45 protein-coding genes, 1 tRNA gene, 1 other RNA gene and 1 pseudogene are annotated in these 54,894 nt (G+C 38.0%); 10 read left to right on the forward strand and 38 right to left on the reverse strand.

Annotated elements, in window-relative coordinates; all coding sequences use genetic code 11:
* Window positions 1-163 precede the first annotated feature (163 nt).
* The 8 genes from CYJ57_RS04835 to CYJ57_RS04870 all read right to left on the reverse strand — a co-directional run bounded on the left by CYJ57_RS04835 (window position 164) and on the right by CYJ57_RS04870 (window position 7,030).
* Window positions 164-430, reverse strand: a complete 267-nt coding sequence (locus CYJ57_RS04835; protein WP_006702139.1) for a phosphocarrier protein HPr — start codon at window positions 428-430, stop codon at window positions 164-166.
* A gap of 102 nt (window positions 431-532) precedes the next feature.
* Entirely contained in the window at window positions 533-2,113 is a 1,581-nt protein-coding gene (locus tag CYJ57_RS04840) for a peptide chain release factor 3 (RefSeq protein WP_006702138.1), read from the reverse strand.
* Between the two features lie 92 nt (window positions 2,114-2,205).
* A complete protein-coding gene (locus tag CYJ57_RS04845; protein WP_101954298.1) occupies window positions 2,206-2,838 on the reverse strand; it encodes a DivIVA domain-containing protein in 633 nt (210 codons plus the stop codon).
* A gap of 32 nt (window positions 2,839-2,870) precedes the next feature.
* Window positions 2,871-3,932 carry a M42 family metallopeptidase gene (locus CYJ57_RS04850; protein ID WP_101954299.1) on the reverse strand — a complete coding sequence of 354 codons (1,062 nt, stop codon included), beginning with the start codon at window positions 3,930-3,932 and terminating at the stop codon, window positions 2,871-2,873.
* An 88-nt stretch (window positions 3,933-4,020) separates the two neighbouring features.
* Window positions 4,021-4,908, reverse strand: coding sequence for an RluA family pseudouridine synthase (locus CYJ57_RS04855; RefSeq protein ID WP_101954300.1), 888 nt, complete (start codon window positions 4,906-4,908; stop codon window positions 4,021-4,023).
* 10 nt (window positions 4,909-4,918) lie between these two features.
* Window positions 4,919-5,518: a thioredoxin family protein gene (locus CYJ57_RS04860; protein ID WP_101954301.1), complete on the reverse strand. Its 600-nt coding sequence runs from the start codon at window positions 5,516-5,518 to the stop codon at window positions 4,919-4,921.
* Window positions 5,519-5,535: 17 nt separating this feature from the next.
* A complete protein-coding gene (locus tag CYJ57_RS04865; protein WP_101954302.1) occupies window positions 5,536-6,354 on the reverse strand; it encodes an NAD kinase in 819 nt (272 codons plus the stop codon).
* Window positions 6,347-7,030, reverse strand: a complete 684-nt coding sequence (locus CYJ57_RS04870; protein WP_006702131.1) for a GTP pyrophosphokinase — start codon at window positions 7,028-7,030, stop codon at window positions 6,347-6,349. Before CYJ57_RS04870 ends, CYJ57_RS04865 begins: the two co-directional genes overlap by 8 nt.
* Before the next feature lie 187 nt (window positions 7,031-7,217).
* Here CYJ57_RS04870 and CYJ57_RS04875 point away from each other — a divergent pair, with 187 nt between their 5' ends.
* Window positions 7,218-7,904, forward strand: coding sequence for a DsbA family protein (locus CYJ57_RS04875; protein WP_180764397.1), 687 nt, complete (start codon window positions 7,218-7,220; stop codon window positions 7,902-7,904).
* A gap of 14 nt (window positions 7,905-7,918) precedes the next feature.
* Here CYJ57_RS04875 and CYJ57_RS04880 read toward each other — a convergent pair whose 3' ends face one another.
* From CYJ57_RS04880 to CYJ57_RS04900, 5 genes are all read right to left on the reverse strand, one after another.
* Window positions 7,919-8,602, reverse strand: a complete 684-nt coding sequence (locus CYJ57_RS04880) for a YjjG family noncanonical pyrimidine nucleotidase (RefSeq protein WP_101954304.1) — start codon at window positions 8,600-8,602, stop codon at window positions 7,919-7,921.
* Window positions 8,603-8,663: 61 nt separating this feature from the next.
* Window positions 8,664-9,020: a 50S ribosomal protein L20 gene (rplT, locus tag CYJ57_RS04885; RefSeq protein WP_006702128.1), complete on the reverse strand. Its 357-nt coding sequence runs from the start codon at window positions 9,018-9,020 to the stop codon at window positions 8,664-8,666.
* Between the two features lie 23 nt (window positions 9,021-9,043).
* Complete coding sequence (rpmI, locus tag CYJ57_RS04890) at window positions 9,044-9,241, reverse strand: 50S ribosomal protein L35 (protein WP_006702127.1); 198 nt, start codon at window positions 9,239-9,241, stop codon at window positions 9,044-9,046.
* Window positions 9,242-9,268: 27 nt separating this feature from the next.
* The gene (gene infC / locus CYJ57_RS04895; protein ID WP_415751411.1) at window positions 9,269-9,817 is read right to left on the reverse strand and encodes a translation initiation factor IF-3; all 549 of its coding nucleotides are present in this window, start codon (window positions 9,815-9,817) and stop codon (window positions 9,269-9,271) included.
* A 183-nt stretch (window positions 9,818-10,000) separates the two neighbouring features.
* Complete coding sequence (locus CYJ57_RS04900; protein WP_101954305.1) at window positions 10,001-11,149, reverse strand: O-antigen ligase family protein; 1,149 nt, start codon at window positions 11,147-11,149, stop codon at window positions 10,001-10,003.
* 253 nt (window positions 11,150-11,402) lie between these two features.
* On the opposite strand from CYJ57_RS04900, the gene CYJ57_RS04905 reads away from it, so the two are divergent.
* Window positions 11,403-12,497 carry a D-alanyl-D-alanine carboxypeptidase family protein gene (locus tag CYJ57_RS04905; protein ID WP_180764398.1) on the forward strand — a complete coding sequence of 365 codons (1,095 nt, stop codon included), beginning with the start codon at window positions 11,403-11,405 and terminating at the stop codon, window positions 12,495-12,497.
* Window positions 12,498-12,943: 446 nt separating this feature from the next.
* Here CYJ57_RS04905 and CYJ57_RS04910 read toward each other — a convergent pair whose 3' ends face one another.
* From CYJ57_RS04910 to pflB, 4 genes are all read right to left on the reverse strand, one after another.
* The gene (locus tag CYJ57_RS04910) at window positions 12,944-13,336 is read right to left on the reverse strand and encodes a DUF1622 domain-containing protein (protein WP_006702122.1); all 393 of its coding nucleotides are present in this window, start codon (window positions 13,334-13,336) and stop codon (window positions 12,944-12,946) included.
* 581 nt (window positions 13,337-13,917) lie between these two features.
* Window positions 13,918-14,283, reverse strand: a transfer-messenger RNA (tmRNA) gene (gene ssrA / locus CYJ57_RS04915).
* 127 nt (window positions 14,284-14,410) lie between these two features.
* Window positions 14,411-15,193 carry a pyruvate formate-lyase-activating protein gene (gene pflA, locus CYJ57_RS04920; protein ID WP_101954328.1) on the reverse strand — a complete coding sequence of 261 codons (783 nt, stop codon included), beginning with the start codon at window positions 15,191-15,193 and terminating at the stop codon, window positions 14,411-14,413.
* 41 nt (window positions 15,194-15,234) lie between these two features.
* Window positions 15,235-17,463, reverse strand: a complete 2,229-nt coding sequence (pflB, locus tag CYJ57_RS04925; RefSeq protein ID WP_101954329.1) for a formate C-acetyltransferase — start codon at window positions 17,461-17,463, stop codon at window positions 15,235-15,237.
* A gap of 301 nt (window positions 17,464-17,764) precedes the next feature.
* Here pflB and CYJ57_RS04930 point away from each other — a divergent pair, with 301 nt between their 5' ends.
* Window positions 17,765-18,100, forward strand: a complete 336-nt coding sequence (locus tag CYJ57_RS04930) for a phage holin family protein (RefSeq protein WP_101954307.1) — start codon at window positions 17,765-17,767, stop codon at window positions 18,098-18,100.
* Between the two features lie 45 nt (window positions 18,101-18,145).
* On the opposite strand, the gene CYJ57_RS07815 is transcribed toward CYJ57_RS04930, so the two are convergent.
* The 4 genes and pseudogenes from CYJ57_RS07815 to merR all read right to left on the reverse strand — a co-directional run bounded on the left by CYJ57_RS07815 (window position 18,146) and on the right by merR (window position 21,968).
* Window positions 18,146-18,242 (reverse strand) — tRNA-Sec (locus CYJ57_RS07815).
* A 102-nt stretch (window positions 18,243-18,344) separates the two neighbouring features.
* Window positions 18,345-19,669: pseudogene (locus CYJ57_RS04935) on the reverse strand (ISL3 family transposase).
* 241 nt (window positions 19,670-19,910) lie between these two features.
* Window positions 19,911-21,551: a mercury(II) reductase gene (gene merA, locus CYJ57_RS04940; RefSeq protein WP_101954308.1), complete on the reverse strand. Its 1,641-nt coding sequence runs from the start codon at window positions 21,549-21,551 to the stop codon at window positions 19,911-19,913.
* Window positions 21,552-21,575: 24 nt separating this feature from the next.
* On the reverse strand, window positions 21,576-21,968 hold the full coding sequence (merR, locus tag CYJ57_RS04945; protein ID WP_101954309.1) for a mercury resistance transcriptional regulator MerR: 393 nt from the start codon (window positions 21,966-21,968) through the stop codon (window positions 21,576-21,578).
* Between the two features lie 344 nt (window positions 21,969-22,312).
* Between merR and CYJ57_RS08050 the strand changes: the two genes are divergently transcribed.
* The gene (locus tag CYJ57_RS08050; protein WP_280522419.1) at window positions 22,313-23,506 is read left to right on the forward strand and encodes a cobalamin-independent methionine synthase II family protein; all 1,194 of its coding nucleotides are present in this window, start codon (window positions 22,313-22,315) and stop codon (window positions 23,504-23,506) included.
* A 57-nt stretch (window positions 23,507-23,563) separates the two neighbouring features.
* Here CYJ57_RS08050 and CYJ57_RS04960 read toward each other — a convergent pair whose 3' ends face one another.
* Entirely contained in the window at window positions 23,564-23,908 is a 345-nt protein-coding gene (locus CYJ57_RS04960) for a DsrE family protein (protein WP_006702102.1), read from the reverse strand.
* A 363-nt stretch (window positions 23,909-24,271) separates the two neighbouring features.
* Entirely contained in the window at window positions 24,272-24,784 is a 513-nt protein-coding gene (locus tag CYJ57_RS04965) for a hypothetical protein (RefSeq protein WP_006702101.1), read from the reverse strand.
* Between the two features lie 156 nt (window positions 24,785-24,940).
* On the opposite strand from CYJ57_RS04965, the gene yedE reads away from it, so the two are divergent.
* The 3 genes from yedE to CYJ57_RS04980 are packed head-to-tail and all read left to right on the forward strand — an operon-like array spanning window position 24,941 to window position 26,841.
* Window positions 24,941-26,050 (forward strand): YedE family putative selenium transporter, encoded by a 1,110-nt coding sequence (gene yedE / locus CYJ57_RS04970; protein ID WP_101954312.1) that lies wholly within the window; start codon window positions 24,941-24,943, stop codon window positions 26,048-26,050.
* A 15-nt stretch (window positions 26,051-26,065) separates the two neighbouring features.
* Window positions 26,066-26,284 (forward strand): putative Se/S carrier protein, encoded by a 219-nt coding sequence (locus CYJ57_RS04975; RefSeq protein ID WP_006702099.1) that lies wholly within the window; start codon window positions 26,066-26,068, stop codon window positions 26,282-26,284.
* A gap of 23 nt (window positions 26,285-26,307) precedes the next feature.
* Complete coding sequence (locus CYJ57_RS04980) at window positions 26,308-26,841, forward strand: TDE2712 family protein (RefSeq protein ID WP_101954313.1); 534 nt, start codon at window positions 26,308-26,310, stop codon at window positions 26,839-26,841.
* 127 nt (window positions 26,842-26,968) lie between these two features.
* Here CYJ57_RS04980 and CYJ57_RS04985 read toward each other — a convergent pair whose 3' ends face one another.
* Both CYJ57_RS04985 and malQ read right to left on the reverse strand, forming a co-directional pair.
* Complete coding sequence (locus tag CYJ57_RS04985) at window positions 26,969-29,236, reverse strand: glycogen/starch/alpha-glucan phosphorylase (protein WP_101954314.1); 2,268 nt, start codon at window positions 29,234-29,236, stop codon at window positions 26,969-26,971.
* 18 nt (window positions 29,237-29,254) lie between these two features.
* On the reverse strand, window positions 29,255-30,766 hold the full coding sequence (malQ, locus tag CYJ57_RS04990; RefSeq protein WP_101954315.1) for a 4-alpha-glucanotransferase: 1,512 nt from the start codon (window positions 30,764-30,766) through the stop codon (window positions 29,255-29,257).
* A 114-nt stretch (window positions 30,767-30,880) separates the two neighbouring features.
* On the opposite strand from malQ, the gene CYJ57_RS04995 reads away from it, so the two are divergent.
* The 3 genes from CYJ57_RS04995 to CYJ57_RS05005 all read left to right on the forward strand — a co-directional run bounded on the left by CYJ57_RS04995 (window position 30,881) and on the right by CYJ57_RS05005 (window position 34,616).
* Window positions 30,881-31,885, forward strand: coding sequence for a LacI family DNA-binding transcriptional regulator (locus tag CYJ57_RS04995; RefSeq protein WP_101954316.1), 1,005 nt, complete (start codon window positions 30,881-30,883; stop codon window positions 31,883-31,885).
* 165 nt (window positions 31,886-32,050) lie between these two features.
* Window positions 32,051-33,745: a PTS transporter subunit IIBC gene (locus CYJ57_RS05000; RefSeq protein ID WP_425319856.1), complete on the forward strand. Its 1,695-nt coding sequence runs from the start codon at window positions 32,051-32,053 to the stop codon at window positions 33,743-33,745.
* Between the two features lie 52 nt (window positions 33,746-33,797).
* The gene (locus CYJ57_RS05005; protein WP_101954318.1) at window positions 33,798-34,616 is read left to right on the forward strand and encodes an endonuclease/exonuclease/phosphatase family protein; all 819 of its coding nucleotides are present in this window, start codon (window positions 33,798-33,800) and stop codon (window positions 34,614-34,616) included.
* Window positions 34,617-34,683: 67 nt separating this feature from the next.
* On the opposite strand, the gene CYJ57_RS05010 is transcribed toward CYJ57_RS05005, so the two are convergent.
* The 13 genes from CYJ57_RS05010 to CYJ57_RS05070 all read right to left on the reverse strand — a co-directional run bounded on the left by CYJ57_RS05010 (window position 34,684) and on the right by CYJ57_RS05070 (window position 54,304).
* Window positions 34,684-35,493 carry a pyruvate, water dikinase regulatory protein gene (locus CYJ57_RS05010; RefSeq protein ID WP_101954319.1) on the reverse strand — a complete coding sequence of 270 codons (810 nt, stop codon included), beginning with the start codon at window positions 35,491-35,493 and terminating at the stop codon, window positions 34,684-34,686.
* A gap of 3 nt (window positions 35,494-35,496) precedes the next feature.
* On the reverse strand, window positions 35,497-36,111 hold the full coding sequence (locus tag CYJ57_RS05015; protein ID WP_006702091.1) for a helix-turn-helix transcriptional regulator: 615 nt from the start codon (window positions 36,109-36,111) through the stop codon (window positions 35,497-35,499).
* A gap of 50 nt (window positions 36,112-36,161) precedes the next feature.
* Entirely contained in the window at window positions 36,162-38,783 is a 2,622-nt protein-coding gene (gene ppdK / locus CYJ57_RS05020) for a pyruvate, phosphate dikinase (RefSeq protein ID WP_101954320.1), read from the reverse strand.
* Window positions 38,784-38,948: 165 nt separating this feature from the next.
* The gene (locus tag CYJ57_RS05025) at window positions 38,949-40,880 is read right to left on the reverse strand and encodes a fructose-1,6-bisphosphatase (RefSeq protein WP_101954321.1); all 1,932 of its coding nucleotides are present in this window, start codon (window positions 40,878-40,880) and stop codon (window positions 38,949-38,951) included.
* A 26-nt stretch (window positions 40,881-40,906) separates the two neighbouring features.
* The gene (locus CYJ57_RS05030; RefSeq protein ID WP_101954322.1) at window positions 40,907-42,127 is read right to left on the reverse strand and encodes a glycosyltransferase family 4 protein; all 1,221 of its coding nucleotides are present in this window, start codon (window positions 42,125-42,127) and stop codon (window positions 40,907-40,909) included.
* A gap of 9 nt (window positions 42,128-42,136) precedes the next feature.
* A complete protein-coding gene (locus tag CYJ57_RS05035; RefSeq protein WP_006702087.1) occupies window positions 42,137-43,072 on the reverse strand; it encodes an ABC transporter ATP-binding protein in 936 nt (311 codons plus the stop codon).
* A 1-nt stretch (window position 43,073) separates the two neighbouring features.
* On the reverse strand, window positions 43,074-44,696 hold the full coding sequence (locus tag CYJ57_RS05040; RefSeq protein ID WP_101954323.1) for an ABC transporter permease: 1,623 nt from the start codon (window positions 44,694-44,696) through the stop codon (window positions 43,074-43,076).
* Window positions 44,697-44,868: 172 nt separating this feature from the next.
* Window positions 44,869-45,909 carry an ABC transporter substrate-binding protein gene (locus CYJ57_RS05045; protein WP_006702085.1) on the reverse strand — a complete coding sequence of 347 codons (1,041 nt, stop codon included), beginning with the start codon at window positions 45,907-45,909 and terminating at the stop codon, window positions 44,869-44,871.
* Between the two features lie 58 nt (window positions 45,910-45,967).
* Window positions 45,968-47,113 (reverse strand): aminotransferase class V-fold PLP-dependent enzyme, encoded by a 1,146-nt coding sequence (locus tag CYJ57_RS05050; RefSeq protein WP_101954324.1) that lies wholly within the window; start codon window positions 47,111-47,113, stop codon window positions 45,968-45,970.
* Window positions 47,114-47,183: 70 nt separating this feature from the next.
* The gene (gene grdD, locus CYJ57_RS05055) at window positions 47,184-48,338 is read right to left on the reverse strand and encodes a glycine/sarcosine/betaine reductase complex component C subunit alpha (protein ID WP_101954325.1); all 1,155 of its coding nucleotides are present in this window, start codon (window positions 48,336-48,338) and stop codon (window positions 47,184-47,186) included.
* 22 nt (window positions 48,339-48,360) lie between these two features.
* The gene (gene grdC, locus CYJ57_RS05060; RefSeq protein WP_006702082.1) at window positions 48,361-49,908 is read right to left on the reverse strand and encodes a glycine/sarcosine/betaine reductase complex component C subunit beta; all 1,548 of its coding nucleotides are present in this window, start codon (window positions 49,906-49,908) and stop codon (window positions 48,361-48,363) included.
* Between the two features lie 351 nt (window positions 49,909-50,259).
* Entirely contained in the window at window positions 50,260-51,888 is a 1,629-nt protein-coding gene (locus CYJ57_RS05065) for an ATP-binding cassette domain-containing protein (RefSeq protein ID WP_101954326.1), read from the reverse strand.
* Window positions 51,881-54,304: a class III lanthionine synthetase LanKC N-terminal domain-containing protein gene (locus tag CYJ57_RS05070; RefSeq protein WP_101954327.1), complete on the reverse strand. Its 2,424-nt coding sequence runs from the start codon at window positions 54,302-54,304 to the stop codon at window positions 51,881-51,883. Before CYJ57_RS05070 ends, CYJ57_RS05065 begins: the two co-directional genes overlap by 8 nt.
* Between the last annotated feature and the right edge of the window lie 590 nt (window positions 54,305-54,894).

Below are 54,894 nucleotides of genomic sequence, written 5' to 3' on the forward strand. Positions count from 1 at the left end.
CTTCCTTCAGATTCCGCCTCACGACGGACACCCTTGCCCTTAGCTAACAGTTCCTACTGCAAAGCCTGTAGCGGACTTGAACCGCCAAGTTAACGCCCATGCTGGGCGCACTTAAAAATAGCCATGCGATATATGTCGCATGGCTAGAAAAAATTGTTTTAAATTATTCTGATAAACCTTCGTTCTTCATTGTTTCTACAATGCTTTCCATTGCTTCAACTTCGTCTTCACCTTCGGTCGTAATCGTAACTTCAGCACCTTGTCCTACACCAAGTGACATGACTCCCATAATTGATTTCAAATTAACAGATTTGCCTTTGTATTCAAGGTTAATTTCTGAAGCAAAACGACTTGCAGCCTGAACTAATAATGTTGCAGGACGTGCATGAATCCCAGTCTCAGCAATAATTGTAAATTCTTTCTTCTCCATATGATTCCTCCAAAATTACTCATTATTTTATTTCGATATACTAGTAGCATATCATTAAAAGGCGTTTTCAACAATCAAAATTTACTTTTGCCATCTATTCCATTATAACAATGACTTTAATTCAATCTCAGGATACTTATCCTTAAACCAATTTTCAGCAAATTGGTTATCAAATAAGAAGAGAGGTTGATCGAATCGGTCTTTCACTAACAAATTACGACTCGAAGACATATTCGGATCTAAATCCGCTGGATCTATCCAACGGGCTACTTTATGACCTATCGGGGTCATCACAATTTCAGCATTATATTCATGGAGTAATCGGTGTTGGAATACTTCAAATTGCAGTTGACCTACTGCTCCAATAATATATTCTTCCGTATGATACGTCTTATAAAGTTGGATTGCTCCTTCTTGAACCAATTGTTCCATTCCTTTGTGGAAAGATTTTTGCTTCATCACATTTTTAGGTGTTACTCGCATAAAAAGTTCTGGCGTAAATTGAGGGAGTGGTTTAAACTTCACTTTTTTTCCATTATAAATGGTATCTCCAATTTGGAAATTCCCCGTATCATATAGGCCGATAATATCTCCTGCGACAGCCAACTGTACTTCTTCTCGGGCATCCGCTAAAAATTGTGTCGTATGCGCCATACGCAACTTCTTATTTGTTCGTTCAAGGGTAACATTAATTCCAGGTTCAAAAACACCAGATACGATTCTAATAAAAGCAATACGATCTCGGTGAGCAGGATTCATATTTGCTTGAATTTTAAAAATAAAACCTGAAAAGTCCTCTGAATAAGGTTCGACTTCTTGACCATCTTCTGTTTCAATCGCGCTAGGATGTGGCGCTAAATCCACATAAGCATCAAAAAATGTTTGAACGCCAAATCCTGTTAAAGCTGATCCGAAAAAGACAGGTGTAAGTTTTCCTTGTTGAATTTGCTCTAAGTCAAAGGGGTTACCCGCCTCCGATAACAGCATGGCATCTTCCATCGCTTGTTGATAGACAGAAGATTCCTTAAAGTCATAATCGCCATCCACATCTCCTTGATCATTCAAAGGTAAATATAAATCATCTTCATCGTCTTGGGGATTTCTCAATTCTAAGCGTTGATTGTATAAATCATATAAACCAATCAAACTTTTACCCATTCCCATTGGCCAGTTCATAATATGGGCGTTAATACCTAGTACTTCTTCGAGTTCCGCAACTAATTCTAACGGTTCACGGCCGTCTCGGTCTAATTTGTTCATAAAAGTAAAGACCGGAATCCCTCGATGACTTACAACCTCAAATAATCGTTTTGTTTGAGGCTCAATCCCTTTCCCCGAATCGACTACCATCACAGCGGCGTCAACGGCCATTAAGGTACGGTATGTATCCTCGGAGAAATCCTCATGACCGGGTGTATCAACAATGTTGATTTGATGATTATCGTAGTGCACTTGCAAAACCGAACTGGTGACTGAAATACCCCGTTGCTTTTCAATCTCCATCCAGTCTGATTTTGCAAATTTATTCGATTTCTTCCCCTTAGCTTTGACCGTCCCTTTTTCACGAATCGCGCCACTAAATAATAGCAAAGCTTCTGTTATCGTCGTTTTACCCGCGTCAGGGTGACTAATAATCGCAAAAGTTCGGCGCTTATTCACTTCTTCGACAATATTAATATTCATGCATTTCTCCTTAATAATCTTCTCAACAAGAAACCCGAACATCTTAAGAGTGAACCCTATAGATGATCGGATTTCAAACGAAGTGTTATAAATTACTTAACTACTTTTAAGTTCGAAGTCACTGTTTCCGTTTGATCGTTTAACTCCTCATTGGCCATGACTTCGTGAATAATGCTTTTCAAGTTTGCTTTTTCTTCACGTGTTAATGGATTTTGATTATTGATCGTGTCTTTCGATTGATTCACCGTGGGCTCCATCTCGTGCACACCTTCGAGTTCATCGATATGCAACTTAAAAGTCGCAACAGAATCTTTTGGAAAATACGCTTTAAAATCAGTACTATCAAGCTCACTTTGAAATTTAGCCAAAATATCTTGCATATTTTGTTTCATTTGGATTAATTGGTCTTGTAGATTTTGACCTGCTTCGACTAATCCCGTTCCTTGGTTAGCAATATCTGATTTATATTCGTACACTTGGTGGTTCGTTCGATCAATAAGTTGGTTAGCTTTTACGTGTGATTCATCGAGAATTTCATTGCCACGCATTCTTGCGTCAACAATACTTTCTTTTAATAAATCTTCCATCTCAACATACGAAGCCAGTTGCTCTTCCAATTCTGAGATTTGTTGTTCTAGGCGGTTAATTTTTTCTTGCTGCTCTTTTAATAATTGGTCCGTTTGGGTTGGATTATAGCCGAATATACTCCGCGATAATTGATTCATCATTTAACTCCTTTAATTCGTTACGATATCATTTATTCGCCGATACATTCAGATTGTAAGTACGCCTCAACTAATTGATACGTCGCATCGACAGATTTTGAATGAGTTCGTTCATAAGCATGGCTCGCATCGATTCCTGCTCCGATCAGTCCATGGCGAACATCGACTCCCGCTGACATTGCAGCAGAAGCATCACTCATATAGAATGGATAGATATCTAATTTATAGCCAATCTCATTTGCTTGGCAAAGTTTCACAAAATGGTTGCGTAAACCTAAGTGATATGGACCCGAAGCATCTTTCACACAAATCGAAACAGTATACTCATCGGTGGCTTGGTCATCACCAATTGCTCCCATATCGACTGCAAGATATTCAACCGTCTTATCACAAATATTAGAATTACCACCATAGCCAATCTCTTCATTATTTGAAATAAAGAAATGTGTAGTGTGCGCTAGATCTAGCTGTCCCTTACTTACTTTTTCAATAATTTCAAGTAAAATTGCAACACTTACTTTATCATCTAGGTGACGTGATTTAATAAAGCCTTCTTCTGTAATAACTGGACGTACGTCAAATGAAATAAAGTCCCCAACTTGAATCCCTAACTCTTCAACGTCTTTTGGTGATTTCACCTCATAATCTAGACGCACTTCAATATTACTTTGGTTGCGCTCTAGCGTTCCAGCTTCGCGGTATACGTGTGTACTTGTCTGATGTAATAAAATTGTTCCCGTATATTCTCGATCTGTTAAACTTGAATGAACGGTACAGTATTCTCCTTCAATCATATTGTATGGGAACCCACCAATACGATCAATCTTCAAACGACCATCTGGTTTTACGCTACGAACGATAGCGCCCAACGTATCCACATGGGCTGTGACAAAACGATGTTGCTCATCATTTTTCCCTTTCATGGTAACTAAAATAGCTCCTTTATGGGTCACTTGATAGTCAACATTTAAGGCAGATAATTTCTTACCAATAAAATCGATAATTCGAGCTGTGTGTCCTGTTGGTGATGGAATGGAAGTTAATTCAACCACAGCTTCTAGTCTTTTTCTTGATTCAGTGGATAATTCGGTCATTTTATATCACTCTCTTTCTATTCTTTCGCATACACCTATAGTTTACCTTATTTATCGGCTAATTTGAAGCCGTCCATACGGTTTTTAATTAATTATTATTGATCCATTGCTGCATATCATCAGGTAATTCCTGTCTAAAAAGCATCGGCTGTTCAGTAAAAGGATGATGAAACGCTAGTAAATGGCAATGAAGCGCAGGTCTTTGCATATTATAATGGTAAACTCCACCATAAAGCGTATCGCCAATTAATGCGCCCTCAAGATGACTTAGATGAACCCGAATCTGGTGTGTTCTACCTGTGTAGAGTTGTAACTTTAAAAGTGCCCCTTGAGAATATTGATTTTGAAGCCAAAACTCGGTTAACGCAGCCTGACCTGTTGGAGAAACCGTACGAGTAATAATGGAATCATCGCTTCTAGCAATGGGTGAGTCGATAAAACCATGGTCTGGCCAAATAGATCGATGACTGAGCGCTAAATATTGCCGCGTTAATTTTCCCTCTCTCAATTGTCGATCAAAAAAAGCGTGTGCGAGACGATGTTTAGCAATTAACATTAATCCTGTAGTATCCTTGTCTAATCGGGTAACCACATGGATTACTTGGTCTGGATATGCTTTCTGTTGATAATATCCTTTCAACCGATTGGCGACCGAATCATCTGGATTTAACATCGATGGAATCGAAAGGAGGCCTGCTGGTTTATTCACAATCAAAAAATCTCGATCCTCATAGTGAATATCCAAAGGTTCGTTCGAAGCAATCACAGTCTCATGTCCTACTTCTACTGGCGCAACAATGGTAACTAAATCATTCGGTTGCAACATATAACGAACAGTAACGGGCTGTTGATTCACCAACATCTGACCGCCTTGATATTTCACATTTTTTATAAAGTTACTCGGTAATTGCTTTTGAACTAAGAATTCTCGTAAAATTAACGGTCGCTCGCCTTGGTATTGATACTTGAATTCCATAGAAAGTCCTCTAGTCTTGTGTAGCAGTCTTAAAAAAAGCTTCAATATCCGCCATTGATGAATGATGGTTTAAACTTTGCGTTGGCAGTCCATCTTTAACAATGTATATGCGTGGAACAGTCGTGATTTCATAAGTCTCAATAATATTTTGGAAAGTAACATCTTCTTGATGTGCGTCAGTATTGTAGTAATGAATGGTGACATCTAATTCTTTCGCAATTTGATTAATCTTAGGCGCAAACGCTTTGCAATAATGACATTCGTCAAACCCAAAATAAATGACTTGTGGCGACGTTGAGGACGCATCAAGGATTTCTGTTAATGCCATTTCAGAATCAATAAGCTCTATTTGTGAGTAATCTTGGGCAGCTTGATTACTTTGATAATTTGTCACAATTTCATCAAGCGCTTGATAGCGAGCTTCTTTGTCCTTTGCATCTAATTCTAATAGTTTTTCATCGTCCGCAAAGGTAATTGGCGCATCAATCCGATGCTCATATTGCTTCTCTAGTTGTGCTGCCGTTGGAATATTGCCGTTAGTGTTTGATGCTTCACATCCTACAACAAATAGTCCTAAGCAGAGTATAATAATCCCTTTAATTTTTTTCATCCTATTTCCTCTCTCATTTATCTTAATTCATTTCGATTGACACCGATAAATGAATTTTCAACTCGGTCCCAAAATTCAATTTGTTTAAAATTAGCTAAGTGCAATCGTTCGTCAGCAATTCGACATTGAATTTTCGCTAATTCTACATCTTGCCAGCTAATATTATCGATGGTTAAATCAATCCATAGTTTATTTTGTGGAACCAATTCAATCCATTCATCTTCAGTAATAATTAAAGGTGAACCAAGAGTCCGATATACTCGATTATTTATCGAAGCCATCTCTGTCAGCTGCAAGGCATTCAGTTGTGGTGATAAGACGGCCCCTCCCAAAGATTTACTGAGCCCAGTTGAACCCGTTGGTGTTGCAACGCATAGTCCGTCACCTCGAAAGGTTTCGAATAAATAATCTTTGATGATTACATCACATACCATCGTCCCCGAATTAGAACGCACCGTCATTTCATTTAAAGCGAGCATCTTTCGTTGCGTACCATTGTTAAAGGTTATTAATGTTTCAAGCAACGGATAAGAATGCGTCTGCGTCGAAGATTGTGTCACACAAGTGACCACTTGCTCTAAATCATCTGCTAACCAGTCGGTATAAAATCCCAGATGCCCCGTATGAATACCGATAAAATGACTTGTGTTTAAAAAGTGGTAATAGCGATGAAAAGCCTGGAGAAAGGTTCCGTCTCCTCCAATGGTGATAATGTAATCCGGAACTTCTTTATCGGTAATAACTCTCACAGAAGCTTTAGCTAACAAATCAATTAAAACTTCTTTAACTTTAAGAGATTCTTTATGGGCATTGGAATAGACCAGTACTTTATTCACGACGTTCCCCTTCCTGTTGAACTACGTAATTCGGAATATTTTTAATTTTTCGCTGTTCAAAGAAATGAGTCGCCTCACGAATTTCTTCACGAATCTCAGACATTTCTTGATCTAGTTGAAAAGCCGCTTCCGAAGCACGCTCTAATCTCTTTAAAATATGTTCAGGATACTCACCTTGATATTTGTAGTTTAATGAATGCTCAATTGTAGCCCAGAAATTCATTGCTAAGGTACGAATTTGAATTTCAACGATAACAGGTTCAATCCCTCTGGCACCATGAACAGGATACTCGACTACCATATGGTATGAACGATAACCACTCGGCTTGTGATTTCGAATATAATCGCGGATTAAAATCACTTTAAAATCCGTCCGCTCAATCAATAAATTAGCCACTTCATAAATATCTTCAACGAACTGGCACATAATACGTATACCTGCAATATCTTGCACTCCAATTAACATATCTTGCGGTGCGATTTGTCGAACTTCCATTTTTTCTAAAATACTTTCACGCGTCTTAACCCGACCCGTAACAAATTCTATGGGTGCATGCTTTTGATGGGTACGATATTCATTACGGATATTTTTCAATTTTAGCTTCAGTTCTGCGACAGCCTGGGCATATGGCGCTAGGAAAATATCCCAATTATCTATAAAATTATCCTCAATCATACTTTTTCATTCCTTTTAAATCATTAATCAACTTGTCATTTACTTTATACCTTGTCTATTTTACCATAGAATGACCTACGTTAGTTGAATTATCTTTCACCTATCTATCCGTTTAAGCGAATCATTAGGATTTATGATAAGAGTTTGTTAGTATACAAGTATAAGAATGGTTGATAGGAGGAGAATCATGAATCAATATCGCATTGAATATCGACACAATGGCGTAGCGAGTTATCTTGAATTATATTTATTCGTGAACCCACTTGGCCAATCTTGTTATATTTCAGAAAAGGAAATACTTAAATTACCACATTTAATTACCTCTAAAATAGATTTCCATATTTTACCTTTATTAAACCAAAATTTAATTCAAGATTACATGCGACGTCACCAAATGGACGCCAGCAATCTACAATTACGTAATCAAGTATACCGTGCGGTCTATCAAGCTGCCATCGCTTATAAGGCGGCATGCATTCAAGGCAAAAAGATTGGGCGCTTATTCTTACTTCGCATACAAGAATTGGCAAAATCAGATATTTTCACGCTCGACGAAGATCATTTTATCTCAATTGCAAAAGACCTCCAATGCGACGTGGAAACTTTTATGTCAGATTATCGAAGTGACTTTGTACGACAATTATTTATCAAAGATCAACGCATTGCACAGGAACTGCAAGTAACACAGTCACCTTCATTAGTGATTTTTGAATTTAATCATCACGAAGGACGAGTTTTAACAAACCGGCCGATTACTTGCAAACAAGCGTTAGAAGAAATTGATTCCATTGTCGAAGAAAATATTATTCATCATCAAAAACGGCAATCGAAACGACTTTTAAAACTAGTTAAAAACAAACCCATCCAAAAATAAGGACGGGTTTTATTTTATGGCAATATAGAAATCAATTGCATCAAATGTTGAATTTGATAATTAGGTCTACGATCAATATCAATAGGTAATTCATGGTTATGGGGGTTGTACCAAACCGTTGTCAGATTCGATTGGTTTCCACCATAGATATCTGAGTTGAGGCTATCGCCAACCATTATAACGTCACTCGGCTCCGCTTCAATAGCTGATAACACATGATTAAAATAAGCCGTATCCGGTTTAGAGACCCCCATTGCTTCACTAATAAATACCTTCTCAAAATAATGATCTAATCCACTCTTAGCGAGACGTTGCGTTTGGATATGTTCGATGCCATTAGTGGCAGCATATAATGAATACTTCCCATGCAGTTGTCCCATTAATTCGTGAGCTTCCGTAATCAAATGGGCTCCTTGGGCTAGCTGATTTTCATAATAGGTAGCCACCAAAGAGGGGTCTAAATCGCTGCCTAAAACTTCTAAAAATTGCTTGAATCGATTGAACCGTAACTGAGTCAATGTTACGAGATTATCTTCAAATAAGTCCCACTGTGACTGATTAATTTGAGAAAACAGTTGGAAATTTTCTTCAGCTGAATCCATCGAGAAATGATTAAACAATGATGCGAGCGCATCATATTCCGCTTCTCTAAAATTAAGCAAAGTTCCATCTAAATCAAATAAAATATGCAATGACATCTGCTCCTCCTTATCAAAAAAACCTTCTACCCATATTAGAGTGAAGGTTCATCAAAATTAATTATGCTAACGCTGCTTTTGCTTGCTCGCATAGTTGAGCAAATGCATCTGCATCATGAACCGCTACTTCTGCTAACATCTTACGGTTCATTTCAATTCCAGCTTTTTTAAGACCATTCATTAAACGGCTGTAGCTAATATCGTTTTGGCGAGCTGCAGCGTTAATACGTGTAATCCATAAACGACGGAAATTACGTTTTGTTTGTTTACGGTCACGGAAAGCATACATGTGAGATTTCATCACTTGTTGCTTAGCCATCTTGTAGTTTAAGCTCTTTGCTCCATAATATCCTTTTGCAAGTTTAATTGTACGCTTACGACGTTGACGCGTAACGTATCCACCTTTAACACGTGCCATATTTATTCCTCCTTAGTACCGAATTATAAGTTGTAAATTTGATCCTTAATACGTTTGTAGTCTGATTGGCTAACTAATTCCGCTTTTCTCAATTGACGACGTTGTTTTTTCGTCTTACCGTGGAAACGGTGAGAAGTAAACGCACGTGAACGTTTTAATTTTCCAGATCCAGTTCTTTTAACACGCTTGGCTAAACCGCGGTGTGTTTTCATTTTAGGCATAATAAATCCTCCTTAATATCATTGACATTACTTGTCAGTACTTGGCGCAATAATTGCAAACATACTGCGGCCTTCCATTTTAGGCCGAGATTCTACCACTGAGATTTCTGAAGTATCATCGATAAAATCTTCAATTACATCCTTACCGATATCTTTATGGGTAATCTCACGGCCACGGAAACGAATCGACACTTTAACTTTGTCGCCTTTTTCCAAGAAACGAATAGCTTGTCTCAATTTTGTCTGATAATCATGCTCTTCAATCGATGGACTTAAGCGAATCTCTTTAACAGCAATCACGCGTTGATTTTTACGCTGTTCTTTTTCTTTCTTTTGCAACTCATAACGGTATTTGCCATAATCCATAATTCTGGCAACCGGCGGCTTTGCATTTGGTGATACTAATACTAAATCCAACTCAAAAGATTCAGCAATGGTTAATGCATCGTCTAATGATTTGACACCGATTTGTTCACCATTATCTCCAATGACTCTTAACTCGCGCGCCCGGATATTCTCATTAATTGGTAAGTCTTTAACGATACTCCGACACCTCCATATTTTTTTCGACAAAATAAAAAGCAAGTTTGATTACAAACTCGCCGCACTAAATAAACCCTATAGTTCTTCCGATGAAGAAGGATTACTTAATATTTGCCACAATACCTAAACGTACGCGGCGAGAAACGGCCAGTTTCTACTTGTTTTTGTCAACTGCTATATAATACCACAGTTATTTATTAGAAACAAGCCTTTCTCTTATATTTTTTGATAAATAAGTGGAATCGTAATAATGATTGCAAAATAGAACGATTGTGTCCACAATATTGCCACATCGACAAGACCATGGGTGAGAATTACCATCACAATCGTCACAAACAACGCTGCTTCTGGTGTCCGATCAGCCCACATCGCTTTAAAAAATCTACGAATTATATTCTTTGCAATAAAAAGTAATAACGCCACCCCAATAATCCCGTAATTTGCTAATAAGTTGATATACAATTGGTGGGAGTGAATATCCGCTTTATCTGTATACAGATGGAATAAATGAGAGTAGCTCATCGGTCCATAACCAAATAAAGGATTACGCATAAATATTTCCCAACCAACATGCCAAATATTAAAGCGATCTTCAAAAGCATAAACTAAGGAAGTAAATCTTGGAAAAATATTCGGAAAAGCGATCAGAAGAATTACACTAAGACCAAGTACTCCCCCGAGTGGTATCAATCGTTTAGGCTGGAGCATACTATAAAATACTACAAAAACGAAAATTGCCAATGGCAATACGATGCGTGAAGCTGTTAAAACAATCGCCATTAAATTTAAACCAATTAGTAAATAAAGCAAACGGGGTCGTAAAATCTTAGTTTCTTTTTTTATTAAATACAAGCCGACCGCTACCGCAAAAAGGCAAAACATGCCATAATAATTCGCATTAAAAAATGTCCCCTCTGCTCGAGTTTGAATATTAGAGTATTTGAAAATATAAAAAATCCCATAACCATGTTGAAGCGAATAAATCAAATACTTAATTAAAGATAATACAGCCACTACGCCGCTCCCAATCATTACTAATGCCATTAACTTCTCATAGCGATATGGTGTAATCCATTTTAAATAAATATGAGAAAGCAAGTATAAGATTAAATAGCCCACTGGAACAATGGTCCCTAAATAGTTTTGATTAATTAAAGCATTCAACATGGCATAAATGAGTCCAATCATCAATACCGGTTGAGCCGTAATCATATCAACTAACGATTTGCGTTGTTCATAAAATAGATAGAAAATAACCATCAGTGCCAAAGGTAAATGGAAATATACCGGTAAGAACATAATTCCGGTTAATGCAAAAAAACTGAACGCTTCATAATCTCGAAGCATACTTTGTACCTGCTTCATGGCGGACTCACCTCCCAGTCATTTCATATTATACCAAAACCTAATGATTTGTTGATACCTATCATCTTAATAAATGTTAATTGCTAATTATTTAAGCGGCGATTAACCTTTTATTTCTTTTCATAATTCGTTATAATATTTAAGAATCTTGAAATTAGGAGGACCTTAAATGCAATCACTCACTCGAAATATACTTTCACTAGTCATAGGATTGATTCTTACTTTGAATCTTTCTTCACCGACAGTATATAGTATGAGTAAAACCCCAGACTTAGAAAGCAATCTTGACTTTAGCGAAATTGAACCTGTAGAAATGCCTGCTGATTACCCAACTGAGTTACTCGAATTTTATAATAAAAATATCGACTCACGGTCTTATATCGTTGTGGATCAAGAAACGGAAAAAATCTTAGCACAGGGATCTGCGACCACACCTTATCCAATCGCTTCAATGACCAAAGTTATTTCTACCTATTTAATTCTAGATGCGATCGACCAAGGCCAGCTTAAAATGGATGATAAAATTACCATTCCTAAAGAAATTGTTGAAGGTATTTCTCATAATCCAGAACTAAGCAATGTGGGCTTAGAGGAAGAAGTAGAATACCCTGTCAAAGATTTAATTTACGCTGTTATGATTGAATCAGCTAATGATGCCACTTCTGCTCTGATGTGGAAATTATACGGCAGTGAGCAAGCAGGAGTCGAGGCGATGATTAATAAATTAGCTGAGTGGAATATCACTGATGTTGCCCTTTACTCAACTTCCGGCGCTCCAAACCTTGATGTCCCTGAATCTTTCTGGATGCCAGGGTCAAATGATACACACCAAAATATGATGTCTGCTGCCGACCTTGCACTAGTGACTAAACATATTATTGAAGAAAAACCTTTCATCCTAGATATCGCCCAAACCAAAGACTATATCTTTATGGAAGGCACTGGCCAAGAGCGGCCACTCTATAATATGAACCAACTACTTGAAGGCGGTACTTATGCGCGTCAAGGTGTTACTGGATTGAAGTCTGGCTTCACAAACTCCGCTGGTAAATGTTTTGTCGCAACAGGTTCTCAAGACGGTCGCAATTATATCGCAATCGCTATGGGAGTATTTGAAGAAGCTTACTCATCTTACTGGGAAATTGAAATTTTATTAGACGGCTTGCTAGATTATCCGGATTTATACCAAAAAGATTTACCGACAATTACAAAAGAAGTTGTCGTTCAAGAAGAAACCAGCATTGAAACGACTGAAGAGCCTGAAATAGAAGAACAAACACTAACCAATCATCGTGATAATCCGATTACGAACTTTATGCGTGGCATCTTCAATTTCTTTAAAAAATAAGAACCACTACACCAATGTTTCGAATCCAATTATCTTATTTCGATAAATTTAATATTCTATAATGAATAGGGTTGATGAAAAATTCATCAACCCTATCTTTATATTCAAAACACGGATGTCCTTTATATTAAAAAATTCAAGTAATAACAGAAAGGAACATCTACGCATGTCTATTGCTAGACGAAATTACTTTCAAATAAAAGACCACAATATCTATTTTAAAGGTAATTATTTAGTTAGTGACCGTGTTTAAATCAAATTTAAGTTCTTTCCATATTATCGTCACTCCTGTCACCTTTCTTATATCGAGAGGGTATGTTTTACGGGAGACAAAAAAAGAACTAAGCTACAAAAAGTAGCTTAATTTCCAAAAAGTGTTTTATCCAACTTTTTTGAAAAAGACCCGCTATTTTGGTTTAACCAAACCAATTTAGTAAGGTTATTTTTTATATTTTCTCTTTGAAGGCTGCCGCATTTTGCTGCTCCTCAGCGATCGTGTCATGATAATTATCTTCATCCATTTGTTTCAATTCCCAATGTATCACAAATGTCAGGACAATTCGCAATACGACAACAAATCCTAAAATAATTAATTCGGACAAGTCACGTACGATTACCGACTTAATTATTTCGGCACCCAATTTGAACTCTAAAGCCATCGCCAATGATTCACCTAACATAATTTGAGTGCTGCGATCTGAGAAATTAAATCCCGAACAAAGAAGGCGCCAAAACGCCCGCAATGATCCCATTGCAATCAGAAAGATTCCAATCAATTCCAACATATGAATAACAAGTGGTGCTAGCGTGTGCTCACTAAAGATAAAAAATTGTTCCATCTACTCTACATCCTCTAGTTTATATTTTAATTGCATTCATTATACTCGATTAAAGATTAAAGTTCTAACTCCATTTCGAGATGAGGAATATCTCTTTGCATAATTCCCTCTGATTGCTCAGTTTACCTTCACGTTTATAATAATCAGTCGCATGATTTTGCGTTTTCAAATAAATTTTATTCGCATCAAACTTTTTTCGGATTAAATCAATCGTATTATTTTATATTTTTCCACCTAAGCCATTACCGTAATCAATCATTAAGATACGCTCTACTTAAACACGATTATCGTCTTGCATAGTCATTCGTCAATAGTTTTACCTTTCCATCTTGTTCGTAGAAGATATGTAATGCTTTATAATCTATTTCATCAATAAGAATCACAAAAAAAGGAACCAAGCTACAAAAAGCAGCTTAATTCCAAAGAAATTATTTTATCAATCCTATTTGACAAAAAACCTTTTATCCTTGAAAATTACATGATTTTTACATGACTTTTTTGAAATTGATTGAAGTTTTGTTTCTGAAAAACATTGTCATATCAAGCCTAAATGAAACATTTTAAAATCAATATATATTGTATTATGGAGGCGAGGAGAATCGAACTCCTGTCCAAATATCACGTATCAGGTGAATCTACGTCAATAGTTTATCTATTTAGAGTTAGCCGCAACTTAGCCGATAAACAAGCATCAGTATTAGCGAGTCTGATTATCTCTTTGTACATTCACAGACGGAGAATGTACACGTATCCCACTTCATTTGAGACCAGTGACTAACTCATGGGAGAAGTTAGACTGATCTTAGCTAGCAGTTTTTTACGCTGCGAAAGCTAAATTGTTGTTTGTATTGTTTGCAGTTATATTTAACTGTAGCGTTATTAAGGAGTCGCAACCTCCTTGACGCATCACCTGCACGAAGAATACCTGTCGAAACCGGAACGCCCCCGCAAAGATACACTTATAGCTTAACATAACATGCTTGAATGTCAAGAAATGTAAAGTCACTCCCTCTCAAAAAAATATCGCCAATCGAGTGAAATCGATTGGCGAATACCAATATATTTTTAATCGGATTAATCCGTTAAATACTTCGTATATTGATCGCAACGTAAAATGCGGCGTGCATTTTCAACGCGATCTGCAGTAGGCGGCTCAATCCCTTCTAAAGGATAGCGAATACCTAAGGCTTCATATTTATAAACGCCTAACTTATGATAAGGTAAGATTTCTACCTTATGAACATTGTCTAATGTTTGAATAAAATCAGACAGACGTTGCAAATATTCATCATAGTCTGTCCGATAAGGGACTAGTACGTGTCGAGCCCAAATCGGTTTCTTAATATCTGAGAGATAACGTGCCATTTCAAGAATCGGTTGATTCGAATGTCCTGTTAGCTCAAGATGTCCCTGGGAGTCAATATGTTTAATATCATATAACAAGAGGTCCGTATACTCCATTAATTCTTCAAATACACTGAAGAAAGGCTCTTCGTGTGTAAACGGTGCTCCACAAGTATCAATCGTTGTATGAATCCCTTGCGCCTTACATAGCTTAAAGTATTCTAAAATAAACTCTGGCTGAAGGAGCGGTTCACCTCCGCTAACAGTTACCCCTCCATTATTACCCCAAAAAGATCGATATTTAATTGCTTCATCAAATAACTGTTGGGGTGTATATTCTTTACCTCCTGTCAACTTCCAAGTATCCGGATTATGGCAGAATTGACAGCGCATCCGACACCCTTGCATAAAAGCAAGGAACCGAATTCCTGGACCATCCACTGAGGCAAAGCTCTCGGTCGAATGGATATATCCTTTAATCTGATCCTTTTGACGATTCACAGATGTCACCATCATTCAGTTCCTCCTATACAAATCTTATTAAAAATCTAAATTTACATTGACTCATGCATGGTTCGATTAATTACATCGAGTTGTTGCTCACGAGTTAATTTAATGAAGTTAACAGCATAACCTGAGACGCGAATTGTTAATTGTGGATAGTCTTCAGGATGCTCCATTGCATCAAGCAAGGTATCTCGGTTAAATACGTTGACGTTAAGATGATGTCCACCCTCAACAGAATAACCATCCAATAAGGAAACTAAATTCATTTGTTGAATGTCTTCTTCTTTCCCTAAAGCTTTAGGAATGATTGAGAACGTATTTGAAATACCATCTAAAGCATATTCATAAGGTATTTTTGCGACCGATAGTAAGCTCGCAAGTGCTCCATGCGTATCGCGTCCGTGCATTGGGTTGGCGCCAGGTGCAAATGGTTCACCGGCACGACGTCCGTCTGGAGTATTTCCTGTCTTCTTACCATATACAACGTTCGAAGTAATCGTTAAAATCGAAGTCGTATGTTTAGCATCACGGTAAGTTGGATGTTTTTTCACTTTAGACATAAATGATTTCAGTAATTCTACTCCAATTTGGTCTGCACGATCATCATTGTTACCGTACTTCGGTGTGTCTCCTTCAACTTCAAAATCAACAACTAGACCTGTTTCATCACGAATCGTACGAACCGTACCATATTTAATCGCCGCTAAAGAGTCGATGGCAACTGAGAAACCTGCAATACCAGTAGCCATTGTACGTAATACCTCAGTATCGTGTAAAGCCATCTCAAGACTTTCATAACTATATTTATCATGCATATAATGAATCACATTTAATGAATTTAAGTATAATCCTGCAAGCCATTCCATCATATCATCATATTTTTCCATTACTTCGTCGTAGCCTAGAACCTCAGAAGTAATTGGTTGGTAAGCCGGCCCGACTTGTACTTTAGAGACTTCATCAACACCACCGTTAATCGCATAAAGTAAAGCTTTTGCTAAGTTTGCTCGTGCTCCAAAGAATTGCATTTGTTTACCAATTTCCATAGCAGAAACACAACATGCAATACCGTAATCATCGCCATAGATTGGACGCATTGCTTCGTCATTTTCATATTGAATGGCGGATGTTTCAATCGACATCTTCGCTGCAAATTTCTTAAAGTTTTCTGGTAATTTCGGTGACCATAAAACAGTTAAGTTTGGTTCTGGAGCAGGTCCTAAGTTGGATAAAGTATGCAAGAAGCGGAATGAGTTTTTCGTAACAAGTGGACGTCCATCCACACCCACACCTGCAATTGATTCAGTTACCCAAGTTGGGTCTCCAGAGAATAATTCGTTATATTCTGGTGTTCGAGCAAACTTCACCAAACGTAATTTCATGACAAAGTGATCGACCAATTCTTGAGCTCTTTTTTCAGTTAAAATCCCGTTACGTAAATCACGCTCAATATAAATATCTAGGAATGTTGAGACACGACCGAGTGACATTGCTGCCCCATTTTGTTGTTTGATGGCTGCAAGATATCCTAAATATAACCATTGGAATGCTTCTTGCGCTGTTTCGGCTGGACGTGATAAATCAAATCCATAAATATTACCTAGTTCGATGAGTTCATCCAATGCACGATATTGTTCAGAGACTTCTTCACGTAGTTGAATCACATCGTTCGTCATAGTACCATAGCCAATATTGGCGAAATCTTTTTGTTTTTCTTCTTTAAGACGATTTACACCATATAATGCTACCCGACGATAATCACCGATAATACGTCCACGCCCGTATGCATCTGGTAATCCTGTAATAACACCAGAGCGACGTGCTGCACGCATTTCAGGCGTATATACGTCAAAAACACCTTGGTTATGTGTTTTACGATATTCAGTAAAGATATGTTGGACTTCATCGTCAATATGATAGCCATAGGCTTCAGCTGAATTTACCGACATACGAATTCCACCGAATGGTTGTAAGCTACGTTTGAATGGTTTATCGGTTTGGAACCCGACAACTTTCTCTAAATCTTTATTTAAATAGCCTGCATCATGAGAAGTAATCGTCGATACAACTTTGGTATCCATATCAAGAACTCCACCAGCGTCACGTTCTTGCTTGGTCAAGTCCATAACTTGATCCCATAACTCAAAAGTTGCTGCTGTAGCTCCCTCTAAGAAACTGTCATCCCCTTCATATAAAGAGTAGTTTTGTTGGATAAAATCTCGAACGTTAATTTCCTCTTGCCATACATGTCCTTTGAACTCGTCCCAAGCGTGCATCATCGAAGTATCTTGAACTTTTTCCATCTCTCTTTCCTCCTGATTTTTAATTGTGATTTTCTTAACAATCTCATCATAATCGATAATCGCATATTTGTCAATATAAAATATAGATTTTTAATACAGATAAACCTTTTTATAACAACATTTGTTTCCTGTATTATAACAGTTATACTTTTTGAGGTTATTCTGTTACGTTAGCTGTATTAGTCATAATGCCATCATTTTCGAAATAGGTCTCTAGACCTATCCTATGTTTCCTTTTTTCTGCTATAATTATATTTAGATAGGAGGAGAAAATATGAACTTAATTATTACTGCCATTGTTACTTTAATATTAAGCCATTATTTACCCGGAATTGTTGTCTCAGGATTTTTTAGTGCATTATTGTTTGCTTTAGTACTTGGAATTTTTAATTTCTTTTTAGGTAACATCTTGAAATTAGTAGGATGTTTAGTCAATCTCATTACTTTGGGGCTATTTAATGCAGTGATTAATGTGTTTATGGTTTTACTGGCCGCAAAAATGATTAGTGGAGTATCTATCGATGGCTTTTTCAGTGCAGCGATTCTTGCCATCGCCATCTCTTTCTTTACTACTGCTTATGAAAATAAAACCGATATGGTTCGTAGATAATAAAAAACCAGCCACTTGCAAAAAGCAAGTGGCTGTTTATATTCATGGCGGGAACGTGTGAGAATCGAACTCACCCGAGAAGCTCTTAACCCCTCATACTGGTTTTGAAGACCAGAGGGCACACCAGAACCCATCCGCTCCCGTAAATTTAACGAACAATATTGATTATACTGAATATTTTATTGAAATTCAACCGTAATAACCTAAAAATTTAGGGTATTCGGATTTCATGGTGGAAAAGGGCTTATAAATCACCCTTCTCCAAATTCTTAATAAGTGTGGAAAAATCGACACCAAAGTTGTCTGTAATGTCGTGATCATTCACTTCATACCAATTGAAAGTATCGTATAACATAGCTTTATTGAAAGCACTTGAATTAAATCGTGGCTTACGCTTTTTATGGAGCTTCTCATTGAAAAGGATTTTGGCTCGTAAGGCATCAAACGAGTAACCTCTACCCATTCGCTCTACCTGCCTAATAATGCTGTTAATTGACTCCGTATAAGCGTTAGTGAGCCTTTTTTATCAAAGTAGTTGAATATTTCGACATGCCAGTTGTCTACGGCTCTCACGAGGTCTTTATATGCGTCTTTAGAGTTACTGGACATACAACGGTGTCTCCATTGACTATAACGAAGACGACCTTCATCTGGATCAGGAGTATCCCATATCCAGTAAAACTCTTCTTTGAGTTCATAGGCTTCTTTTAAAGCAGGAAGATTACCTAACCAAGTATCTAAGAGGAATGATTCACGTTCATTTAGATCGTGTTTACGCTTTAGAAGGATAAACCTTTCACGCATAAGGGTACGTCTTTCTTTTTGGCTCATATGGGCTTTCAAAGACTTTCTGACGTTATCTAAGGCTTGATTAGCCATTCTAACTACATGAAACTTATCTACGACAACTTTAGCGTGTGGAAGGATAGAGTTCACTGCGTCTTTGTAAGGCTTCCACATATCCATTGTGACGTACTCAATATAAGTCCTGTCACTGATTTCTGAAAGACGTTGGATGACTGTTTCCTTGTCACGGTTTGGATTGATGTCATAAATAGTCCTGCGTTCAATATTAGTCAATACAAGCCGAGGTCTACGGATAATATGTATCTCGTCTATCCCAAACCACTTAGGAGTTTCAAACTGGTATTCACGTTCTTTGAGTGCCACATAGTCCTTAAAAACGTTCCTAATAGTTTTCTCGTCAACACCAACGCTTTCTGCGACTTCTACAAAGGTCTTAGACATGGATTGATCTTGAATGGACTTTAAAAGCTTTTTGGTCATACTACGCTTTTCATCTACAGATATTAGGCGTTCCCAGAAGGTAGATCCGCATTCACGACACTTGTATCGTCTACGGTTCAATTGTAAGCCCACTCGCTTTAAACGAATGGGCAAATCCATAATTAGTTGATTTCTTGAACTGTGTTTGTACAACTTGTCAAAACCACATTCAGGACAACGTTCAGGTGGTCCGACTGCTTCAACTTTAAACATCATATCGGTTTCATTTTCTTGCGGTGGTTCTATTGTTTTAATGTCTGGTAGGGATAATAAGTCTGACATATTGTTCATCCTTTATTACTCTGCGGTGTTAAGGTATCAATTATAGATTTGATGTCGAAATCATCAGTGTTAAATTATTTTTGTGACCACAAATGCACTTAGAAAATCCCTTAAAGCATTTATATAATGGGTGATCGCAAAATAGTGTATGAAATCTTTTGTAGACCTTGCTAAACTACTGCACACCTTTAGTACAGTATTAGCTGGTTCACTTGAATAGGGAGTTGTAAAAAAAGTTCCCTTAGCCTGCACAACAAGATAATTTCGAAACATCTTTATCGAACGTAAGTGCAGCTAATTTTAGCCCTTCAGCCATTGTTAAATATGGTGCTAGGGTTTCTGTTAAATCTTCTATCGTTAAGCCAAATTTAACAGCTAATGATGCTGCATAGATGACATCTCCTGCATTCTCAGATACAATATGAACCCCTAATACTTTTAGTGTTTCTGCATCTGCTACTAGTTTAAATACACCGGTTGTTTCACGGTTTACAATTGCTCTTGGAACAGCATCTAAAGGTAATACAGATGTCTTCACATCATACCCTTTCTCTTTTGCTTGTTCTTCTGTTAAACCAACTGTTGCAACCGTCGGATTCGTAAACGTAACAGCAGGAACTACCGATAAATCTATTTTTTTGTTTAATCCACCGATAGCATTATCAGTAATAATTCCACCTTCATAGGCTGCTACATATACAAATTGCGGTCCTAACGTCACATCTCCTGCTGCATAAATCTTTTCATTACTTGTTTGACCAAAATCATTGATCAGGATTTCATTATTTTTTCCAGTTTCAACACCTGCTGCACTTAAATTTAAAGAATCCGTATTTGGTTTTCTTCCAGTGGCAACAAGTAACTGATCTGATTCAATGACTTCTTTACTGCCATTTACTGTTATGTAAACCTTTTTTATCTCTCCACTTTGTTCAACACGCTCAAAAGTTGCCCCTTTGACAAGGTTTATACCCTGTTCAATTAACGCTTTTTCAACTGACTCTGAAATCTCAGGATCATACTCCTTTAAAAGTCGCTCACTTCTTTGCATAAGCGTTATTTCTGAACCTAAATGATGAAATAGTTGTCCAAGCTCCATTCCAATGTATCCTGAGCCAATTACAGTTAATCGTTTTGGTATTTTCTTTAACTCAAGAAGTGTTGTACTAGTTAAATAGTCCATTTTTTCAAGTCCTGAAATTTGGGGCAACGAAGGCGATGCACCTGTTGCAATTAAAAAGCGTTTTGCGGAAAGTTTCTCCCCATTGACTTCAACCGTCTGTTCATCAGTAAATTTTGCTTCACCTACAATTAAGTCAATTCCATATTCATCAATTAGATCCACATATTTTTGATTGCGAAGCTCACTCACTAATTCATCTTTTTGCTTGATTAAGGGTGCTAATTCCACTTCTCCAGCGGATGTTTGTAAACCTTTAAACGGATTGTCTTTTGATAAATGATTGATTTCCCCTGCCCTAAGAAGAGTTTTTGACGGAACACAGCCAATATTCACACAGGTTCCCCCAACCGTTCCACGCTCAATCATTCCAACTTTTGCACCGTATTCTATAGCTTTAATTGCCGAAGAAAAGGCAGCAGCACCAGAACCAATAATAAGAAGGTCATAATCGTCTTCATTAATTAACGCCACGTTTTCTAGTGATGATACTTCTTCAATTTCTCTGGCTTGGTAATTTGCTTCATCAATCGCCTTTATTGCACTTTCAACCTCAATATCATCGGGCAGTTCAAATACTGCTTCACCACGACGAAAATTAGACTCAATATTTTTAGCACCTATCTTTTCAAGTGCTGATTCTACGTGTTTTTCACAACCCGTACAAGTCATTCCTTGAATATTTACCTTAAATTTATTCATAAAAAATCCCCTTTCGTTAATGTCTCATGTTAATGTTTCTATTATTGGACACGAATGTAATTGCTTTTCATCTGGACATCGTTGTTTTAAGTCGTCTAACATAGTTTCAATTCGTTTTAAATCCTCTATTTGTTTTTGCACTTCCTTTTGTTTTTTAGAAACAAATTCGAACATGTCTTGACAACGAACTTCATCTTTATCTACAACACCAAGTATTTTATAAATCTCGCTTAAAGAAAAACCAAGCTCCTGTATTCGTTTAATAAACCCAACACGCTTAACGTCATCATATGAATATATCCGATAACCAGCTTCCGTTCGGTGAGGTTCTTGTAATAAATTTTTTCTCTCGTAATATCTAATCGTTTCTTTATTAACTCCACATTTATCTGCAAATTCACTAATGCGATAAATCATCTTATTTCACCCCATGAATATTATAAACCGTGTACCATAGTACGCGGTCAAGTAAATTGGACTATTTTATTTTCCCCAACGTATCACTCGTATGTGATTGATGCTTTTATATAATACTATTGATTGTCCTAACATCCCACCAGAAAATCCGATTTAAACACCAGTTGTTTTTAAACTATTAAGAAAGTAATTCCACTATATATTCCGAAGACCCAAAATTTAATCCTTTATCAAACATAGATGATAAAAACCGTAGCGTTTAGCTAATCAATACATCTTGTGAATTGATTAGCTAATAATACCATGGTATGATAAAAGCGAGTTTATAGAAAGGAGAAAGTGATATGTTAAAAGATTTTAAGCCGTTTACAACGAATTTGATGGGATCAATGCCACGAACTCAAGAAGTATTCCAAGCACAGGATGACTTGAAGTCAGGTCGCATTGATCAGCGTCAATACAATCAAGTTATTCATGACGAAACGATGAAAGTAGTTCAGTTGCAAGAAAAAGTAGGCATCGATGTGATTACCGGAGGTGAATACCACCGCGATAACTTTATCTCATTTGTTGCGCAAAATGTCCCAGGCGTATCCATGTTCAGTACGGAGGAATTAACACAAATTACGACTGGAGAGCATCAAGAAGATTTTGCTGAGAGCTTAGCGGAGCGTGATGCAGATGACCATTCTATGAACAGTCCTGCCGCCACCGGTAAACTAGATCTTGACGCAGAATTTGTCCTGCCAGAGATGAAGGAACTGCGTGAAATGACTAAAAAACCATTGAAGGCAACAGTTCCTAGCCCATACCTCCTAGTCCGCAACTTATGGGTGAAAGAATTGTCTGGAAAATATTATAGCGGACGACGTGATTTAGCTAAAGATATTTTACAACTTGTTCGTAATGAAATCCAACGCTTAATTGACTTTGGTGTTGAAGTCATTCAATTAGATGAGCCAATTCTAGCAGAAGTATGCTTTGCAAGTAATGACGCAGCGCGTTCCTTTTACTGAGGTGTATTATCTGAGAGAGCTCTGGAGAGCAAAGAACTAGAATTCGCTTATGACTTAATTGAACCAGTCTTAAGTGATATGAAAAATGCAAATGTCGTGAGCCAATTGCATGTCTGTCGTGGTAACTTTACCCGTCAAGAATCATCCCTTCTCGAAGGTAACTATGAGAAGTTATCAGACTTTTTTGCTTCAATTGATGCAGATATGCTAACATTAGAGATGTCAACACCTCGTGCAGGTTCAGTTGATGCCCTATTCAAAAACCCACAACTTAAAGATAAAGTTGCCCTTGGCGTTGGTGTCGTCAACCCAAGAATTGATCATATCGAAACAGCAGATGAGATTATAGTTTCTGTAGAACAGGCCATGAAATATATTGATGACCCACAACGAATTTGGTTGAACCCTGACTGTGGATTTGCAACCTTCCAAAATCGTCCAATGAATCCAATGCAAATTGTTGAACGCAAAATGGAAGCCATGGTCGAAGCCCAAGAAAAACTACGCCATAAATATTGTTAAATCAAATCTTATTCAAACAAAAACTCTCCTGAAAAATCAGGAGAGTTTTTGATTTCATTAAGGTTGAACGATTCTTTCTGCTTCACGCATAATTTCAATAAATTGCCCCATATTTCCAACTTCACCCACTGGCAGTTGTTCTTGGTCTTGTTCAAAATAGTTCATACAAGTACCGCATGTTAATAACTTAACACCTTTATCGGCTAAAATTTTTAAATCCTCTACAGTTGGAGCATCAGGTTTATTCAACCATACTGCTGAGTTATATAATAAAACATGCGTTGGCATTTCTGGTTGTTCTGTTAATTTATGTAAGAAAGCATTCATTAATTTTGCACCGATTTCACTACTTTGGTTATTATGACCCATTTCATCACTCGTTAATACAACAATATATGACATTTTTTATCCTCCTTAAAAACTTATCAACGACACTACAACAAGAAATTAATTGTACATCAATACTCGTTACCATCACATGGTCCGTTTTACCTGCGAAGGTGCCCTTTTTCTTTGATGTTATTGGGCTTCAATCAAATAATATTTAGTTATTATCTCATTGAAACCCAACAACATAATCGTTAACTAACGACACTCTTGGACATCAATGTGATAACCTTTGTTTGAATATTGATTTCACTACCACCCCTCCTTCTCTTTTATACGATAATTATATCACACTGTGAAAAGGTAACCAATCCTATTTCGTGAACAAATTAATAAACAAAGAACCTCCCATACGAGATTGGGAGGTCCTTGAATGAATTATTTGAATTCAATATTTTCTTTTTGGATTTTACCTTTTTCATCAACCGATAGACGAGTTAATTTATCTGTGAATGGTACACCATCTTCATTACGAGGGAATTTATCCAACTCGATTTGTAAGAAAGTGCGGTCTGAATGACCATGTTTTTTGAAGTTTTGTTTTAAAACTTTATTAACTGAAATTGGGTTTTCTGCTTCTTTAACAGTTACGACTTGTGCATTAGGATTTTCTAAGGCTTTAGCTACTAAATCTTCAAGTTTTTCACCTTCGATACCTAAAATCATGTAGTGAGTACCTTCTTTTTCTAAATCTTCTACTTTACGTACTTGTACTGCATCATGATTTTTCTTAACTAATCCCATAATCATCGCTGTTAATGGACGGCTACCTGTTGAACGGTCTCCCGCTACGATAATTGACTCACCACGTACTGCAGCTGCTTCAAGTTCTTCAGCCACTTTCTCATTAAATAATCCTGAATCGACAAAACGTTGTAATGCTAAACTCACTTGATTACCTCCTAGAAATAGTTTTCTTAACATTTATTATTATACACTATATCTACCTCCATTTTCAAATGATTCTGACATTCGTCAAATTGATTGCGCTATTACGATATGCTATCATAAAAGTGCGAAGGTGCTTTTTTAATAAAGGAGCATATCATGGAAATAAAAATATCAAAAAGTAAAGCTTTATTTCTTGGGATTTTATTGGGATTAGGCTTAATTTGGCTCGCATACTTAGGGAATCCTAAAAATATGGCACTTTGTACTGCTTGCTTTATTCGTGATCAAGTTGGTGCCTTAAATATGCATCAAAGTGCTGGAACGATGTATTTTAGACCGGAAATTGTTGGGATTCTAGTAGGTGCCCTAGCTCTAGGCTTAGCAACTGGGACCAAAGCTCGAGCGGCTAGCGCTCCTGGTTTAAGATTTTTAGGTGGAATTATTTTAATGGTCAATTCCCTCGTCTTTTTAGGTTGTACATTGCGAATGGTTCTTAGATTAGCGAGCGGTGACCTAAGTGCTATTGTTGGACTAGTTGGATTTGTTCTAGGCGTTTTTGTCGGTGTGCATTTTATTAAAAAAGGGTTCACCTTAGGGCAAGCTAATGTCGCACCTGCACAGATTAATATATGGGTTATCCCAATGATTTCGGTTCTTTTCTTATTGTTATCATGGGTTACACCTCAGCTCTTTAATTGGTCAAAAGCAGGACCAGGTAGCTTCCACGCTACACCTATCATTGCTTTAATTGTAGGGTTAGTATTTGGAGCCATCGCATTTGCAACTCGCTTATGTTTCGTAGGGTCTGTTCGTGATATTATTTTAATCCGAGACTTCACACTGATTACACCGATTATCGGATTGTTTGTTGTGATGCTAATTTATAATATTATGACAGGTGACTTTAATATTGTAGCTTTCGGACCGATTGCCCATAACCAACATCTATGGAATGTATTATCGATGTTTGCTGTCGGTTTTGCTGGTGTGTTATTTGGTGGATGTCCAGTGCGCCAAGTTGTCTTAGCTGGATCAGGACATGGTAATGCAATTATGACCTTTATGGGGATGGTTTTTGGTGCTGCATTAGCCCATAACTTTAGCTTAGCCAGCGCCCCATCGGTGGCTGCAACGGCTGAAGCAGCTGCAGTCTCTGGAGGTCCGGGATTGAACGGTCAAATTTTTGTCATTGGATCGATTGTATTTTTATTCGCTTTAGCCTATTATGTCGTTAATAAACGCGCAGATATTGTTGCTGAAGCGTAACCCATAGGAGATTTTATGAGATTAAATGTATATGTATCGTTTGAGGACTTATATGAAGCAATAGAATATGATAAAATAGCTAAAGAACGTGGATTATCTGGTAAATTGGTATCTGTTCCAAGAGAAATTTCATCGGGTTGTGGCTATGCCTGGCGTACTCGTAGACATAGTGTGTCACAGCTACATCAAATGATGGAAGATATCAAATTTTCAGCAATTCATGATTTATCATAAGGTAAGTTTGAGGAGATGGAGTTATGTTAAAAACAATCAAAATTAATTACGATACGATCGAATTATTGCAGTTCTTTTGGGAAACCGCCGCAAAAAATAATAAAGTAAATGATTCTTATATTATGGAAATTGTAAATCATCCTTCGATGAAATCAATTTATACCGATGGGTTTGATGAACAATCCGCTCGCAAAGTTCTGTCTGCTGTAATTAATCATGAACCGGTCAACGAAGCAACAGATAAAGAACTTGAGTTTTATCACTACAATAAATTCAATGCGGATGACCCAGGTAACGTAGAAATGATGCTACCTCCAATCAAGCAATTAAATTTAGATGAGTTGAAGGAAGAATTCAACCAAGAGGATGCACCAGAGACACTCGTCGTTAATTTTGTTCCTGCTTACAACTTGACTTCGATTGCTTCACCGAATGAGCTGACGATTAACTTCTTCAAAATTGAAGCGGATTGGTCAGACCTAGACCATGTCTTTATCGAAGGAACCGAATTCAAACAATACGTCTTAGAACAAGCACGTAAAGTCTTGAGTGCTTAATCGATGGCTTTGGAGCTTTTTTAATCCCCATACGAAATAAAATTTAATCTTATCCCATGCCTTTTTACGGCATGGGTTTTAAATTCAAAAAAACCCCTGCTTAATAACAGGAGTTTTATGACTAGAATTAGTCACGCGTTTGCCAGATTTCCTCCTCATATTGACGGATCGTACGATCACTTGAGAAGTAACCCGCTTTAGCAATATTTACTAATGATTTTTGCATCCAAGTTTTTTGGTCTTCGTAAGCTTGATAGCAAACTTCTTTACATTCAATAAATTCCTCTAAGTCAATCAATGCCATAAACCAATCTTTTGTCTTCATATCGTGGTGGAGCCGCTCTAAACGCTCACGATTACCCATCTCAAGCATGGCATCACTTACAATAAAGTCCACAAGCGGTTTAATAATCGGACGTTGGTAGTAAGCGCCTGGATCGTAACTTTCTTCTTCATATAACTTCACGATTTCTTGACTTGATTTCCCAAAAATAAAGATATTGTCATGTCCGACTTGTTCAGCAATTTCAACGTTCGCCCCATCTAAGGTACAAACGGTTAAAGCGCCATTCAACATAAATTTCATATTCCCTGTTCCGCTCGCTTCTTTCGAGGCCAGTGAAATTTGTTCAGAAATATCTGCTGCTGTAATCAGTTTTTCAGCTGCCGTAACGTTATAATTTTCTACCATCACGACTTGGAGATGCGGACTCACTTCAGAATCATTCGCAATCATCTCTGATAAATTCAAGATTAAGTGAATAATATCTTGAGCGATAATATACGCTGGTGCTGCTTTACCTCCAAAAATAATACTGATTGGCGTCGCTGGAATATTACCCGCTTTAATATCTAGATATTTATGAATAATATAGAGAGCTAACATTTGTTGACGTTTATATTCATGAATTCGTTTAATTTGAACATCGATAATCGCACTGTCATGTAAAGTCACACTTTGATTATCTTCTAAAAATTCTTTCAAGTTCAATTTATTATCATGCTTAATCGTTTGCAGACGGTTCAATGTATCTAAATCCTCTACAAATTCCAATAAACCAGTTAGATCATGATCATTGCGCCAGTCATTGGTTAATTTATCATCGAGTAATTCGCATAGCGCAGGATTGGCAGCCATTAACCATCGGCGGAATGTAATCCCGTTGGTTTTATTATTAAATCGTTCTGGATACAACTTGAAGAATGCATTCAATTCTGTTTCTTTTAGAATATCGGTATGAAGTTGTGCCACCCCATTGACACTCTTTGAAAAATGAATGGCAATGTGCGCCATATGAACGCGACCGATTGAATCGATAATTTGAACCGCATCGTTTTGAGGGAATTGCTCACGAATAACTTGATCAAGTTGACGTATAATTTGCGCAATTTCAGGAACCGTTGTTTCGATATAATCCATCGGCCATTTTTCTAAGGCTTCAGCTAAAATCGTATGGTTCGTAAAAGCAACTGTACGTGAAACAATTTGAACCGCCTCTTCAAATGAAATGCCATGTTGCGTTGTAAATAAACGGATAAATTCTGGGATAATGAACGCCGGATGCGTATCATTAATTTGAACAACAGCATACTCATCCAAATCCGTAATGACACTTCCCTTGGCTACGGCTTCATCGATAATTAATTGTGCCGCATTCGATACCATAAAATATTGTTGGTAAATACGTAATAATTCACCTGCCTCATCAGAGTCATCCGGATATAAGAACAACGTGAGGTTTTCTTTAATATTTTGTTTATCAAAGTTGATCGATTGCCCTTTAATAATCGCCTCGTCCACAGAATCTAAATCAAATAATCGCAAACGATTTTTTGTTTTTTGGTGATAACCTGGTACATCAATATCATATAATGTTGACTTTAAAGTGAAATCTTTAAATGGGACTGGATAAGAAATATCACTTCGCTTAATCCAAGTAGGTTGCTCTAACCAGACATCCGGTTCACAAGTTTGTTGGTTATCTTCGAAAACTTGACGGAATAACCCAAAATGATAGTTCAATCCTATACCATCACCATTAATGCCTAAACTCGAGATAGAATCTAAGAAACACGCGGCTAATCTTCCTAACCCACCGTTTCCTAAAGACGGCTCAGCTTCAGCTTTTTCAACTTCATGAAGTGAGTGTCCATGAGATTGTAGGACTTGATCCACTTCCTCGTAACATCCTAGATTCAGTAAATTATTCGATAACAATTTACCAATTAAGAACTCAGCTGAAACATAATACAATTTACGTTTTGAATTATTTAAAGATTGAGCTGCCGTTAAATCTTGAACAAAATCTAAAATAACTTTATAAACTTCTTGATTATTTAAGTCTTTTAGCGGTTGATTAAAGTTCGCCAACGCTAATTCTTCTATTCTGTGCATTGATATCTCCTTTTCTTATTATTTCTTTTGATATGGATTCATTCTGAAGTAGGTCTCGGTTAATTCAAGTAGTTGTTCCTTAACATCCATTGGAACTTCGTCCGACACCATCCGCCATTTCCAATTGCATCCAATAGTGGAAGGTGTATTCATCCGAGCATTATTATCTAAATCAAGTAAATCTTGCATTGAATAAATTACCGTATTACTTACAGAAGCAGCTAGACCACGGTTTAAGACTGCACTGGCCGATTGACCTGGCTTGCGATTTAAATATGCATCCACTTGATCACGTTGTACTTGATTCGTCGAATCTTCCCACCAACCGCGTGCCGTTTCATTATCATGTGTTCCGACATATGCGACAGAGTGAGCTGAGTAATGATGCGGTAAGTCTGTTGAATCTCCTTGACCGTTGAAGCCAAACTGTAAGATTTTCATCCCTGGATAACCCGTAGCATGACGCATATCAATCACCTCTTGCGTCATAAACCCTAAATCTTCAGCAATGATTGGCAAAGTCCCTAATGCATTGTTCAAAGCATCGAATAATTTCATACCTGGACCTTTGACCCAATAGCCTGCCGCTGCAGTTTTTGCTCCAGCTGGAACTTCCCAGTAAGATTCAAAACCTCTAAAATGATCGATACGTAGTACATCATACAGCTCGAAACTGGCTTCAATACGACGAATCCACCACGCATAACCATCTTCCGCCATGAAATCCCAGTCGTAGATTGGATTCCCCCAAAACTGTCCATCCGATGTAAATTGATCAGGAGGTGTACCTGCGAGTGCAGTAGGCAACCCAGCTTCATCTGTTTTGAACATTTGTCCATCTTGCCACATTTCTACACTGTCCATCGCCACATAGATTGGCATGTCTCCAATGATTTGAATATTATGTTCGTTCGCATAGGTCTTCAATGATAACCATTGTTGATAGAACCAATACTGGGTGACTTGATGGTAATAGACTTTATCCGTTTCTTGCTCAAGGAGTAATTCAACTTCTTTCGACTGATAATTACGATACGGTTCTGGCCATTCCGTCCAGCTCTTTAAGTCAAAGCATTCTTTCACAGCCATATATTCACAAAATGGAATTAACCAATCTTGTTGTGCTTCAATAAAATGGTTTAACTTTGTTTTTTCTTCTTCACTTGCAGATGCTTTAAATCGTTGTACTGCGAGTTCGAGTATAGGTCTTCTCTGATGGAAAATCATCGCATAATCCACTTGATCTAGACATTGATAAAAAATAATCCCCTTCAAGTCTTCTGAAGTTAAGTAGCTTGACTGAAGCAATTGTTCAAAATCAATTAAATGGGTATTCCCTGCAAATGCAGAAAAAGATTGATATGGTGAATCTCCATAGGAGGTGGTTGTTAAAGGCAAAATTTGCCAATAGGTTTGACCGGTCTCCTCTAAGAAATCAACAAATCGATAGGCTTCTTGACCAAAACTTCCAATGCCAAATTGATTCGCTAGTGACGTAATATGCATTAATACACCGCTCGTTCGCTGCATAAGACAACCTCCTTTTATTTTTCAACCTCATTATAAACTAAATTTTAAAAAAGCGCAAACGTTTGCGTATCTTTTCTTAAAATTATCAAGTATAATAGCAATGAGGTGAATGAAATGACAATTACAATCAAAGAAGTGGCAAAAGCTGCTGGTGTTGCTCCATCAACGGTTTCACGGGTTATAGCGGATCATCCATCCATCAGTGAAAAAACGAAACAACGCGTACGAGCCATTATGGATGAGCTCCACTATTACCCTAACTACAATGCCAGACAGCTAGTGAATCAACGGAGTAAAACGGTGGGCATCGTCTTACCTGAAGCGAATGATGCCTTCTATCAAAACCCCTTCTTCCCAACCGCTTTACGTGGCATTAATGAAGCGGCCAGCCGTCACCAATATTCTTTATTACTTTCAACAGGAGATGATGATATATCACGACTTGACCACATTAAGAAGATGATTTATGGCAAGCAAGTTGATGGCTTAATTTTCCTTTATGCCACACAAAATGACCCCATTTTATCCTTTGTCATCGACGAACAATTTCCATTTGTTATTATCGGAAATATTGATGGCATTCCGATGAATTCCATCGATAACGATAATATCCGAGTCGCAAAAGAAGCGACCGAATATTTATGGCAACTAGGATACCACCGAATTGCATTTATCGGTGGTGACGAAAAACAACAGTTTATTCAGCAACGAATTAACGGTGTTCAACAAGCTTTACAAGTGCACGGACAGTCATTAAGTGACGCCGATATATATAATGGGTTTCCATTCTTAGAAAATGAAGGCTACCACATCATGAAACAAATTGTGGAAACCAACCGATACAATGGCTTGGTAATCGGTGACCAACTTGTAGCCCAAGGTGTTTACCACGCCATTTTGGAATACGGCTTATTAGATGAATATCAAATCATTACTTTCAAACCCTATGAGGTTTATCAAAATTCAGATTATATTCATTACGCATACTTTAATCTTCATTCACAACAGCTTGCTGATCGCGCGATGGAAATTTTAATTGAAATTTTTTCTAGCAAATCTGATTCTAAACATGAACGCTTTGTCTACGAATTAATTGCAGGAGATTTAGTTATTCCTTAATTATTCATATTCATACATTTTTTTCAGTGATTTTAATCGATCACTGTTTTTTATTCACAGAACTTTTCGCAAATTACTTCAATGTATGCTATAATGGTAGACACCACGCAAACGTTTGCGTTCGTAAGGGCCTTTTATTGGTTATAAGGAGGAAACATGAATAAAATTAAACGTATTTTCAATTTTGAGTTTTTGCAACAATTTGGTAAAGCCTTAATGGTTGTCATTGCAGTAATGCCTGCAGCTGGGTTAATGATTAGTTTGGGAAAATCATTACCACTGATCAATCCCGAGTGGGGTTGGCTCATTAAATCCAGTGGTGTTATCGAAAATATCGGCTGGGGAATTATTGTCAATCTTCATTTACTCTTTGCCGTCGCAATTGGAGGTTCTTGGGCAAAAGAACGTGCTGGAGGTGCATTTGCTGCCGTTACTTCATTTATCTTAATCAATCGAATTACCGGTGCTATATTTTCTGTCACATCCGAAATGCTATTGGATCCAGAAGCGGTTACTCAAACGCTCTTTCACCGCACCATTCCGGTAAATGGATACTTTATTGATGTACTGGGTGCACCTGCACTGAATCTCGGAGTCTTCGTTGGGATTATTGCTGGTTTCCTCGGTGCCAATGCATACAATAAATATTATAACTATCGCAAACTACCAGATGCTCTGTCATTTTTCAACGGAAAACGATTTGTACCTTTTGTTGTCATTGCCTGGAGTTTAGTTGCTTCTTTAATTCTTGCAATCATTTGGCCTGGTATACAAACGGGGATTAATGCCTTTGGTCAATGGATCGCAACGTCACAAGATTCAGCCCCTGTCTTAGCGCCATTTTTATATGGAACATTGGAGCGGTTACTGTTACCTTTTGGACTGCATCATATGCTAACAATTCCAATTAACTATACTCAATTAGGTGGTACATACGAAATTCTGACTGGAGCACAAGCCGGTCAACATGTGTTAGGCCAAGACCCACTATGGTTAGCTTGGGCTTCCGACTTATTAAATTCCAAAGCTTCTGGGAATACGCAACAATTTGAGTATTTATTAACAAACTTTGTCCCAGCCCGTTTCAAAGTTGGTCAAATGATTGGTTCGACAGGAATTTTAATGGGGATGGCATTCGCTATGTATCGTAATGTTGATAAAGATAAGTTACATCGCTACAAATCAATGTTTACTTCAGCGGCGATAGCGGTCTTTTTAACGGGAGTTACCGAGCCTTTAGAATTTATGTTTATGTTTGCGGCGATCCCACTATACGTGGTTTATGCACTAATTCAAGGTGTAGCTTTTGCTTTAGCAGACATTATTTCACTTCGAGTTCATTCCTTTGGGATTATCGAGTTATTAAGTCGAACCCCACTCATTGTCAAAGCAGGTTTAACGCAAGATTTACTTAACTTTGTGATTGCCTCGATTGTATTTGCAATCGTCACCTATTTCATCGCTAATTATATGATTCAACGCTTTAATTATGCGACACCTGGTCGATTGGGTAATTACGACAGCGATCAAGATACCGCGAAAGAAAGTAGTAATGAAAGTTCAATAACGGACAGTGGAAACGACCAAATCAATCAAATTATTCGTCTCCTGGGTGGAACCGATAATATTGAACAAGTCGATGCTTGCATGACCCGCCTTCGCGTTTCAGTCAAGAATCCCCAATTAGTTGGCAATGAAGATCAATGGAAGCAAGCTGGTGCCATGGGATTAATTATACGTGAACATGGTATTCAAGCGGTCTACGGTCCAAAAGCTGATGCCCTGAAAAATGATATTCATGACGCGTTAGATCGAGGCGTTCAAATTCCTGGCATCCATTCAACAAATAATGATATCTAAAATTGATTGAAAGAATGCGGAGTATCCATACTCCGCATTTTAGGAGGCAAAGATGAAACTATTAACTTTAAACACTCATGCCTGGCTTGAACCGGCTGCAGAAGAAAAATTCGAACAGTTGGTTCAACATTTAATAGATGAAGATTATGACTGGATTGCTCTACAAGAAGTCAATCAAACAATCGGAGGGGACATCGTCCCAAATCCGACACGCTTCCTTAAAACAGACCAACAACAGCCAATCTTAAAAGATAATTATGCTTGGATGTTAATTCAAGCGCTCGAAGCACACGGTTTGAATTATTATTGGGCATGGGCATACAACCATATCGGTTATGACCGATATGAAGAAGGGGTCGCTTTACTAGCTAAACAACCTTTCAATCCGCAGCGCGTCTTGCTTTCTGAGTCCGATAATCCAACCGATTATCATACACGGGCTGCTTTAGTTGCTAACACTGAACACCTTATCGTTGGTTCATGTCACTTCTCTTGGTGGCAATCCGATGGGAGTGGATTCAAATATGAATGGGAACAACTCCAACTGAACGACAAACTGTCCGATAAAGGCATTATCTTAATGGGAGACTTCAATGCCCCAGCACACATTCGCCAACAATCTTATGATTTAGCGACTCGTTCCCTAAATGATGCTTATCTTCAAGCTAAGGAAGTCTCGGGAAATGCTACCGTTCCTTCGGGCATTGATGGTTGGAAAGATACCACTTGTGAACAGCGGATTGATTTAGTGCTCCTCAGTGATGAATTTGACGTTCGCCGTTATCAATCTGTATTAGATGGTTCTCATGGCCCCATTGTCAGTGATCACTATGGCGTACAAGTTGATTGTTCTTATCCATCAACTCTCTAATGTTTTATACACAAAAAGCCCCATTTACTGACTACCAATATTGTAGTGCCAGTAAATGGGGTTTTAATTAATGTCCTTCGTATATTTGCAAGATTTCTTCAGCCAATTCTTCAATTGATTTATTTTCAATATTCACAATCGAAATTCCAAGTTGATGATACAAATCTAATGCATAGCGATACTCTTCTTTAATACGCTCTATATTCGAATAACTCGCATCTTCAGGTAATCCTAAGTGTTTAATTCGTTCTTTGCGGATTGAAGCCGTATATTGAGGTGATGCAATCAATCCGAACACTTTTTCTTTAGGAAGATCATACACTATATCCGGAACAGGACTTTCTGGAAAAAGTGGTAAGTTCGCTACTTTATATGAACGATTTGCTAAATACATACTGAGTGGTGTTTTTGATGAACGCGAAATACCTAATAGAACGATATCTGCAATCGGATAACCACTTCGGTTTTTACCATCGTCATACTTTACCGCAAACTCAATTGCTTGAATTCGGTCAAAGTAAAAATCATCTAAAGTATGTAAGGTGCCACTTCTTTCAAGAGGAGCATAACCTGTACGTTGCGAAATCGCATTAATTAATTCATTAATCGGATTAATATAGATGATGTCATGTGTTAAAGCATAATTATGTGCCACTTCATCAAACTTTGGATTCACTAATGTCGCGACAACAACGGCTTGCTGCTGCTTCGCTTCATCTAACACTTGAAGTAATTCCGTTTCTGACTCAATAAAAGGAAATCGTCTCAACTTTGAATGACTTAAAGCTGGAAATTGCGCTAATGAGGCATTGACGACACGCAAAGAAGTCTCACCTACAGAATCCGAAACAATATAGAAGTCTAATGCTTTATCCATACTCTAGTCCTCTCCTGTCATCTCAACTACCAAATTAACGATATTGGTCTTGGAAATTTTTCCAAGTACCGATTCATCAGCATCTAATACCGGCAGCGAATCCACTTCATGTCTCACAATTAATTGAGCTGCCTGCATGACCGTTTGGTCCCCTAAAATCGTTACAATATTTGGCATTCGTGTCATAATTAATGCAATCAACGTATCAGGGGATTGACCCATTGCCAACCCTTGAAGTAAGTCTTTACGAGAAACTACACCCATTAACCGAGTTTCCCCATTCTCACAAACATAAAGTGATCCGGAATCATGCATAAATAACTCTACCACGGCATCTTGTATCGTCATATCGGGATGCACTACAACAGGTTGTGACATAATTTCCTGTACTTTAGTTTGCGATAATGTATCTTTTAAAAAGGATGGGGTATTCATTCCGCGATAAATGTAACCTACTTTTGGTTTGGCATCTAAGATACCTGTTTTAGTTAATATCGCAAAATCACTACGCAATGTTGATTTGGTCAAACCAATCGCTTCCGCAATTAGGTCACCTGTAATCGGTTCTTGTTCTTTAACAATTTGGATAATACGTTCTTGGCGTTGACTTAATTGCATTAGCGCACCCCTCACTTCTTTTTTATTATATTACAATGGTCTTCCAGAATCTAGTGCTGTGCGATTTCCGCTTGAGCAGCTGCAATGATTGCGATTGGGATTCTAAATGGTGAACATGAAACATAGGTAAAGCCTAGTTGCTTAAATAGACGAATCGATGCAGGGTTTCCACCATGTTCGCCACAAATACCTAATTTAATAGTTGGTTTAACTTTACGAGCCCGTTCAACAGATATTTGTAATAACTCCGCAACAGCTACCGTATCTACTTGTTGGAATGGATCAACTTCTAAGACGCCTTGGTCGAGGTAATGATGAAGGAATTTTGCTACATCATCTCGTGAAAATCCATAGGTCATTTGCGTTAAATCATTCGTACCATAACTAATAAAGTCCGAAACTTCTGCAATTTGATCCGCTATTAAACAAGCTCTTGGTGTTTCAATCATTGAGCCAATGTGATAAGTCATCTCCCAGCCTTCTTGTTCGATAATCGATTCAAGATGGGCTTCCATACGTTTTTTCAAGTAAGTAATTTCTTCTTGACTACAAACTAATGGAATCATAATTTCAGGCACAATTTGACAATCTGGTTGACTCATACGCGCTGCTGCTCGAATAATGGCTTCTGCTTGCATTAAATAAATTTCCGGATAGGTCATTGCTAGACGACACCCACGATGACCTAACATCGGATTCTGCTCGGCTAAATTCTTAATCCGTGAACCAATCTCTTCAGGAGCTACCGACAATTCATTTGCAACTTTGGCAATTTCTTGCTCAGTCTTAGGTAAGAATTCGTGCAGTGGTAAGTCTAATAGGCGAATGACCGCACCACGATCTTTAATCACGCTATAAATTGATTCAAAATCAGCTTGTTGAATTTGAACAATTTGATCCAAAGCAGCTTGTCGTTCGTCAGATGATGAGGCTAAGATAAATTGACGAATGGATTTTAAGGCCGCTGGTGGGAAAAACATATGCTCGGTTCGAACTAATCCAATCCCTTCAGCGCCAAATTTAAGCCCTTGTTCAATATCCAATTTCGTTTCCGCATTCATACAGATTTTTAACCCTGCTGCAGATTGTGCCCATTCAAGGATTTGATCAAAATAATGATTTTCATTATTAATCGAACGTTCAATTTCACCAAGATAGATTTCTCCGGTGTCCCCATTAACTGAAATCATGTCACCTAATTTCAATTGGCCCCCTGGATAATCAATTACTTCACCTGTTTCATTAACTGATAACGATTCACAACCGGTCACGCAACATTTACCCATCCCTCGAGCAACTACAGCTGCATGAGAAGTCATCCCACCGTGACAAGTGACAATTGCCTCGGCCATATTCATCCCTTCAATGTCTTCTGGAGATGTCTCGTGTCTCACTAAAATCACACGTTTACCTTGCTGTGCCCATTCTACTGCTTGTTCGGACGTAAATACTACGGCTCCACTGGCAGCTCCTGGACTAGCTGGTAACCCTTGATCTGAAATAATTCGTGCTTCTGCTAATGCTGCAGGATTGAAGCTTGGATGAAGTAATTGCGAAATCGCATTCGCATCCAATGTTAATAAGGCTTGCTCTTTTGAAACAATTCCTGCTTCAACCATCTCAACTGCAATTCGGCAAGCAGCTTTAGCGGTGCGTTTTCCTTTACGTGTTTGAAGCAGATAGAGACGCCCATCTTCAACGGTAAACTCGATGTCCTGCATATCACGATAGTAGCGCTCTAATTCTTTAACTTTAGTATAAAGTTCTTCATAAATAGCTGGATGTTGTTCTTTTAATTTGGCAATCGGTTCAGGGGTTCGAATTCCCGCTACCACGTCCTCGCCTTGCGCATTTAATAAATATTCACCATATAATTCATCTTCACCTGTCGCTGGGTTACGCGTAAATAATACACCGGTTCCACTCGCTTCATTTAAGTTCCCAAAGACCATCTCTTGAATATTGACAGCAGTTCCTAAATTATGTGGAATATGATTTAAACGGCGATACGTTCTAGCACGATCATTATTCCAAGATTGAAAGACAGCTTTCACAGCACCATAGATTTGTTCATAAACATCTTGAGGGAACGGATGGTTCAGAAGATTTTGAAACACTTGTTCATAGCGAATAATAATTTGTTTCAAATCCGCTGCCGTCAATTGATAGTCAAAGCGATAGTGATTTTCTTCTTTGACTTCATTTAAAATTTCATCAAAATAAAGCATCGGAATTTCATAGACAACATTCCCATACATTTGAATTAATCGGCGATAACAATCGTAAGCAAAGCGTTCATCTCCTGTTACTTTAGCAAGCGCTTCAACATTCTTATCATTTAATCCGATATTTAGGATTGTATCCATCATTCCAGGCATCGAAAACTTTGCCCCACTTCGTACTGATACGAGTAATAGGTTGTTGGGATCATTGAACTTTTTCCCTGTCCGTTCTTCTAACTCCAGCAGATGTTGGTTTAATTCTTCTAAAAGTGATTCATTCAGTTGACCTTGACCCTCATCTAAATACTCTAAACAAGCTTGTGTTGTAATCGTCAACCCGCTCGGTACCGGCATCTTTAACCGTGTTAATTGTGCTAAATTACTTCCCTTACCTCCTAGTAAATCAGACATCTCGCCATTACCTTCATTGAATGAATACACACGTTTCATTATAACACTCCATTCTAAATATATGTGATGCATTATTGTTTGTTTAAATTATATAATGCATCTTAATAAAAGTAAATAGTTATTTAAAAGTGTTTTCATTCTTACTTTTCTAAATAGTGCATCATAAAAATATGCGTCGCATGAGCGACGCATAATGCAGTGTTATTAAATCTTTTCATAATGTTGATAGAGATAATTTAAATCTTCAATTTGTAACTTAAGTTGACTTCCGATGGTTGTATCTTTTACTAACGTGCGTTTTGGCACGCGCTCAACGAGTCGTTTTAATGAAATTACGTCTTGCTTACGTTCAACCGCTTCTTTAGGAGAAACAAAGGACTGGTGGGCAACAAGCTGCATACCCCAACTGTTGGAGAGTAACGTATAACCTGCGATTCCTGTTGTTCGGTGATATGGCTTAGAATAGCCTCCATCGATACAAATTAATCGGCCATTTCCTTTCACTGGGTTCTCACCATCCTTTTCTCGAATGGGTGTGTGTCCGTTAATAATGTGACCTGATGTTGCTAAGTCAAACTCTTCCAATATATTGACGCAAACAGCTTCTTGCTCACGCAAAGCATAATAAGGATTTTTAATTTCTCGATGTGTCTCCGGCGCATCAATATAATAGCGTTCAAAAGTTTTCATGGCGTGCTTCCCAAAGAGCGGTGAAGAAGGACCACACCACAAATACCATAAACAATCAGTCGCAAAATCATCCGATATCGTAGGGGATTGAAAACTTTGATAGACTTGACGCTCGAAAAAGTCATAAAGAGACCGCCCTTGTAAGGCTTTCCCTTGAAGTTCGATGGTTTGAAAATGGCCATCCTCTTCCAACGGCAAGCATCCATGAATTAACAAGTTCCCATTATAAATCAAATAGAGCGAGCCAATATCCAGCATAAAGCGCATATGCCGTTCAAACCGTTCACTAATTCGAAATGCATGGAGTAATCGTTCCAATAATTTTTGTTCTTCATCGGTTAACAAACTTGGATTCGATGGATCGAGTGTTGGCGCAGAGAAATCTTTGAGCGTATATATCTTTCCATTCAAATTAATCGTTTGCTTCTCGACATCAATTTTTGAAAGCATATCACGGTCATCCATTTTAAATTCTGGGCGGCGTCGATAGAGTTGAGTTTCAAGTTTTGCTTGAAGAATCATCGTCGCTTGCTGAACGCAATTATAGTCATCCAGCTCCGCTTGACTTAACGAAGGTCCTTCATCTTGCTTTGGAGTAAATGCAGCCTTAGACGCGTAATAACGCGTTGCATACTCAAAGAGAGGCCTTAAATTAATTCCATATCTTTCTTCTAACACACCTAAATTACCATAGCGCGCACTAATTCTAAGAACACTCATCATGCAGAGGTAACTTCCTGCGAGAATTCCTAACCAAATCATATCATGATTTCCCCATTGAATATCGATGGACGGAACTTCCATTAATCGGTCCATAATTTGATCTGGAGCCGGTCCCCGATCATAAATATCACCTACAACATGCAAATGATCTACAGTGAGTTGCTGGATTACAATCGCAAGATGTCGAATTAATTGTGGCGCTTGATTGCGTTCGACAATATTTTGAAGTATCGATTCATAATAAGCTTGTTTATTGGGTATTGGATTAAGTTCATAAAGCAATTCATCCATAATATAGCGATACTGTTTAGGAAATGTTTTACGTACTTTTTTTCGGGTATACTTTATACTAGCGTATTTGAGCACTTTTAATAAATGTTCGATACTTTGTCGGTACCAATCTTTCAAAGCCTCTTCACTTAGACGTTCTTGTTCGAGATGAAGCTTATCTGTTGGATAATAAATTAATACTGCTAAATCATCAATATCTACTTGCGCGGTTGGCTCTGCTTCAAAAGCCCCTTTGACTTTTTCTTTAATACTCCCCGATCCGTTGCGCATTACATGATTAAACGCCAGAAACTCCCCATGTAAATCACTAACAAAGTGTTCTGTTCCTTTAGGCAATTCCATAATGGCTTCAAGACTGATAATTTCAGTTAGAACATTTTCTTTTGTCTTGAATTTTTCTTTCAGCAATTGATAATATTTTGTATCACTCATATCGATTTTCCCTTCTCAAAATGAGGTTATACTAACTGTTTAATGCGCTGCAACTGTTGCTTAGTAACTTCTCCCCATGAATGTCTTATAATAAGTTGATAAATCCGATCATCAAATGGAACCCCTTCGAGCGTTCGGTCAATTTGTTTTGCAATTGCTGCTTCTAAACGTTCAACATAAGCTGGAATATCTTCTTCATAAGGTTCGTCTTGATTTTTAAGTCTAGGTAAGCCTACGTATTCAATTACATCCGATTGATTAACAGTAGGGCCTAATAATTCCATCAATCCTTCTATTTCCGTCACAACAACGCGCATTTGACAAGCCAGTGCTTCAATAGCAATCAATCCCATTCCTTCATAATAACTTGGTAAGACAAAAATATCTGCTTGCTTCATATATTCTGCTAAATGCGCTTGGCTTTTCACATCAAAGATATTAAAGTCATCCAAATGTTCGGCATAATTGTACAATAGATCTCGATTTTTGTCATCGATACTACCGATTATAGAAAACTTCAACATCGGATAGCGTTGTTTCAATGCTGGATAAGCTTGAGCTAATTGATAGACTCCTTTTGCATGAGCAATTTTACCCGCATAGACAACTTCAATTGAATCATGAGAGCGAAGAACGCCTTCGGTATTGAATAATTGCTGATTAAACCCAGCGGCAGAAACAAAAATTTTCTCTTCGGGGACTTGGTAAAGTTGATGAATTTGAGCTTTATCTTTATCAGAGAGCGCAAATACTAACGCTAATTGGTCAAGATGTTTCACATAGCGTTCAGCCAATATCGGATGTTGCAAAGTTTGACGAATATCTGTTCCGTGGCAAACACCGACTATCGGAATATTAGGGAAAAGTTCGACAATCATTGAAGTCAAATACCACAAGTGGTGCGCAATGATAATATCTGGTTGAAAATGTTCTTTAGCATGATTCAATCGTTCTAGAAATGCTTGTTGCCATTGTTCGACCATCGCATCGGTCATTTGACTATAAACTGTATTCTCGTAAGGCATCTCATCAGACATCCCTGCAATTGGAAAAGGGAGTGTTTCAGTTTTAAACACAACCGGATTTTCATAAGCAACATTCAAATCAACCTGGTAAGGAGATTGAATCCCATAGATTGCTCCTTGAATCAAATCAGTATCATGACTTAAACCATCGATTAGATTCGTGTAGTAAACACCACTGCCTGTGCGTACAGGTAATTGCGCTAAAACATGTAATACTTTCATTATAACCTCCTAAGATTTTATCTCGATTAATTCCTCGAATCCTTGAACATAAATTTTTTGTCCTACTTGATACATCTTTTGATTTAAAACGGTGATCTCTACATTCTGATAAGTTTGATTCGATGCATAGATTTTCAGGGTTTCACCTTGAAAAATGATTTGATCAATCGTCATCGGAACGCCTTGATCGGTAATTTCTAATCTTTCTGGTCGAATAAAATGGTGATCAATTTTATTCATTTCCCCGACAAAATTAGCGACAAAATCATTTGCCGGTTGATCGTATATTTCCCGTGGGTCTCCTGTCTGAACGATTCTTCCTTGATTAAGCAGTACAATTTGATCTGCCATTTCGAAGGCTTCTTGTTGATCATGGGTTACTAAAATGGTTGTAATGTTCAACCGTTGTTGGATCGATTTGATCTCCAACCTCAAATTCGATCGCATTTTTGCATCCAAATTACTTAAAGGCTCATCCAGTAACAATACTTTGGGTTCGACCACTAAACTACGGGCCAAAGCAACACGTTGTTGTTGCCCCCCTGATAATTGGTGAATATGTTTATGTCGGTGATTATACAATCCCACAATTTCAAGCATTGCTTCTGCTTTTTGTATTCGTTCTTCTTTCGAATAACCTTGAAATTTTAACCCATATGCAACATTATTTAAGACCGTTAAATGCGGGAACAAGCCATATGACTGGAAGACCGTTGATACAGGACGTGACTCTGGTGGTAGTGATGAAATATTTTGCCCATCGATAATAATATCCCCCGTATAATCTGTCAAAAAACCACCAATTGCATTTAGAATCGTAGTCTTACCACATCCTGAAGGTCCGAGTAAACACAATAGTTTCCCTTCTTCTACGCCAAAGTGAATATCATGCAAAACTTGATTCGAGCCGTAAAATTTATTAAGCTGATTAACCTCTAGAAACATTTTACTTCACCCACTTTGCTAATCGATTGATACTTAAATAAACTAAAATACAAATAATCATAATATAGAAAGCGATGACCGATCCAATATCATATCGACCTCGCGCAATCACATCAAACATGACAATGGTTAATACTTTGTGACGTGGATACATTAAGAATATAATTGAACCTAAGGTAGTCATCGTACTAATAAAAGCATTCATAAATGACAAAATTAGCCCATGAATCGATAACGGCAAAATACCATCTCGAATGACATCACTAAACTCTCCACCTAAGTCTTGAATACTTCGCAACGTATTACGATCGATTGCTTGCATCGTTGATTTCCCCATCTGACTCGAGAAAGGTAACTGCTTAAACAATACATTCGTCACAATGATCGTCGCCGTACCGATTAAATAGAGTGGCTGATGATTAAACGCTAAAATATAGCCTAGCCCAAAAAAGGTTCCGGGAATTACATAAGGTAATGTCGCAATAAAATCAATCCATTTCATAATCTTAACTTCTCGAATCACACCGTAGTACCCAATCAGTAATCCAAAGATACTACCGAAGAAAGCTGCAATCAGACTGAATCGAACACTGCGCCAAATCGTGGAGTCGATATAGGGCATCGCTTCTTTAAAGTTGCTTAACGTGAGGATGCGCTGTCCTTGTTGCATTTTTGTAAACGCTGAAAGTAAAATGGTTAAATATTGAAGCGAAATCCAAACTAGCATAAAAATAGCAACGAACCTCAAGATCTGAAATAGCCATCCTTTTCGCGGTAAATTACCATTGGATTGATCTACTTTTTGACTAGATGACACACTTCCCATCAATTGTCGATTATATATTAAGAAAATAACAATCGCAGGAATTAAGATTAATACGTTAATCGTAGCTGCCTTTTGAAAATTTCCTTGCGCAATAACTGAAAGGTAACCCTCTGTTGCCAACGTCGTAAAATTCCCTCCGATAATGGTTGGCGTACCAAAATCTGCTAACGTCCGAATAAAAGTCAGAAATGTCGCAACCATTATGGCCGGCTTTATATTTGGTAGAATAATATCGATAATCGTCCGAGTTGTTGATGCGTGTAAGGAACGTGCACTTTTGATGATATCTTCGTCAAATTGATTTAACGAACTAATCAAAATCAAACTATTCATCGATAAAAAACCAAGCATTTGCATCAACGCGACCCCCCACATACCATAAGGCATCAGTCGCAACTTGAATATTCCATAAGTAATCCAACCGCGACGACCAAATAACGTAATATAACTTAACGCCGTGACAAATGGCGGACTAATCATCGTAACCCCTAAAATGATACTGACCACTCTTCGGATACTTTCAGGCGATAAATAGTAATAGAGTGCCACCGCCAGACTCGAAATAAGCGATAGGATGGTCGTGATGCAAGCAAGCTTTAAGGAGTTAGTAATCAACGTTGGATTCTCAAAAAGATGTCGATAATACGTAAAATCAAAAACCTGATCAGAATAAAAACTCCGAATAATAACTTGAATAAATGGATATAATATAAAAATAAGTACGAGTGAAACTAACATCAATAAAATAAAACGATCAAGCCATTGATTGAAACGACTCGTTTTTTGAGCTCGATGCATCGAATGATCTCTTCCTTCCTGCTAATAATAAAATCGCTTGCTCTAGACCTGATAAAAAACCGAACTCCCCAAACAGCTTGCTTAAAATTTACCATAATGACTTATGATAATACAAACTTTGGAAAGTTCGGTTAAATGATTCAAGCTTTATTGTATTGGCTATAAATCAATCTTATTGTTCGTCTAATTTAGATCCAGCAATCTCTGTGAAGCGAGAAAGAATTGACTCACGTGAAGAACCAAATGTTAATAAATCTTGTTCAACTAATTTATCAACTGGAAGACCTAAATCAAAACCTTCAACACCTTCTACAATCAATTGTGCACTATCTTTACCGTCAACTTCAGCAATAATTTTTTGTGCTTCTTCCGTTAACATAAAGTCGATAAATGCATGTGCAACATCAGTGTTTTCTGAGTTAGCAAACATCGCTACTCCTTCTGGTACCCATGGAATACCATCTTCAGGGTAAACAACTGTTAAGTTATTATCTTCAGCTAAATCAAATGATTTTTTATCTGCTGGAATAATACCAATCGTAAATTCACCTTGTAATGTTTTCTCTTCTGGGTCTTTACCACGTTTACCATAGAATGGTATATTTTCATTTAATTTCTCAAGATATGCCCAACCTTCTTCTTCACCGAATAGGTCTAATAAGCCTTTAACAGCTGCATAGTTTGTTCCAGATACGGATGGATCACTCATAATGACTTCATCCTTGTATTGTGGATCCGCTAAATCAGCCCATGAAGTAGGAACATCTAATCCTAACTCTTCAATATTGTCATTATTAATTAAAAATCCTACGACCGTTAAACCTTTTGCAAACCAGAAACCATCTTCATCATAGAAGCGTGAATCTACGACATCTGGATTTTCAAGTTCGTGCTTTTCAAGGTATCCTTTTTCTTTAGCGGATTGGAATGCATCAAGTCCACCACCAAACCATACATCAGCCATTGATTTTCCTTCCGCTTCAATTCGAGCTAAAACTTCGCCACTGGACATTGATAAGAATTCAACTTCCGCACCTGTTTTTTCTGTAAACAAGTCAAAAAGTGGTTTATAAGCCTCACTTGTTGCAACAACATTCAAGGTGCGACCTTCAAACTCTTTTTCTTCTGCTTTCACTGAAGTGAATGGAATAAGTGATCCCATTAACATTGTAAAAGCAACTAAAGCGACGGCAATTTTTCGAATAAATTTCATCGAATCATCCTTTCTAATTGATATGTGAATTATAACACAACAAAGTAAATTTGACCAACTATTGCGCTACTTGCTGAGCAATCTCTTGAACTGCTCGAATAGCAATCGTCACTTCTTCGGGCGTAGTAAAATGTCCAAAACTAAATCTCACGGCTCCTTGCTCAACCGTCCCTAATGCTTCATGCATTAGTGGTGCACAATGTCCGCCTGAGCGAACCTCGATGTCATAATCTTCTAATAAGATATCCGCTACTTCTGATGAATCTAAATCACCAATATTTAATGTCAATACTGGGCAGCGTGCGGTCGTTGCGACATCTCCGTAAATGCTCACATTATCAATATCTTTGATGCCTTGATACATTTGTTGCCATAATTGCATTTCCTCTTGATGTATCTTTTCAACGCCATAATCTTGCACGTATTTAACTCCAGCTAATAGCCCCGCAATACCATGACCATTCATCGTACCAGCTTCTAAGTGAGTTGGCATTTGCTGAGGTTGTCGCTTATTATATGTCTCAACGCCTGTACCACCGCTTTTAAGTGGTCTAATCTCTAAGCCGGGGCGAACATAAAGCCCCCCAGTCCCTTGAGGCCCAAGCAGTGATTTATGTCCAGTAAAACATAGAACATCACATTGCATCGCTTGAACATCAACGGGATAGGCGCCCAATGTTTGTGCCGCATCTACAATCAATAATAGGTCATGAGCTTGTGCTATTTTACCAATCTCATTTAAGGAATTGATATTACCCGTTAAGTTTGAAGCATGTGTTACGACAATCCCCTTGGTATTAGGTTGCAACTGCGCTTCGATGGCTTTCGGATCAATATTTCCACTTTTATTAGCAGGGATAATAGTTAATTCTAGTCCCTGTTCTTCAAGAGCATAAAGCGGACGTAAGACAGAATTATGCTCCATCATCGTAGTAATAACATGATCGCCTGGCAGGAACAGACCTTGAATCGCAATATTTAATGATTCCGTAATATTCGATGTAAATGCAACGTGCTGAGGCGAAACTCCGTTGATTAACCGATTAATTTGATGACGTGCTTCGTAAATCATTCTGGCAGAATTCAACGACTCTTCCGTTGCTCCACGTCCCGCATTTCCTAAGGTACTTAAGGCATGTACTACTGCATCGATGACAACTTGTGGTTTACGTAAGGTGGTTGCTGCATTATCTAAATAAATCATCAAAACCCTCCTTCAATTTCAGAATATAAAAAAGGCAAGTGCCTCTATCACACTTGCCCTAGGAATCTAACTATAGAAATCCTTTTTCTTTAACAATGTCTGTTGATTTATCTAGGTTAGCATCGCTAACTAGAACGATTGGTCCTGCACATCCCATACCACTTTCAGCATAGATGCCTTCTTTCCAAAGAGCTTTAACCGCTTCTTCAAGATCAAGAACATCAATACCGTTGATTTGTGCTGTGACAATCTCTTTCTCAGGCATTTTTACTTCTTCTTCAGCTGCAGGGGCTTTTGGTTGAAGCGATTCACGAATTTCATTCAAGCCAGCATGTTTAGCTAGGTCATATTCACGTTTGCTTACGTCTGCTAAGCCACCCTTAGCCACTTCATAAGCATACTCTAAAGCACCTGCAATAACAGGAGCACCAGACGCACGTGATACGATACAGATATTTTCTTTAAATCCATCACCAATACCAGGACCATAACCAGATCCACTTACTTCATAGTTTCCACCTGAAGTATAAGCACCGAATAATTTCATCAAGATATTACCTGTTAATGAGTCTGTGACTAATACATCAACAGAACCCATTAATACGTCATTACCACGAAGAACGGTACCACCATCGCTACGTTGAGATTCACCAAAGTTAATTGGGTAACCATTTTCGTTTAATTTACGTAATGCACGCTCAACCGTATTTGCGCCATCGACATTTAAAATACCCACCGTTGGGTTTTCGACGCCAGCAGCTTTAGCTGCAACAATACCGTTAATTGTGTTAAGCACCATTGCTTCGGTACGTACAGTTGCTGTCGTACCAGTGGTTGTCGCGATATACATCGGCTTACCTAAAGCAGGTGTCACAATTCGTCCAACGGTTGCTACGCCTACTGGGAATGGGTGGTGTAATGTTACACTACCTTGAATGGTTTGATCTGCTAATAACTCATCTAGCTTAGCTTCTACTTCTTCTTCAGTAGTCGCTTCATAATGTTCAAAATCAGCAGTCCAGTCTTGTGCTGTACCAATTGTGACTACATCAAATAGTCCTTTATCTTTCACTGTATAAGCAGCTTGCTTCATTACATCGTAACCAAGCTCACTACCATTAATAGTAAGACCAATCTTAATTTTCTCGCCTAATTCGCCTGTTTCAAGCGCATTAGCCAAGTCATTGAAGACTTCTTTGATCGTCTCTTTAACTTGATTTGACAAATAAATCTCCTCCTATATTCAATTAGTCTTCTGTTGAGAAGTTCGCAGCGAAGTCACGTAAAGCTGCTGCTACTTCAGTCTTAACAGTTTCTTTCAGGTCTGAATCAACGCCTGTTGAAGCAAACTTATCGCTATTACGCTCAATCATTACAGAGACACCATCGAATAAGTTTGTCATACGACCTAAGAATAATGATCCTTTACCGATAATCATCGCACGGTTTAAGTCACCTTCAACTAAGTCATGTAATGCATAGCCTAAGTATGGAACACCTGAAGGGATATGTCCTTGAGTAGGTGCCCAACCTGGAACTGACTTGCTATTAATAAATTCTGGTAATTCAGTACGTTCTAAGTCTTTACGTACTACCCCAATCGCACCAATAATCTTCAAGTTCGCTAATGGTACGTTACCTGCACCAGCTGGAACCGTAATATTAGGGTTTTGTAATTCAGAAGCATAAACGTCCACATCTTGAACTTTTAAGTCTTCTTTCGCTAATGCGTCTGCTACTAAAGCTTGTGTAACGTGTTGTGGAGATGATCCTGAGTTTACAACGTGACGACCTGTTACGTCGTGACGAATTACAGGATGTACGCCATCATTTTCACTTACTAAGAAAGCAAGACCTGCAACACAGTCTTCAAGAATTGGCATATCTTTACCAACGTGAGATTTACCGTTCATACCTAACTTAGCTGTTGAACCACCTGATACAACTAGAACGTTCTTGAATGTTCCAGCTGATACGTGAGAAGCTGCTGCTAATAATGTATGCGTAGGTGCCGCACAGAATCCACGCAAGTCAGAACCTGTTGCGTTTTTGATGTGGCAAATTTCTGCGATTGATTTCGCCATGTTACCACCACCACGTTGGTTCATGTCACCAATCGCTTCTTCAGAACATTCGATCACATAGTCGATATCTTCTGCGTTAATTCCTTCTTGTTTTAATAAGTTAAGTGCTGCTAAGACACCTGAAGCCTTACATACTAAGTTCTCCATAATAATGTGAGAAGTTAAGTTAGGGTCAACTTCGTGAGCGCGTAGCACACAACCTACTACTTCACCTTCGTGATATAATGGCGTTGCTTCCACTTCTTCAATATGTTTTTTAATCCATTCAAGATCGTGAACTTGGTCAACTTCGTCTACACGGTCTTTGAATAATTCATGTTTCGCTAACTCAGCTTTTGCTTTTTCTGCAAATTCTTCTTCTAGGAATACTAAGTCAAAAACATCAACGATAGATAATAATGCATAAAATTCCATTTGCGGCATAATCTCGCCCGTATCACTGAAACGAGATTGATTTTCTAATAAGTTTTCATGCCATGGCTCTGGTAATTCACTAAGCTCTTTGTAATGGTAATTACCAATATAAGTTTGGTTTGGAGCATAATTTACGATATCATTGAAATCTCTTCTTAAATATTTCTCGTAAGTTTTTAGATACTCACTATCAGGTGCCGTAACTCTCTCAGTTGAGATGGTTGTACCACCTTCACCCACCATATCTGGGGTATGTGCCAGAATGTAACTTGCTGCTTTAAGAACTGAATAATTCATATAGAATTAAGCCTCCTCTATCATATTATACTCTTATTATAGCATAAAACTCCCGTTTGTACACATTATCACTTCTAAAGATAGTGTCAAATTATTGTTGGTTTCCCTCTACCATACTTTTTCATATTTCCCCTGAACCCAGTTTCATTGATTCCATATTTTAACCGGTGTCTTTGACAGCGAGCATTCGCTTCGTCGCCTCTATCTTTCGTTATGAAGACTGGTTTCACTCTATTAGATTTCAATAACCGATGATAGACTATGCTTACACACAACCTTAAATAATGAAAAACTCCAGCCATCAGGCTGGAGTATCTTGACTAAATGATACAGTGAAGGTCATTTGGAATATTATCGATCAAACGAAATAATCTCATCATACAGCGGGCGATTCATCTCATTGACATGGTGGGTCACCGATAGTTTCATCCGATTGGGAATCTGGGCGATGACACGGTCAATGTCTATAGCCACTTCCGAATTCAAGTTTGCAGTCACTTCATCAAACAGCATAATCGGCTTATTGTCAATCAAGGCGCGCGCAATCCCGATGCGTTGTGCCTGACCTCCAGATACAGAGGTGTCGGAGTCACCAATAATGGTCTGATCCCCGTCTTGCCACGAGGCGAATGTTGACTCCAACCCTGCATTCTCCACGGCCCGTTGATACTCTTCTTCGGTCGCGTCCGGGTTCCCTAAGAGGATATTCTCCTTAGCGGTCATATTGAAAAGATACGTGGATTGCGGGACATAGGAGATATGGTCTTTTACATCTCGTTCCAATAAATTCGCTAATTCTTCTCCATTCAATCGTAAACTTCCTTGATAGTTATTTAAGTTCTTGGCAATGAGATTGAGGAAGACCGATTTACCTACCCCTGATTCACCTACAATAGCATAATTATTTCCCGTATTGAACTGAACATCAGGTATAGATACCCGTCTGCCATCTTCGAACTCAACGGACAAATCGCTGGACTGCAGCTGGAAGGCGTCGCCTGAGTTTATCGCCGCCGACGGCTCATCCGTCGGGATTAAACTACGATAGACTTGTTCCACTTTATCTAACGTACCAAACCCTGCTTGGAATTGGACGTAATAGTTGATAATGATGCTCAATGGCCCAAAAATCATTCCCGCTAAGTTACCCGTACTTAACACGGCCCCTGGTGTCACAATATTCTGCAACGATAGGTACCCTGTCAAGATGATGAGCAACACTTGAGCGAGCATGGATAATATCCCTGAAATCATACTGACGGTGGCTTGCATATACTCGTCTTGAATCACCGCATCTTTCACATCGCTCGTGGGTTGAGTGATATGGTGGCCTATTAGATCTCTACTGTCATAGTCGTTCAGGGTTCGGAATCCACCCAACCAATGGGTCGCCACTTGAAGTAAATGGTTGTTCCGGTCGGCAACATTCTGAGCAAGCACTTGCATGCGGCCTTGGAATAAACCAGGCAGTGTAAACATGATGACTGCAAGCACAAATGTGGCAATCAGCAAGGAATAATGCAGATAAATTAACCCTAGGATACTCGCTAATAGATTGCAAATATTGCTAATCAGACGGAAATAATTATTCAGAATGCGCGTCGAGATGATATCTAAATCAGTCACCATCATCGCCGCATAATCTTCGGATTTTCGTTGACTGAACGCTTGGTAACTCGAGGATTGAATTGCATCAATCCCTGAAATGCGAATATCATAGGCCACATTGGCTTTGATGCGGGCACTATTCCGGTCATAGAGATAATCTGCCAGAATAGAGAGTAAGAATAATCCTAAAGAAATGAGGCAATAGCGATAGAACATATCCAAGTCAGCTTCAATAATCGCATTCAGTATATTCGCGACACTCAGTGAAGCGAGTACGACTCCTACAGAATTCACAATCGCAAGAACAATGCCCCATAGTATACCGAGCCAATACGGTTTCAGCCATACCCTTAACTTCTTTCGATTACTCATATTTCATCGCCCTTTCTAAATAGAGATACACTCCCGTCAGACCATAACCTATGTCCAAACCAACATTTTTATAAGTAGGAGAAAGGATAAAGAGCCGATCATTGATTGAAACTATAAAGCTGCCCAATGATTTATTGACTTCTTTAGCCATTTCTAAGTACTTATCATTTCCATACGTCTCATATAACGATAGTGCACACCAGCCAATGCCAGCGCTTCCATAAAGCAATGATCCATTCTGACACGGTCTATATAAATTTTCACTGACCTTAAGTATGAATTCATCATAATCTGAGGATATGAATTTGTTTCTGAAATTGATAAGTGTCAGAATGAGTCCTGCTATTCCATTATGAATGTACGGAGAAAGTATCAAAGAGTTTTGATTTAATCGCAGCCCGTAAGATAAGTTCGTCTTTGAAATACCTTTAATCATAACGTCTTGGATATGTGTACGAAACAAACGTTCATTCTCCGTCTTAAGTTGAGCTGACGCGGAATCGGATAAATAATATAAAAACCCTAATAGTCCATCATATAGGCTATACTTCAAATTATTTAATTTTATTCTACGATCAACTTCAGAAATGAGAGAATCACGGCATTCCTTCTCAATCTGTAAGTATAGGTCATTATGAGTATCAGCATATAGCCTTGAAGCAAGAATGGCTAAATAAGAAATACCGTCAAAAACCCCAATCGTTTCAGGCAGAGTTTCTCTAGAGAATTTCTTCGATAATTGACGAATTAATAATTGTTCCCATTGAGAATAATCTACGTTTGATTTAGTCTGATGCATTAAATAAAGACACGTTAGAATACCTAGTGCATTCCCTTCCATTACTTCTTTAATTTCTTCATCCGTTATAACACTATTTAAGGCATAAAGAGCACCCATCCTACCGTTAAAAAGTGCATTATGATCTCTTTGAGGGAAGCAGACCGGAAAATCATTGTGACGCAATGAATGATGAAGTGATGTAAAAATCCTTTGGTAAAGCTCTGATGTTGTAATAGGGGATGTTTGTACTTGTCCGGTACAAGACGGGTCTCTATTCAATATATCCCTCATCAAATCTATATCTTTGTCTGATGACCGAAATAAGTAGTCGACTAATGCCACGATATTACTGGGAATACCGAGTTCAATTGCATCGGTTCGAAACAACTCGATAGTTGGATTATCCATTAACGAAATACGGAAGTTTACTTTGTTAAATAAGCTCATGATCACATACGCCATCTGTATCCAGTCACGGGTAAATCCATCCAAAGCTTGCATACGCTCATCGAAATATCCTGCACTAAAAAAAGTAAACTTCATTTGATTGTCTCGATAACAATAAGCCTGTTCCAAATCAATGAAATATACATCTGTACCATCAATCAATATATTATTCTGCGAGAGATCCCCAATACATATACCTTGATCGTGAATGAGTGCTATTGTATCGATAGCATGAGTGATAATTTCAAGTACATTATCGAAATCCCATGCCAGGTAATGTTCTTCTCGCCATTCTTGAATCGTTTGCCCAGGCTTTATCTCCTCAACAAGATAATAATTATTCTCCTCATAGAAATCGAGAATAAACTCAGGAACACAATTCGTATGTGGCTGTAGTTGTAGGATGATTTCTTTCTCGTTTAACTTTAAACGGATTGAATCCATTCCATCAATCTTATAAGTATTATCTCTAGCTTCCTTAATGATGCATTCCTGATTCCGATAGGTTCCAACATAAACTCCCCCAGAAAACTTCAATTGTATTGCGGAATGAATCAGGATTTCTTTAGAAATCATTATAGGTTGAGGAATAGATAATTCGAAAGGGTCCGAGACAAAACTTGGTAAATCGTAATAAGGCACCCGAGAATCGGGGTGGTGATTTCCATCAGAATCTATTATGTAGTCTTCTTGAGTTCCATTTATGATTCCGTAACGGTAATGTAAGACCTTATTATCCGAATGAAGTCGGCGATCGGACATAATCTTAGGTCCTTCGAACGGTATTAATCGCTCATCTAGTGCTTTCATATGCTTAATAAAGTCGGACTCGTTGCAAGGGTATATCGTTATAAACTTCCCACCACTGCTCCGTTCAACTAATGACGAGAGCATCACGGACAATTGAGCTACAGTTGAGATGTACTTGAAGGATAGAGCATTCTGATAACAATATTCTGAGACGGTGTTAAGTATTTGCTGATAGTTCTCCAATGTGCATGAGACATGAATTTTAAATCCTTGTCGCGGCAATGGAACCGATGGGGGTGAATAGTATAAAAAATCATCATGCTCCACAAGCTCCGTAGAATTAAAATCATCAGGAAATATATCTGGTTCATGAGTCACATCTGATTGATTAAGTAATATCTTAGAATCTAGTTGGGGAAATTCATAGGTGGCATTCAATATCTCTTCTCCTTTCAACCTAAATAAGTAGAATTTCTTGATATAAATACAAGCTCATAATTCCTAGAAAAGTCATTATAAGCTTGAATTTAAAACTTTTAATATTCAATTACTAAATTCTCTGCATACGAAAGTATGGCGGGTGCGAGAGATTCGATCTGATTCGTCTCAACCATCGACTTGGCATTTCTTCGCGGTTGAAATACAAATAAATGTCCATGCTGGATCCTCGGCGCACTCGACTCTCTCAGGTAATTTCTGAAGCTTCTCAATCTCACTCATGATCGTCCCTCCTTCCTAATTTTTAAAGTCACTTATATAATATAGCTGTTTTACCTAATTTGCAAGCGCTTTTTTGAATTAAGATAGTGTCATCTCGTCCACAAATGATAATGTCTCAAGTAACCGTAAATGAAAATGTCCCACTTTAGTGTATATTAAATCTAAGGAGGGATCTCAATGGAGGATTATCTTAACATGAATGAGACACATAAATATAATATCATCAAAGCTGTCGTCAATGGACGGAAATCCAAAGCTCGTGCTGAAGTGGAATTAAACTTATCCAGACGACAGATCAATCGATTGAT

Source organism: Falseniella ignava (genome assembly GCF_002847645.1).
Classification (GTDB): domain Bacteria; phylum Bacillota; class Bacilli; order Lactobacillales; family Aerococcaceae; genus Falseniella; species Falseniella ignava.

Bases quoted from the DNA above. Each gene is read 5' to 3' on its own strand.
- malQ (WP_101954315.1), bottom strand. From the start codon at position 30,766: ATGCAGCGAACGAGCGGTGTATTAATGCATATTACGTCACTAGCGAAT.
- CYJ57_RS05035 (WP_006702087.1), bottom strand. From the start codon at position 43,072: ATGTTTCTAGAGGTTAATCAGCTTAATAAATTTTACGGCTCGAATCAA.
- ppdK (WP_101954320.1), bottom strand. From the start codon at position 38,783: ATGAAACGTGTGTATTCATTCAATGAAGGTAATGGCGAGATGTCTGAT.
- CYJ57_RS05025 (WP_101954321.1), bottom strand. From the start codon at position 40,880: ATGAGTGATACAAAATATTATCAATTGCTGAAAGAAAAATTCAAGACA.
- merA (WP_101954308.1), bottom strand. From the start codon at position 21,551: ATGAATAAATTTAAGGTAAATATTCAAGGAATGACTTGTACGGGTTGT.
- CYJ57_RS05065 (WP_101954326.1), bottom strand. From the start codon at position 51,888: ATGAGTAATCGAAAGAAGTTAAGGGTATGGCTGAAACCGTATTGGCTC.
- yedE (WP_101954312.1), top strand. From the start codon at position 24,941: ATGGAAATAAAAATATCAAAAAGTAAAGCTTTATTTCTTGGGATTTTA.
- CYJ57_RS04995 (WP_101954316.1), top strand. From the start codon at position 30,881: ATGACAATTACAATCAAAGAAGTGGCAAAAGCTGCTGGTGTTGCTCCA.
- rplT (WP_006702128.1), bottom strand. From the start codon at position 9,020: ATGGCACGTGTTAAAGGTGGATACGTTACGCGTCAACGTCGTAAGCGT.
- CYJ57_RS04930 (WP_101954307.1), top strand. From the start codon at position 17,765: ATGAACTTAATTATTACTGCCATTGTTACTTTAATATTAAGCCATTAT.
- rpmI (WP_006702127.1), bottom strand. From the start codon at position 9,241: ATGCCTAAAATGAAAACACACCGCGGTTTAGCCAAGCGTGTTAAAAGA.
- CYJ57_RS05010 (WP_101954319.1), bottom strand. From the start codon at position 35,493: ATGGATAAAGCATTAGACTTCTATATTGTTTCGGATTCTGTAGGTGAG.
- CYJ57_RS05030 (WP_101954322.1), bottom strand. From the start codon at position 42,127: ATGAAAGTATTACATGTTTTAGCGCAATTACCTGTACGCACAGGCAGT.
- CYJ57_RS04850 (WP_101954299.1), bottom strand. From the start codon at position 3,932: ATGACCGAATTATCCACTGAATCAAGAAAAAGACTAGAAGCTGTGGTT.
- grdC (WP_006702082.1), bottom strand. From the start codon at position 49,908: ATGAATTATTCAGTTCTTAAAGCAGCAAGTTACATTCTGGCACATACC.
- CYJ57_RS04875 (WP_180764397.1), top strand. From the start codon at position 7,218: ATGAATCAATATCGCATTGAATATCGACACAATGGCGTAGCGAGTTAT.
- CYJ57_RS05015 (WP_006702091.1), bottom strand. From the start codon at position 36,111: ATGCAATTAAGTCAACGCCAAGAACGTATTATCCAAATTGTTAAAGAA.
- CYJ57_RS04905 (WP_180764398.1), top strand. From the start codon at position 11,403: ATGAGTAAAACCCCAGACTTAGAAAGCAATCTTGACTTTAGCGAAATT.
- CYJ57_RS04985 (WP_101954314.1), bottom strand. From the start codon at position 29,236: ATGCACAGAATAGAAGAATTAGCGTTGGCGAACTTTAATCAACCGCTA.
- pflA (WP_101954328.1), bottom strand. From the start codon at position 15,193: ATGGTGACATCTGTGAATCGTCAAAAGGATCAGATTAAAGGATATATC.
- merR (WP_101954309.1), bottom strand. From the start codon at position 21,968: ATGATTTATCGCATTAGTGAATTTGCAGATAAATGTGGAGTTAATAAA.
- CYJ57_RS04855 (WP_101954300.1), bottom strand. From the start codon at position 4,908: ATGGAATTCAAGTATCAATACCAAGGCGAGCGACCGTTAATTTTACGA.
- CYJ57_RS04840 (WP_006702138.1), bottom strand. From the start codon at position 2,113: ATGAATATTAATATTGTCGAAGAAGTGAATAAGCGCCGAACTTTTGCG.
- CYJ57_RS05050 (WP_101954324.1), bottom strand. From the start codon at position 47,113: ATGATTTATTTAGATAATGCAGCAACCACCTTACGTAAACCACAAGTT.
- CYJ57_RS05040 (WP_101954323.1), bottom strand. From the start codon at position 44,696: ATGCATCGAGCTCAAAAAACGAGTCGTTTCAATCAATGGCTTGATCGT.
- CYJ57_RS04910 (WP_006702122.1), bottom strand. From the start codon at position 13,336: ATGGAACAATTTTTTATCTTTAGTGAGCACACGCTAGCACCACTTGTT.
- CYJ57_RS04860 (WP_101954301.1), bottom strand. From the start codon at position 5,518: ATGAAAAAAATTAAAGGGATTATTATACTCTGCTTAGGACTATTTGTT.
- CYJ57_RS04975 (WP_006702099.1), top strand. From the start codon at position 26,066: ATGAGATTAAATGTATATGTATCGTTTGAGGACTTATATGAAGCAATA.
- pflB (WP_101954329.1), bottom strand. From the start codon at position 17,463: ATGCACGCTTGGGACGAGTTCAAAGGACATGTATGGCAAGAGGAAATT.
- CYJ57_RS04980 (WP_101954313.1), top strand. From the start codon at position 26,308: ATGTTAAAAACAATCAAAATTAATTACGATACGATCGAATTATTGCAG.
- CYJ57_RS04845 (WP_101954298.1), bottom strand. From the start codon at position 2,838: ATGAATCAATTATCGCGGAGTATATTCGGCTATAATCCAACCCAAACG.
- CYJ57_RS05005 (WP_101954318.1), top strand. From the start codon at position 33,798: ATGAAACTATTAACTTTAAACACTCATGCCTGGCTTGAACCGGCTGCA.
- CYJ57_RS05045 (WP_006702085.1), bottom strand. From the start codon at position 45,909: ATGAAATTTATTCGAAAAATTGCCGTCGCTTTAGTTGCTTTTACAATG.
- CYJ57_RS04900 (WP_101954305.1), bottom strand. From the start codon at position 11,149: ATGAAGCAGGTACAAAGTATGCTTCGAGATTATGAAGCGTTCAGTTTT.
- CYJ57_RS04835 (WP_006702139.1), bottom strand. From the start codon at position 430: ATGGAGAAGAAAGAATTTACAATTATTGCTGAGACTGGGATTCATGCA.
- CYJ57_RS04870 (WP_006702131.1), bottom strand. From the start codon at position 7,030: ATGATTGAGGATAATTTTATAGATAATTGGGATATTTTCCTAGCGCCA.
- CYJ57_RS04880 (WP_101954304.1), bottom strand. From the start codon at position 8,602: ATGTCATTGCATATTTTATTTGATTTAGATGGAACTTTGCTTAATTTT.
- CYJ57_RS04960 (WP_006702102.1), bottom strand. From the start codon at position 23,908: ATGTCATATATTGTTGTATTAACGAGTGATGAAATGGGTCATAATAAC.